The sequence below is a fragment of the Catellatospora chokoriensis genome (genome assembly GCF_011297315.1).
Taxonomy (GTDB): domain Bacteria; phylum Actinomycetota; class Actinomycetes; order Mycobacteriales; family Micromonosporaceae; genus Catellatospora; species Catellatospora citrea.
This window is the reverse complement of the sequence record NZ_JAAOTI010000009.1, coordinates 223956-279980: the sequence shown is the minus strand read 5'-3', so window position 1 is coordinate 279980 and position 56025 is coordinate 223956. Positions and strand designations below refer to the sequence as shown.

General features: G+C 71.7%; 57 protein-coding genes and 1 pseudogene (2 of these 58 running past the window's edge). 32 read left to right on the top strand and 26 right to left on the bottom strand.

Annotated elements, in window-relative coordinates; translation table 11 throughout:
- Positions 1-758 carry the 3' portion of an APC family permease gene (locus HAV39_RS16165; RefSeq protein ID WP_191840024.1) on the top strand. Its footprint begins 532 nt before the window's first position, so only the last 758 of its 1290 coding nucleotides appear in the window; its start codon lies off the left edge, out of view; its stop codon occupies positions 756-758.
- Positions 759-845: 87 nt separating this feature from the next.
- Here HAV39_RS16165 and HAV39_RS16160 read toward each other — a convergent pair whose 3' ends face one another.
- The 4 genes from HAV39_RS16160 to HAV39_RS16145 form a co-directional block, all read right to left on the bottom strand.
- Positions 846-1715 carry a hypothetical protein gene (locus HAV39_RS16160; RefSeq protein ID WP_191840023.1) on the bottom strand — a complete coding sequence of 290 codons (870 nt, stop codon included), beginning with the start codon at positions 1713-1715 and terminating at the stop codon, positions 846-848.
- A gap of 75 nt (positions 1716-1790) precedes the next feature.
- Positions 1791-2282, bottom strand: coding sequence for a ribonuclease FAU-1 family protein (locus tag HAV39_RS16155; protein ID WP_203736261.1), 492 nt, complete (start codon positions 2280-2282; stop codon positions 1791-1793).
- A 101-nt stretch (positions 2283-2383) separates the two neighbouring features.
- Positions 2384-3343, bottom strand: a complete 960-nt coding sequence (locus HAV39_RS16150) for a hypothetical protein (RefSeq protein WP_191840021.1) — start codon at positions 3341-3343, stop codon at positions 2384-2386.
- Between the two features lie 64 nt (positions 3344-3407).
- Positions 3408-4190 carry an SGNH/GDSL hydrolase family protein gene (locus HAV39_RS16145; protein WP_191840020.1) on the bottom strand — a complete coding sequence of 261 codons (783 nt, stop codon included), beginning with the start codon at positions 4188-4190 and terminating at the stop codon, positions 3408-3410.
- Between the two features lie 158 nt (positions 4191-4348).
- Between HAV39_RS16145 and HAV39_RS16140 the strand changes: the two genes are divergently transcribed.
- The gene (locus tag HAV39_RS16140; protein WP_191840019.1) at positions 4349-4948 is read left to right on the top strand and encodes a putative glycolipid-binding domain-containing protein; all 600 of its coding nucleotides are present in this window, start codon (positions 4349-4351) and stop codon (positions 4946-4948) included.
- A gap of 197 nt (positions 4949-5145) precedes the next feature.
- Positions 5146-5733: a hypothetical protein gene (locus HAV39_RS16135; RefSeq protein WP_191840018.1), complete on the top strand. Its 588-nt coding sequence runs from the start codon at positions 5146-5148 to the stop codon at positions 5731-5733.
- Between the two features lie 6 nt (positions 5734-5739).
- Here the strand turns inward: HAV39_RS16135 and rnhA are convergent, their stop codons facing one another.
- Positions 5740-6204 (bottom strand): ribonuclease HI, encoded by a 465-nt coding sequence (gene rnhA / locus HAV39_RS16130; RefSeq protein ID WP_191840017.1) that lies wholly within the window; start codon positions 6202-6204, stop codon positions 5740-5742.
- Between the two features lie 128 nt (positions 6205-6332).
- Positions 6333-6782, bottom strand: coding sequence for a DoxX family protein (locus HAV39_RS16125; protein WP_191840016.1), 450 nt, complete (start codon positions 6780-6782; stop codon positions 6333-6335).
- A 288-nt stretch (positions 6783-7070) separates the two neighbouring features.
- Between HAV39_RS16125 and HAV39_RS16120 the strand changes: the two genes are divergently transcribed.
- Both HAV39_RS16120 and HAV39_RS16115 read left to right on the top strand, forming a co-directional pair.
- Complete coding sequence (locus HAV39_RS16120; protein WP_191840015.1) at positions 7071-7349, top strand: hypothetical protein; 279 nt, start codon at positions 7071-7073, stop codon at positions 7347-7349.
- A gap of 104 nt (positions 7350-7453) precedes the next feature.
- Positions 7454-10678: pseudogene (locus tag HAV39_RS16115) on the top strand (S8 family serine peptidase); the annotation flags it as partial.
- Positions 10679-11682: 1004 nt separating this feature from the next.
- Here HAV39_RS16115 and HAV39_RS16110 read toward each other — a convergent pair.
- The 7 genes from HAV39_RS16110 to HAV39_RS16080 form a co-directional block, all read right to left on the bottom strand.
- Entirely contained in the window at positions 11683-13008 is a 1326-nt protein-coding gene (locus HAV39_RS16110) for a wax ester/triacylglycerol synthase family O-acyltransferase (RefSeq protein ID WP_191840060.1), read from the bottom strand.
- 186 nt (positions 13009-13194) lie between these two features.
- The gene (locus HAV39_RS16105; protein WP_191840013.1) at positions 13195-13431 is read right to left on the bottom strand and encodes a CsbD family protein; all 237 of its coding nucleotides are present in this window, start codon (positions 13429-13431) and stop codon (positions 13195-13197) included.
- Positions 13432-13495: 64 nt separating this feature from the next.
- Entirely contained in the window at positions 13496-13921 is a 426-nt protein-coding gene (locus tag HAV39_RS16100) for a cytochrome c oxidase subunit 4 (RefSeq protein ID WP_191840012.1), read from the bottom strand.
- Between the two features lie 101 nt (positions 13922-14022).
- Positions 14023-14391, bottom strand: a complete 369-nt coding sequence (locus HAV39_RS16095) for a hypothetical protein (protein WP_191840011.1) — start codon at positions 14389-14391, stop codon at positions 14023-14025.
- 15 nt (positions 14392-14406) lie between these two features.
- On the bottom strand, positions 14407-15189 hold the full coding sequence (locus tag HAV39_RS16090; RefSeq protein WP_191840010.1) for a metallophosphoesterase family protein: 783 nt from the start codon (positions 15187-15189) through the stop codon (positions 14407-14409).
- Complete coding sequence (locus tag HAV39_RS16085; protein ID WP_191840009.1) at positions 15186-15449, bottom strand: BON domain-containing protein; 264 nt, start codon at positions 15447-15449, stop codon at positions 15186-15188. Before HAV39_RS16085 ends, HAV39_RS16090 begins: the two co-directional genes overlap by 4 nt.
- Positions 15443-16093 carry a nucleotidyltransferase family protein gene (locus HAV39_RS16080; RefSeq protein ID WP_239120602.1) on the bottom strand — a complete coding sequence of 217 codons (651 nt, stop codon included), beginning with the start codon at positions 16091-16093 and terminating at the stop codon, positions 15443-15445. The genes HAV39_RS16085 and HAV39_RS16080 overlap by 7 nt, the downstream gene beginning before the upstream one ends.
- A gap of 208 nt (positions 16094-16301) precedes the next feature.
- Between HAV39_RS16080 and HAV39_RS16075 the strand changes: the two genes are divergently transcribed.
- The 14 genes from HAV39_RS16075 to HAV39_RS16010 all read left to right on the top strand — a co-directional run bounded on the left by HAV39_RS16075 (position 16302) and on the right by HAV39_RS16010 (position 27319).
- Positions 16302-16757 carry a GNAT family N-acetyltransferase gene (locus HAV39_RS16075; RefSeq protein WP_203736259.1) on the top strand — a complete coding sequence of 152 codons (456 nt, stop codon included), beginning with the start codon at positions 16302-16304 and terminating at the stop codon, positions 16755-16757.
- Between the two features lie 105 nt (positions 16758-16862).
- Complete coding sequence (locus HAV39_RS16070; RefSeq protein WP_191840008.1) at positions 16863-17438, top strand: YdeI/OmpD-associated family protein; 576 nt, start codon at positions 16863-16865, stop codon at positions 17436-17438.
- Between the two features lie 65 nt (positions 17439-17503).
- Positions 17504-17905, top strand: coding sequence for an OsmC family protein (locus HAV39_RS16065; RefSeq protein WP_191840007.1), 402 nt, complete (start codon positions 17504-17506; stop codon positions 17903-17905).
- A 226-nt stretch (positions 17906-18131) separates the two neighbouring features.
- Positions 18132-18539 carry a DUF1622 domain-containing protein gene (locus tag HAV39_RS16060; RefSeq protein ID WP_191840006.1) on the top strand — a complete coding sequence of 136 codons (408 nt, stop codon included), beginning with the start codon at positions 18132-18134 and terminating at the stop codon, positions 18537-18539.
- A complete protein-coding gene (locus HAV39_RS16055; RefSeq protein WP_191840005.1) occupies positions 18536-18814 on the top strand; it encodes a DUF1622 domain-containing protein in 279 nt (92 codons plus the stop codon). The genes HAV39_RS16060 and HAV39_RS16055 overlap by 4 nt, the downstream gene beginning before the upstream one ends.
- Positions 18815-18934: 120 nt before the next feature.
- Positions 18935-19471, top strand: coding sequence for a hypothetical protein (locus HAV39_RS16050; RefSeq protein ID WP_191840004.1), 537 nt, complete (start codon positions 18935-18937; stop codon positions 19469-19471).
- A gap of 149 nt (positions 19472-19620) precedes the next feature.
- The gene (locus HAV39_RS16045; RefSeq protein WP_191840003.1) at positions 19621-20742 is read left to right on the top strand and encodes a Dyp-type peroxidase; all 1122 of its coding nucleotides are present in this window, start codon (positions 19621-19623) and stop codon (positions 20740-20742) included.
- Positions 20739-21545, top strand: a complete 807-nt coding sequence (locus tag HAV39_RS16040) for a family 1 encapsulin nanocompartment shell protein (RefSeq protein ID WP_191840002.1) — start codon at positions 20739-20741, stop codon at positions 21543-21545. The genes HAV39_RS16045 and HAV39_RS16040 overlap by 4 nt, the downstream gene beginning before the upstream one ends.
- Positions 21546-21617: 72 nt before the next feature.
- Positions 21618-22439, top strand: coding sequence for an SDR family NAD(P)-dependent oxidoreductase (locus HAV39_RS16035; RefSeq protein WP_191840001.1), 822 nt, complete (start codon positions 21618-21620; stop codon positions 22437-22439).
- On the top strand, positions 22417-22815 hold the full coding sequence (locus tag HAV39_RS16030) for a hypothetical protein (RefSeq protein WP_191840000.1): 399 nt from the start codon (positions 22417-22419) through the stop codon (positions 22813-22815). The genes HAV39_RS16035 and HAV39_RS16030 overlap by 23 nt, the downstream gene beginning before the upstream one ends.
- Before the next feature lie 68 nt (positions 22816-22883).
- Positions 22884-23393 carry a SigE family RNA polymerase sigma factor gene (locus HAV39_RS16025; protein ID WP_191839999.1) on the top strand — a complete coding sequence of 170 codons (510 nt, stop codon included), beginning with the start codon at positions 22884-22886 and terminating at the stop codon, positions 23391-23393.
- A complete protein-coding gene (locus HAV39_RS16020) occupies positions 23380-24579 on the top strand; it encodes a beta propeller repeat protein (protein WP_191839998.1) in 1200 nt (399 codons plus the stop codon). Before HAV39_RS16025 ends, HAV39_RS16020 begins: the two co-directional genes overlap by 14 nt.
- Before the next feature lie 203 nt (positions 24580-24782).
- Positions 24783-26189: a family 2B encapsulin nanocompartment shell protein gene (locus HAV39_RS16015; RefSeq protein ID WP_191839997.1), complete on the top strand. Its 1407-nt coding sequence runs from the start codon at positions 24783-24785 to the stop codon at positions 26187-26189.
- A gap of 92 nt (positions 26190-26281) precedes the next feature.
- Complete coding sequence (locus tag HAV39_RS16010) at positions 26282-27319, top strand: family 2 encapsulin nanocompartment cargo protein polyprenyl transferase (protein WP_191839996.1); 1038 nt, start codon at positions 26282-26284, stop codon at positions 27317-27319.
- 150 nt (positions 27320-27469) lie between these two features.
- On the opposite strand, the gene HAV39_RS16005 is transcribed toward HAV39_RS16010, so the two are convergent.
- The 4 genes from HAV39_RS16005 to HAV39_RS15990 form a co-directional block, all read right to left on the bottom strand.
- A complete protein-coding gene (locus HAV39_RS16005; protein ID WP_191839995.1) occupies positions 27470-28315 on the bottom strand; it encodes an NAD-dependent epimerase/dehydratase family protein in 846 nt (281 codons plus the stop codon).
- Positions 28316-28452: 137 nt separating this feature from the next.
- Positions 28453-29859, bottom strand: coding sequence for an alkaline phosphatase PhoX (locus HAV39_RS16000; RefSeq protein WP_203736155.1), 1407 nt, complete (start codon positions 29857-29859; stop codon positions 28453-28455).
- 135 nt (positions 29860-29994) lie between these two features.
- On the bottom strand, positions 29995-30345 hold the full coding sequence (locus tag HAV39_RS15995; RefSeq protein ID WP_147432701.1) for a DUF6401 family natural product biosynthesis protein: 351 nt from the start codon (positions 30343-30345) through the stop codon (positions 29995-29997).
- 166 nt (positions 30346-30511) lie between these two features.
- Positions 30512-31426, bottom strand: coding sequence for a mechanosensitive ion channel family protein (locus tag HAV39_RS15990; RefSeq protein WP_191839994.1), 915 nt, complete (start codon positions 31424-31426; stop codon positions 30512-30514).
- 289 nt (positions 31427-31715) lie between these two features.
- Between HAV39_RS15990 and HAV39_RS15985 the strand changes: the two genes are divergently transcribed.
- From HAV39_RS15985 to HAV39_RS15975, 3 genes are all read left to right on the top strand, one after another.
- Entirely contained in the window at positions 31716-32783 is a 1068-nt protein-coding gene (locus HAV39_RS15985; RefSeq protein ID WP_239120392.1) for an arabinan endo-1,5-alpha-L-arabinosidase, read from the top strand.
- A gap of 137 nt (positions 32784-32920) precedes the next feature.
- Positions 32921-34111, top strand: a complete 1191-nt coding sequence (locus HAV39_RS15980) for a serine hydrolase domain-containing protein (protein WP_191839993.1) — start codon at positions 32921-32923, stop codon at positions 34109-34111.
- Positions 34112-34153: 42 nt separating this feature from the next.
- Positions 34154-34486: a DUF1232 domain-containing protein gene (locus tag HAV39_RS15975; protein ID WP_191839992.1), complete on the top strand. Its 333-nt coding sequence runs from the start codon at positions 34154-34156 to the stop codon at positions 34484-34486.
- A gap of 17 nt (positions 34487-34503) precedes the next feature.
- Here HAV39_RS15975 and HAV39_RS15970 read toward each other — a convergent pair whose 3' ends face one another.
- Positions 34504-35667 carry a hypothetical protein gene (locus tag HAV39_RS15970; protein WP_191839991.1) on the bottom strand — a complete coding sequence of 388 codons (1164 nt, stop codon included), beginning with the start codon at positions 35665-35667 and terminating at the stop codon, positions 34504-34506.
- A 129-nt stretch (positions 35668-35796) separates the two neighbouring features.
- Between HAV39_RS15970 and HAV39_RS15965 the strand changes: the two genes are divergently transcribed.
- From HAV39_RS15965 to HAV39_RS15955, 3 genes are all read left to right on the top strand, one after another.
- Entirely contained in the window at positions 35797-36321 is a 525-nt protein-coding gene (locus HAV39_RS15965) for a GNAT family N-acetyltransferase (protein ID WP_191839990.1), read from the top strand.
- Between the two features lie 107 nt (positions 36322-36428).
- The gene (locus tag HAV39_RS15960; RefSeq protein ID WP_191839989.1) at positions 36429-37619 is read left to right on the top strand and encodes an RICIN domain-containing protein; all 1191 of its coding nucleotides are present in this window, start codon (positions 36429-36431) and stop codon (positions 37617-37619) included.
- A gap of 157 nt (positions 37620-37776) precedes the next feature.
- The gene (locus tag HAV39_RS15955) at positions 37777-38304 is read left to right on the top strand and encodes a hypothetical protein (RefSeq protein WP_191839988.1); all 528 of its coding nucleotides are present in this window, start codon (positions 37777-37779) and stop codon (positions 38302-38304) included.
- Here HAV39_RS15955 and HAV39_RS15950 read toward each other — a convergent pair.
- Entirely contained in the window at positions 38283-39005 is a 723-nt protein-coding gene (locus HAV39_RS15950; RefSeq protein WP_191839987.1) for a TetR/AcrR family transcriptional regulator, read from the bottom strand. The two genes, HAV39_RS15955 and HAV39_RS15950, sit on opposite strands and share 22 nt — an antisense overlap.
- Before the next feature lie 90 nt (positions 39006-39095).
- Here HAV39_RS15950 and HAV39_RS15945 point away from each other — a divergent pair, with 90 nt between their 5' ends.
- The 3 genes from HAV39_RS15945 to HAV39_RS15935 all read left to right on the top strand — a co-directional run bounded on the left by HAV39_RS15945 (position 39096) and on the right by HAV39_RS15935 (position 41447).
- On the top strand, positions 39096-40571 hold the full coding sequence (locus HAV39_RS15945; protein ID WP_239120391.1) for an MFS transporter: 1476 nt from the start codon (positions 39096-39098) through the stop codon (positions 40569-40571).
- 246 nt (positions 40572-40817) lie between these two features.
- Positions 40818-41204, top strand: coding sequence for a hypothetical protein (locus tag HAV39_RS15940; protein ID WP_191839986.1), 387 nt, complete (start codon positions 40818-40820; stop codon positions 41202-41204).
- 63 nt (positions 41205-41267) lie between these two features.
- A complete protein-coding gene (locus tag HAV39_RS15935; RefSeq protein ID WP_191839985.1) occupies positions 41268-41447 on the top strand; it encodes a hypothetical protein in 180 nt (59 codons plus the stop codon).
- Between the two features lie 54 nt (positions 41448-41501).
- Here HAV39_RS15935 and HAV39_RS15930 read toward each other — a convergent pair whose 3' ends face one another.
- A complete protein-coding gene (locus tag HAV39_RS15930; protein ID WP_191839984.1) occupies positions 41502-42590 on the bottom strand; it encodes a hypothetical protein in 1089 nt (362 codons plus the stop codon).
- Between the two features lie 179 nt (positions 42591-42769).
- Here HAV39_RS15930 and HAV39_RS15925 point away from each other — a divergent pair, with 179 nt between their 5' ends.
- Both HAV39_RS15925 and HAV39_RS15920 read left to right on the top strand, forming a co-directional pair.
- Entirely contained in the window at positions 42770-44785 is a 2016-nt protein-coding gene (locus tag HAV39_RS15925) for a cellulose binding domain-containing protein (RefSeq protein WP_191839983.1), read from the top strand.
- 76 nt (positions 44786-44861) lie between these two features.
- Positions 44862-45425: a YdeI/OmpD-associated family protein gene (locus tag HAV39_RS15920; RefSeq protein WP_191839982.1), complete on the top strand. Its 564-nt coding sequence runs from the start codon at positions 44862-44864 to the stop codon at positions 45423-45425.
- A gap of 136 nt (positions 45426-45561) precedes the next feature.
- On the opposite strand, the gene HAV39_RS15915 is transcribed toward HAV39_RS15920, so the two are convergent.
- Positions 45562-46629, bottom strand: a complete 1068-nt coding sequence (locus HAV39_RS15915) for a DUF2855 family protein (RefSeq protein WP_191839981.1) — start codon at positions 46627-46629, stop codon at positions 45562-45564.
- A gap of 100 nt (positions 46630-46729) precedes the next feature.
- Between HAV39_RS15915 and HAV39_RS15910 the strand changes: the two genes are divergently transcribed.
- Positions 46730-47233: a GNAT family N-acetyltransferase gene (locus HAV39_RS15910; protein ID WP_191839980.1), complete on the top strand. Its 504-nt coding sequence runs from the start codon at positions 46730-46732 to the stop codon at positions 47231-47233.
- A 6-nt stretch (positions 47234-47239) separates the two neighbouring features.
- On the opposite strand, the gene HAV39_RS15905 is transcribed toward HAV39_RS15910, so the two are convergent.
- On the bottom strand, positions 47240-48268 hold the full coding sequence (locus HAV39_RS15905; RefSeq protein WP_191839979.1) for a LacI family DNA-binding transcriptional regulator: 1029 nt from the start codon (positions 48266-48268) through the stop codon (positions 47240-47242).
- 276 nt (positions 48269-48544) lie between these two features.
- Between HAV39_RS15905 and HAV39_RS15900 the strand changes: the two genes are divergently transcribed.
- The gene (locus tag HAV39_RS15900) at positions 48545-51289 is read left to right on the top strand and encodes a beta-L-arabinofuranosidase domain-containing protein (RefSeq protein WP_191839978.1); all 2745 of its coding nucleotides are present in this window, start codon (positions 48545-48547) and stop codon (positions 51287-51289) included.
- A 176-nt stretch (positions 51290-51465) separates the two neighbouring features.
- On the opposite strand, the gene HAV39_RS15895 is transcribed toward HAV39_RS15900, so the two are convergent.
- From HAV39_RS15895 to HAV39_RS15880, 4 genes are all read right to left on the bottom strand, one after another.
- A complete protein-coding gene (locus HAV39_RS15895) occupies positions 51466-52479 on the bottom strand; it encodes a LacI family DNA-binding transcriptional regulator (protein ID WP_191839977.1) in 1014 nt (337 codons plus the stop codon).
- Between the two features lie 130 nt (positions 52480-52609).
- Entirely contained in the window at positions 52610-54112 is a 1503-nt protein-coding gene (gene araA / locus HAV39_RS15890; RefSeq protein ID WP_191839976.1) for an L-arabinose isomerase, read from the bottom strand.
- 30 nt (positions 54113-54142) lie between these two features.
- The gene (gene yjfF, locus HAV39_RS15885) at positions 54143-55132 is read right to left on the bottom strand and encodes a galactofuranose ABC transporter, permease protein YjfF (RefSeq protein ID WP_191839975.1); all 990 of its coding nucleotides are present in this window, start codon (positions 55130-55132) and stop codon (positions 54143-54145) included.
- Positions 55129-56025, bottom strand: the 3' portion of a protein-coding gene (locus tag HAV39_RS15880; RefSeq protein ID WP_191839974.1) for an ABC transporter permease. 174 nt of this gene lie beyond the right edge of the window; only the last 897 of its 1071 coding nucleotides appear in the window; its start codon lies beyond the right edge, outside the window — the gene reads right to left on this strand; it ends in the stop codon at positions 55129-55131. Before HAV39_RS15880 ends, yjfF begins: the two co-directional genes overlap by 4 nt.

Genomic DNA, 56025 nt, shown 5'->3' with positions numbered 1-56025 from the left:
TCAGTGCCGCCCCGCACGGCGACACCGCCAACCTGCGGCCGTTCGCGCCGCACGGCTGGCTCGCGATCGCGCCCGCGGCCGCGTTGCTGGTGTGGAGCTTCGCGGGCTGGGAGGCGATCACGCACCTGGCCGCCGACTTCCGGCGGCCCGAACGCGACCTGCCCCGGGCCGCCGCCATCGCGGTCGCCGTCGTCGGCGTGCTGTACCTGGCCGTGGCCGGCGCGGGCATCGTGGTGCTCGGCCCGGACGCCACCGCGGACGCGCCGCTGGCCCGGCTGCTCGCGATCGGGCTCGGCGGTCCGGCGAGCGCGCTGGCCGCGGCGGCCGCGCTGCTGCTGACCTTCGGCACCATGAACGCCTACTACGGCAGCGCGGCCAAGCTCGGCGCGGCGCTGGGACGGGACGGCGCGCTGCCCGCCTGGCTGGCCCGCGGCGCGAGCGCCGGTGACGTGCCCCGGCGCAGCCTCGCCGTCACGTCGGGCCTGTCCGCGGTGGCCATGGCGGTGGTCGCGCTGACCGGCACCGGGGCGCAGCCGCTGGTGCTGCTGGCGACCGGGGCGTTCGTCGCGGTGTACGCGCTGGGCGCCGCCGCGGCGCTGCGGCTGCTGCCGCGCGGGTCGGCCGCCCGCAAGCACGCCATGGTCGCGCTGATCGCGGTGGTCGGCCTGCTGGCCGCCACCGGCTGGTACCTGCTCTGGCCCCTGGTCCTGACCGCCGGCGCCCTGCTCTACCACCGCCGCCGCAGCACCCGCCCCTGACGGCCGACCGCCCACATGGGCGAAGCTCCGTCCGCGCCGGGGAGGCAGCGTGGACGGAGCTTCGTCAGCGGGCCGCGGGCGGCTCGGTCACTTGCCGAGCGACTCGCAGCCGGTCTCGTCGGGCAGCAGCGGGCGCAGGGTGACGGTCCAGTCCTTGCCGCCCGAGGTCCACTTGGTGATCGCGGTCGCCTTGGCCGCGGCCGCGAGCACCGCGGACGCCTCCTTGTCGGCCACCACGCAGCCCAGGCTCAGGCCCTCGCCCAGCGACGCGCCCGGCAGCGCCGGGCCCGGCCAGGCCACGGCGGGGCCGGCGTCGACGCCCGCGCCCGGATCCTGCCAGGCGGCGGCGACGGCCGCGACCTTGGTCGGGGTGTACTGCTCGACCGGGCCGACCTTGCCGGTGCCGAGCGAGGTGTCCAGGTCGGTCAGCGCCTTGATCAGGTCCAGCAGCTTGCGCCGCGCCTGCTCCTGGGCGGGGGTCAGCCCGGCGTTGGTCATGTCGTCGAGCAGCGCGTACGCCTCGGTCTTCTTGACGCCGTCCGCGGTGGTGACGACGATCCGGGTGTTCGGCAGGTCGGTGACGCCCGGGGTGCCGAGGTCGGTGGGCTGGCCGACGCCCGCCTCCAGCGCCTTGCCGACCAGCGTCTGCACGTCGCCGCTGGAGATCCGCCGCAGCTGGATGTTGGGCAGCGCGCGGCCCGGATACTCCATCGTGGTCGGACCCTGGGTGATCACACGGCCGTCCGCGTAGACGCTGACCGCCGGGAGCCGGGTCAGGTTGACCGTCGCGGGCACGAAGCCGCCGACGTGGTCCACGCGCAGCGCGACCGTGTCGCCGCCGGGGAACGAGTAGCCGCCGCCCTCGCCGTCGGCGGCGTCGGTCGGACGCCCACAGCCGGCAGCCAGCAGCACGAGCGACGCGAGCGCCACCCGCAGTCCTAGAGTCGTAGCCTTCATGCCCCTGTGACCGTGCCGGTCGCGGTTCGGTTCCCGACCCCCGGGCAACTTTTCCGCAAACCGGCCGGCGGCTTGTCAGCCCAGGTCGGCGAAGCCGCCGGCGGCCAGTTCCGCCAGCTCGTCGAGCGCCTGCCAGGCCCGCGCCGCGGTGTCGGGTTCGCGTTCGGTCAGCCCGCTGGCGAGGAACTCGTCCTCGTCCAGGCGCAGCGGCGCGCCGCCGTCGGCGGGCACCCACAGGTCGAGGTCGAGGTCCACGACCTCCAGCACGCCGCCGCGTTGCACGGCCGGCCGGGTCACGTCGCAGTACCAGCCCTTGCGGACGCCGGACGCGTCACGCACCTCCTTGACCGCGTACCAGCGGTCGCGCCAGAAGTGCTCGGTGAACACGTCGCCCTGCTCGAAGCGCACGAAACCGAAGTCGCGGGCCTGCGTGCCCGCCCACGGCGCCCGGACGACGAGGTGCGCGCCGTCGTCGGCGAGCACGTCCGCGGTGTAGCGAATCTTCTCCCGGTCCTCCTTGAGCAGGAGCACCTCGACCCGGTCGCCCACGGCGAGCGCCTGCCCCATCGTCATACTCCCTGCCCGCCGCGGGCCGGTTCCCCAGCCCGCCAGAATGATCTCCAGCTGACGCAGCGTACCGGGCACGCGGCGGCGCGCACCGGGGTTTTTCAGCGCCCCATCACGGCGTCCACGGTCCGGGCCAGCTCGTCGGCGGTCAGCCCGACGTCCAGCATGGCCCGCATGCCGCCGACGTCGCGGACGTACAGCTGGTCCACGTCGAGGCCCGCCTCGGCCAGCGCGGAGCGCACCGGCCACAGGTCGACCAGCCGCCGGGCCAGCTCGCGCAGGCCGGGCTCGACCCGCACCGGCGGCACCTCGTCGAGCACGTCGGGGCACAGCGCCACCTGCCGGGTGTGCGCGTCGCCCCAGAAGTCGAGCGTCCACCCCGGCCACAGCGCCGGCCAGTCGTCCCGCAGCCCGCGCAGCGGGCGGACGCTCCACAGCCCGGCGGTGCGCGTCGCCGGGTCCAGGTGCAGCCCGGCGCCGGGGATCTCGTCGCACCACTCCAGCGGCTCCCCGGCGGCGAGCCAGTCCACCAGCGCCGGGCCTGCCCGGAACGGCTGCGCGCCGGCCAGGTGGGGGCTGAGCCCGTACGCCCGGCAGCCCTGCTCGCCCGCGACGGTCACCAGCGCCGCGAGCGGGAGCTCGGGGTCGTGGCCGTCGTAGCGCGGCAGCCGTGGCGTGTCCTGCGCCGCCCGAGCCGTGGCGGGGTCGCCGCCGGTGTAGGCGATCAGGTCGGCGAGGCCGTCGTAGGCCCAGCGGACCTCCCAGCCGGACCAGGTGCGGCGGAAGGCGTCGAGCACGGCGGCGCGGTAGGTGTAGTCGCCGAGCAGGTCGGCGAACAGCAGCAGCACGCGGCGGTCGGTGTCGATCAGCACGCCGCCCGAGCAGAGCGGGTCGGTCAGCCACTCGGCGGTCACGTGCTCGCCCAGCTGGGCGAGCCACCGCAGCACCACGTCCGGGCCCGGCGCGAACAGGTAGTCGAGGCTGTCCCCGGCGCCGCCGCCGTGGAAGTAGAGCGTGTGCGAGCCGTCGCGGATCACGACGTAGTTCACCCTGGTGCCCACCCGCGCAGGCTAGTGCGACGCCGTCGGCCGCACCAGCCTGCGCGAGGACATACTTCGATGGACGTCAGGCGCGCAGCGCGGTCTCCACGACGCTCGCGTACCCGACGTGCCCGGCCTTGTTCGGGTGGTAGGACTCCCCCGTGGGCCAGGACGTGCCGTTGATCCACTCGACGTCGTCGCAGACCGCGTGGCCGGCGAACGGTCCGCGGGCGTCGACGAAACCGAAGCCGCGGGCCGTGGCGCGGGCCTTGATCGTGGTGGCCAGCAGGTCCGCGGCGGCGTTCAGTTCGGCCTGCTCGCCGGGTGAGATCCGGGCGATGGCGTTGCACTCCTCGCCGTTGAACAGCCGCGGGTAGCCGACCACCACCACGGTCGCGTTCGGGGCGAGCTCGCGGATGCGGGTGTAGAGCTGGTCGAGCTGGCCGGGCAGGGTGTTGCGGACGTAGGTCTCGGCCTTGTCGATGTCGCCCCAGCAGGTGTAAGGCCAGGGCTTGGCGCACTGGACGATCACCGCCGACCAGCCGATGTCGTTGCCGCCCGCGCTCACGGTGACGTAGCGGGTGGCGGCGTTGAGGCTGCCCAGCTGTCCGCTGAGGATGGCGGGGATCTTCGCCCCGGCGCAGGCGGCGAAGGTGAGGGTCGCGCCCAGTCGGGCGGCGTCGAGCACCGGGTAGGCGCTGTTCGAGCGCTGGCAGGTCGCATCGACGTACTCACGGGTGCCGGTGCCGGAGGCGTAGGAGTCGCCGAGGGCGGTGTACGCCGGGGCGGCGGCGTGGGCGGGCGTGCCGAGCAGGACGAACGAGAGCGCCGCCAGCAGGGGTACGGCGGCGCGGAGCGGGAACACCATGTGGGCTCCATCACGGGGGTGTGGGTGGGTGCGCACATGTTGTCAGAAACATTCAGGAACGTGAAGATATCCTGGTGGAAATCTTCGCCGGCCGAGCACTGTGGACGCGAACGGGCGAATTCGCCCTACGAGCGCCGCGGCGTGACTAACCTCAGGGCATGAGCCCGTTGCCGCGCGCCCTGCTGTGGGACCGGATGGTCGAGGTCGGCACCGACATCGCCCTCGTCGATCTGCGCCCCGACAAACTTCTCGCCCACGGCCAGGTGGTCGCCGCCGAGCCGGTGCCGCACGCCTGCCGCTACCAGCTGACCACGGTGGACGGTTTCGCCACCGACACCATGACCGTCGAGTCCGAGGGCGCCGGCTGGCAGCGCGAGGTGCGGCTGGAACGCACCGGCAACTCGTGGCGGGTCATCACCAGCGAGCAGGGCAAGTTCGGCTCCGTGCAGCTGCCCGGCATCGTCGACCCGGGCCGGCTGGGCGGGGTGCTCGACGTGGACCTGGAGGCGACCGCGCTGACCAACACGTTGCCGATCCGGCGGCTGGGGCTGCTGGGGGCCGAGCCGGGCACCACGCACACGGTGCCGATGGCCTGGATCCGGGTGCCGTCGTTGCAGGTCATCCCGGTCGAGCAGACGTACACGGTGATCGACGCGGACACCATCCGCTACTCGTCGGGCAGCTTCACCGCCGACCTGACCGTCGACAAGGACGGTTTCGTGGTCAACTACCCGGGTTACGCCAGCCTGGTGGTCTGAGGCCGGTCAGCTGGCGTTCGCGCGCCTCGGTCATGCCTTGTCGGCCAGCCCATCGGCGCGCGGCGAGCGTGGTTGCCATGGCCGTTGCCTTACGCAGCCGCACACTGCGCCAGGAGCGCAGCGCGCCCAGGCGGCAATTGCCACCAACCGCAGAGCACGATGTGCGGGTGATGAGGATCGCATTTATGCTGTGAGCCGTGACCTACGCGGATGTTGTCGGCACCCTCGCGCTGATTCTCAGCGTCCTGGCGATCGGTGTACAGATCTTTCAGTGGGTGAGAAGCGGCCACCGAATCGCGGTCAACCCATCAGGCAGTTGGGTACTGGCTTGGGAACCTTCGACACTCGTCCGGGTCAATAATCGGGGTCGCGCGCCGGTTGACGTCGTGGAGTGGGGTTTCGACTACCCCAGGAGTTCGACCTACTCGGGGGTGGGTCTCGGAAGGTACTGGGTGGAAAACCGTGGCCTCGCGGGTTATCGCACCACGTTTCCCGCAGAAACAGTGAACGTTCAGCTGCCAAAACGTCTTGAGCCCGGACAGGAGCTGCAATTGACGTCGCCCCCTGACGTCATCCCAAGTCTCCAAGAGATGATGCGCGAGAACATTCCATGGGTGCGGCCGTTCGTCCGGCTCGGGGATGGCAGCACCGTGAAAGCCAGGGGCGGGAACGCCAGGATCACCATTCATCGCGGCAGTGCACCGTTTGGATCCAGGCCATTCCGCAACTCCGATTCCCTCTTGCCGGTCAATGACGACCTGCCGGATCGCCAGCCTGGGGTCTGAGGCCGGTCAGCGGACCGCCGCGCGCGCCTCGGCCATGCCCTTGTTCGCGAGCGCGTCGGCGCGCTCGTTGCCGGGGTCGCCGGCGTGCCCGCGCACCCATCGCCACTCGACGGTGTGCCGGGCCACCGCCTCGGCCAGGCGCTGCCACAGGTCGGCGTTCTTGACCGGCTTGCGATCCGAGGTCAGCCACCCGTTGCGCCGCCACCCGTGCATCCACTTGGTGATGCCGTCGCGCACATAGGTGCTGTCCGTGTGCAGCTGCACGGTCACCGGCCGGGTCAGCGCCTCCAGCGCCGAGATGGCCGCGGTCAGCTCCATCCGGTTGTTCGTCGTCGGCCCCGGATCCCCGCCGCACATCTCCCGCTCGTGCCCGCCATACCGCAGGATCGCCCCCCACCCGCCGGGCCCCGGATTCCCCGAGCACGCCCCGTCGGTATAAACCACCACAACCTGCCCGTCACCCTCACCCACCCCGGCACCGTACCAGCCCCGACCCCCGACGATCTTGCGCGAACGGTGGTGACGACACGGGCAGACCGGTCATTTGGGCAACAAGTCGCGCAAGATCGTCGCGATCTTGCGCGAAGCAGGTGCCGCGTTTACGGGATGGTCTTGGGGCCGTGGGTGGACGGGGTGCGGTTGGCGGCGATGGCGTGGTCGATGCTGTAGAGGCCGGCGCCGACGGCGGCGAGGAGGAGGCTGCCGACGCCTAGGGCGATGACGAGTTCCGAGCCGCCGGAGCTGACGAACATGCCGTGGCCGACGTGCACGGTGAAGAACGCGCCCAGCATGTCCAGGAAGAGCAGGACGCCCGCGATCGGCACGGCCAGCCCGAGGATCAGCAGCGCGCCGCCGAAGAACTCGACGATCCCCGCGTACCAGGCGGACAGGGTGGGCAGCGGCACACCCATCGCCTTGAAGCCGGCCGCGGTGGGGCCGAGGCCGACGGTGAACAGCTTCTGCCAGCCGTGGGCGAAGAAGATGATGCCGATGCCGAGCCGGGCGATCAGGATCGCCAGGTCGCGGATCTGCGCGGGAAAGACGAACATCACGCCACCTCCGGCCGAACGCGTGCGATATATGGCATGAACATCACTTTTTCACAGGTGTGACGGTGTTGAAGGTGATATCGGCGATCGCCGAAGGTGAACGACACGCGCGTCGACCACGGATGCGTCGCCCGGGTGCCCGCCGCGTTCGCGGGCATGGTGAGATGCGGTGGTGCGTACGGGTCGTCAGGATCGCGCCCGGTTCGCGGAGCCTGTTGGCATCGCTGCCGTTTCGGCTTACCCTGACGTGGCTGTACGAACATCAACCTGGGGAGAACGGAGGACCCGATGTCGTCCGATCGTCTGATCAACCGGCGCTTCGAGTACAACGGTCACCACTGCACAGTGGCCGACTACGACGGCGGCAAGCGCCTCGCGATCGTCATGGACGACCAGCCGCACGTGGTCTACTCCGTCAACATCGACCTCAGCGACCGCAACATCGGTCGCCAGCTCGATCTCTACCTCTCCGACGGGCAGTACTACGCCTGGCCGGCCCGGGGCCGCGGCAAGCCGCCCGCACTGCTCACGCCGGACGCGATGGTCGAGCGCACCAAGGAGGCGTGACCCGCCGCCCGGGCTCCGCCCGGCGTGGCGAACATTCGCCGTGGCACAAAGTCGCCACAAGAAGATCTTGCGGACGTCCGTCTGTCCGATGAGGCTGCGGAACCATGTCCGCACACAAACTCGGCCGCCTGAGCGCGGCCCTGCTCACGACGGCGGTGATGCTCGCCGCCGCACCCGCGGCGAGCGCCGCGCCGAAACCCGAGCCGGCCCCACCGGGCGTGCTCAAGGGACCCGGCTTCACCAAACGCGACAAGCTCGGCTCGCACGACCGGGAGCTGCTGGTCAAGGCCGTACGCGACGGCAAGAAGAAGGTCACCGCGATGCTGGCCGTCGCCCCCGGCCAGTTCGACGCCGCCCGCGAGGCCGTCGAGGCGGCCGGCGGCACGGTCGCCGCCGCCGACGCGAAGGTCGGCTACCTGCGTGCCACCGTGCCCACCGGCGCGGTCGACGCCGTCGCGCAGAAGGGCTCGGTGCTCGCCGTCGACCTCGACGAGGAGATCAGGCTCGCCGACCCGGTTCCGGCGGCGGAGGGCCGGCGCCCGGGCGGCACCGCCAAGGCGCCCGGCGCGAAGACACCGGCGGCCAACCCGTACCTGCCCACGCACGAGACCGGCGCGGTCGACTTCGTGGCCGACCACCGTACGTGGGACGGCCGCGGCGTCACCATCGGCATCCTGGACTCCGGAGTGGACCTCGACCACCCGGCGCTGGCCGTCACCACCACGGGCGAGCGCAAGATCGTCGACTGGGTGACCGCCACCGATCCGCTCACCGAGGGCGACAACACCTGGCTGGAGCTGACCGAGACGGTCACGGCCACGCCCGAGTTCACCGTCGGCTGGTCGCGCAAGTACACCGGGCCCGCCTCGGGCGAGTTCCGGTACGCCGAGTTCTACGAGTACGCCACGGCGGGCCCCAACGACGTCAACGGCGACGTGAACCGCGACGGCGACAACTGGGACTCCTTCGGCGTGCTGTTCCGCCCGAGCGACAAGGCGATCTGGGTGGACGCCGACGGCGACTACTCGTTCGCCGACGAGCCGCTGCTGCGGCCGTTGGGTGAGGAGCACAAGGCGGGCCGGTTCGGCACGGACGACCCGGCGACGGCGCTCAACGAGTCCATGCCGTTCACGGTCGAGTACCGGCTCGGTGTGGACCTGGCCCCGGCGGGCCGGGAGGGCACCGCGGACTTCGTCAGCATCGGCCTGCCCGAGAGCGCGCACGGCACCCACGTGGCGGGCATCGCCGCCGGGCACGCCCTGTTCGGCGGCAAGATGAACGGGGCCGCCCCCGGCGCGAAGATCGTCTCGTCGCGGGCCTGCACCTGGAGCGGCGGCTGCACCGCCGTCGCCCTCACCGAAGGCATGATCGACCTCGTCGTCAACCGCGGCGTCGACGTCGTCAACATGTCCATCGGCGGCCTGCCCGCCCTCAACGACGGCGCCAACGCCCGCACCTACCTCTACAACACGCTCATCAACGACTTCGGCGTGCAGCTGTTCCTGTCCGCGGGCAACTCCGGACCGGGCCTGAACACCATCGGCGACCCGTCGGTGGCCACCGACGTCGTCGCGGTCGGCGCGTCGGTGTCCAGCGCCACCTGGGCCGCCGACTACGGCAGCGACGTCAAGACCAAGATGGGGATCTTCGGCTTCTCCTCCCGCGGCCCCCGCGAGGACGGCGGCTTCAAGCCCGACATCGTCGCGCCGGGCGCGGCGGTCAGCACCACCCCGACCTGGCTGCCGGGCTCCCCCGTCACCGGGGTCGGCTACGAGCTTCCGCCGGGCTACAGCATGTTCAACGGCACGTCGATGGCCTCCCCGCAGGCCACCGGCGCGGCCGCGCTGCTGCTGTCGGCCGCGAAGGCGACCAAGGTCGACGCGAAGCCCGCGAAACTGCGTGCCGCCGTCTACGACAGCGCCCGATTCCTGCCCGGCGTGCAGGCCCACGAGCAGGGCAACGGCCTGCTCGACGTGGCACGCGCCTGGCGGGCGCTGGCCGACGGCGGCCTGGCCACCAGCACGTACACCTTCGACGCGCCGGTCTGCACGCCGATCTCGCCGGTGCTGACCACGCCGAACCGGGGCGCGGGCCTCTACGACCGGTGCGGTGGCGACATCGCCCGGCTGCAGTCGGTCACGGTCACCCGCACCAGCGGCCCGGCGGGCGACGCGCCGCACCGCGTCGGCTGGACCGGCGACGACGGCACGTTCAAGGCGTTCAGCGGCGTCGTGCTGCTGCCGCTGAACAAGCCGACCCCCGTGCTGGTATGGGTGGACCCGAAGGGCAACGGGGTGCACAGCGCGATCATGACGCTGGACGACCCGGCGACGCGCGGCGTCGACGCGCGTTTGATGGCCACCGTCGCGGTCGCCGACTCCCTGGCCGCGCCGGCCTACACGCGGGTGCGCACCGGCCGGGTGGACCGGGCGCAGACCGAGTCCTACCTGGTCACGGTGCCGGAGAAGGCCCGTGCGCTGCAGGTGAAGCTGGACGGGGTGGACGCGGGCGACCGGGTCCGGTTCGTCGCGCAGCACCCGTACGGCGTGCCGGTCGAGGACGGCTGCTACACCGGCATGGACGCCCAGGGCTGCGACCCGAACCTGCGCAGCTTCAAGGACCCGCTGCCGGGCGTGTGGGAGATCACCGTCGAGGCGTCGCGCACGTCGCCGTCGGAGCGCAACGACTACCGGCTCACCGTCAACGTGTTCGGCGCGAGCGCCGCCGCGGAGGCGAAGCTCGGCACGCTGGAGCTGCACGAGCCCGCCCCGGTCAGCTGGGAGGTGACCAACCACCTCGGCGCGGTCCGGCTGGCCGCGTCGACCTCGCCGCTGAGCAGCCGGTTCACCGAGCGCGGCGAGGTGGCCGACAAGGCGCAGAAGTCGTACCAGGTGATCGTGCCGATCGGCGCGGGACGCTTCTCCGCCCGGATCGGCAACCCGGCCGACCCCGCCGCCGACCTCGACCTGTTCGTCGTGGCCAACGGTGTCGTGCTCGGGCAGAGCGCCGACGGCGACGCCGAGGAGTCGGTCGTCATCGACAACCCGCCGGCCGGCTACTACACCGTCTGGGTCGACGGGTACGCCGTGCCCGCGGGCAGCACGCGGTTCGACTACACCGACGAGGTGAGCACGACCGCGACGGGCACCGTGCGCACCACGTTCGCCGCCCCGCTGGCGCTGGCGCGCAACGAGACCAGGACGGTCACCGCGCAGGTCACCGCCACCGGCCTGGCCCCGAGCGGCCGTACCCTCTACGGCGGACTCGACCTGGTCAACACCGACGGCGCGCTGGTCGGCCAGGCCGGGGTCACCATCGAGGCGGTGCACGGCCCGTCCGTGCGCGTCGACACCACGTTCGGCCCGTTCGCGGCGTTCGCCGCGCAGGACGGCGTGGTCGCCGGCTCGGCGCAGATCGACGCGGTCACCACCCCGGCCCGCTGGACACCAGAGGGCGGCGTCCAGGGGTACACCGGATACCAGGGGCACATCTTCGACGTCAACCGCCACGGCGACGGGGTGGGCCAGTCGGAGCACATCGAGACGCCCACGGTGCCGGGCATCTTCCACGCCGACGGGACGGTCACCGAGCTGCCGATCCCGGCCTGGATCCCCGACGCGATCTACGGGCGGGCGTTCGCGATCGACGACACGGGCACGGTGGTCGGCAACATGACCGCGTACCGGCCCGACGCCGCGTACCACTGGAACAACGAGCCGTACCGGTGGACGAAGGACGGCGGGTACGTGCGCCTGCCGCACCTGACCGCCGACCCGGAGCAGACCGAGCCGCTCGGCATCAACAGCAGCGGCGTCATCGTCGGCTCGTCGTTCGAGAACGGACAGGCCACGGCCGTGTGGTGGGACGCCGCAGGCGCGATCCACCGCATCGGACCGGTCGCCGCGGGCGAGCGCAGCGTGCTGCTGGAGGTCAACGACGCGGGCACCGCGGTCGGCGAGAGCGGCGAGCGGGCCGCGACCTGGACCGCGGCCGGCGGTATGAAGCGGCTGCCGGACTTCGGGTTCCACTCCAGGGCGGTCGGGATCAACGCGTCGGGCTGGGTCATCGGCGAGGCGGACGTCGCGCCGTACGAGACGCACGTGGTCGCGTGGGACCCGCAGGGCCGCCTGTGGGACCTGACCACCATGGCCGGGTACGACGTGTTCTACGTCGCGGAGGCGGCCGACGTCACCGACGACGGCGGCTTCGTGGTCTACGGCTACCCCGGCGACGGGTCGAACAAGACCCACGCCATCCTGCGCTTCTGACGCAGGGCTGTTAAGAAGGGCACCTTCTTTAACGCATAGCGTTAAGAAGGTGCCCTTCCTTTGTTCTAGGCGTCGAGTTCGGCCAGGGCGATGGGGAGGGCTTCGGTGAGCTTCTCCATGTCGGGCAGGGCGGCGCCGTCGGCGTAGAGGCCGATGTGGACGCCGTCGCGGTAGCGGGACAGGCCGATCGCGAGGGCATGGCCGCTGGCCAGCGGGGCGATCGGGTACAGCTCTGCCAGCTGCGCGCCGCCGAGGTGCAGCGGCAGCGGCGGCAGCGGCACGCTGGTCACCACGATGTCGAACAGCAGCGGCGCGGCGTGCGCGGCGAACGGCGCGGCGAGCCGGTTGAGCGCCGACGGGAGCATGCCCGCCAGCACCGGGATCGCGCCCGCGCCCCGGTTCGGTCCGGCCGCCTTGTTGCGGTCCATGGCCTCGCGCACCGAGGTCAGCCGGCGGGCCGCGTCGGGCTCACCGACCGGCAGATCCAGCAGGTATGCCGAGAGCTGGTTCGCGTCGTCGCTGCCGCCCGAGCGCAGCCGCTGGCTGGCCGGGATCAGCGCGCGCAGCACGTCGACCGGGCGGTCGTGCCCGATCAGCCAGTGCCGCAGCGCCCCGGCGACCACCGCCAGCAGCAGGTCGTTGAGCGTGCCGCCGTGCTTGCGGCGGATGCGCTGCAGCTCGCGGGTCTCCAGGCTCACGAACGCGGCCCGGCGGGTGCCCGACGGGGCCGCCAGCAGCGGGGTCGGGGCCGGCGCGCGCATCCGCCCGACGATCGCCGACGCGATGTCGAACATGGTCCCGGCGCGGCCGACGACGTCGCCGACGACGTGGTCGGGCCGGGTGAGCAGGTCGGCGCCGTGGCGGGCCAGCGACGACAGCGCCGACGGCGCGCTCTCGCGGGGCCGCGGCGGCTCGGCGGCGAGCAGCTCCCCGCCGTCGAGCAGGCCGAGTCCGATCCCGACCGCGCCCTGCCCGTCGCACAGCGCGTGGTGCATCTTGGCCAGCAGCGCGAAGCGGCCTCCGGCCAGCCCGCTCACGAGGTGCAGCTGCCACAGCGGACGGTTGCGGTCCAGCGGGTCGGTCATCAGGTCGGAGACCAGCGCGGCCAGGTCGTCGCGGCCGCCGGCCTCCAGCCGGTGGTGGAAGATGTGGTTGCGCGCGTTGAAGACCGGGTCCTCGCTCCACGCCGCGCCGCCGAGCACGGTGGGCCCGACCTTGCGGCGCATCCGGGGCACCCGGCTCGCCCGCTCGACGAGCAGCGCGACCAGCTCGTCGGGGCCCACCGGCTCGGCCGGGTGGAACACCGCTATCGCACCCAGGTGCATGGGCGAGGCGGTGTTCTCCAGGCACAGAAACGACATGTCCAGAGCGCTGAGCCGCCCGTCCTCCATGGTCACCCTCGCGTCGTCGTCGTGGGACGTGGTCGGTTCGCCGAGCGGCAGCTCTGCCGCTTCAAGGCGACCTGACCTTGATACAACGTCTGAGACCACGTTAAGGCTGCGGTTTGTCGACGGTGTTACAGGCCTGTATGAAGGTGTCGCCGGACACCCCCGGAATGCATCATCGCTGGTGGATTGCTAGGCGTCGTCGCGGCGCTCCAGGCGCAGCCGCTCGTCGTGAGTGATGTGTCCCGTGGCTTCCTGCGCCTTGGCGACGTCCTTGGCCCGCTGGCGGGCCTCGTCCTCGTCGACCGCGGCCACCCGGGCCCTGCCCTCCTGCTCCCAGCGCTGGTTGTGGGTGACCTTGCCGGCCACCTCCTCGGCCTTACCGACCACCCGCTGCGACATGTTGTGGATCTTCTCGTCGAATCCCATGGCCCCCGCCCTCGCTCAGCTGGGCGCGACTGCGTCTCACCTCGATTGTCGCTCGATCAGCGCGTCAGTGCTCGGCTGTCCGCCGAGTGCCCGTGTAGTACTCGAACAGCAGCGCCGACGCCGCCACGATCGTCGCGACGATCCCGAGACCGATCAGCCACCACATCCAGAACACCAGCCCCAGCGAGGTGATCAGGGCCGCGAGCGCGATGCCGAACGGCCAGTAGCTGCCCGGGCTGAAGAAGCCGATCTCCCCCGCGCCCTCGGCGATGTCGGCGTCGCCGCGGTCCTCCGGGCGCAGGTCGATGCGGCGCGAGACGAACCAGAAGTAGCCCCCGCACATCAGGCACAGCAGGCCGCTGAGCGTCAGCGCAGTGGTGCCGATCCAGTCGTACTGCGGCAGCGCCGCCCCGCTCCAGAACCAGTACACCGCGGCGGTCACGAACAGGAACGCGGCCACCCCGAGGAACAGCCGGTACTCGGTCTTCATCGCGGTCCCCCGGTCGTCGGAAACGGTGAGGCGGGTGCGGGGGGCGTCTGCAAATTAGCATCGGCCCCGCGCACCCGCCCGGGTTCCGGCGGTTCGGCGTGTCAGCCGACGAACAGCTGCTCGCTCTGCTCCTTGTTGTGGCCCAGCTGGCGGCGCAGCGAGGCGACCGCCTCGTCCACCGGGTGTCCGCGCAGCAGCTCCGCCACCGCGAAGCCGGCCAGCGCGCCGAGCCCGGCCGCGGCCACCACCCAGCCCCAGCGCACCGGAGCGGGCCGGCCCGCGAGCGCGTCGAGGGCCAGCGAGGCCCGGTGCCGGGCCTCGGAGCCGGTGTCGGACAGCGCCTCGCGCACGCTCCCCGCCTTCACCTTCGCCCGCTCGGCTGCCACGTCCCGAGTGCTGCCCAGCCCGTGCAGGAACTCGTTCCACGTGGCCGTGGCGACACGGTCGTTGTTCCGGGTACGGAGGAACATCATGATCTCCTGACGTCAGACGTCGTGCGACAGCGAGTCGATACCCCGCCCGGCACCCTGCGAAACGGGCGTTCGCCCCGGTGCGGCCGCATCCAGCTGGTACACGCTGTACGCCTGGCGGATCACCGGGTGCGCCACGTTGCGCACGCGCACCCCGCCCGGGGTGACGCCGCGCTCCACCCCCGCGTGCGCGTGCCCGTGCACGGCCAGCGCGGTGGGCGCCGAGTCGATCGCCTGGCCCAGCAGGTAGGAGCCCAGGAACGGGTAGATCTCCAGCGGCTCGCCCAGCAGCGTGTCCGGCACCGGCGCGTAGTGCGTCAGCGCCACCAGCACGTCCGCGTCCAGCGACAGCAGGGCGGCCTGCAGGCGGGTCGCGGCCCGCTCCGTCGTACGCACGAAGTCTTTGATCTCCGGCTCGCCGAACATGGACGCGCAGCGCCCCGCGAAGCCGCCGCCGAAGCCCTTGATCCCGGCCACGCCGAACTTCACGTCGCGGCAGCTGATGGTGATGCCCTCGCCCTCCAGCACGGTGATGCCGCCCGCGGCCAGCACCTTGGTGACCTCGCGCTGCTGGTCGCTGTGGTAGTCGTGGTTGCCCAGCACGGCCACCACGGGCACCGGCAGGTCGCCGAACTCGCGCGCCACGCACTCGGCCTCGTTGACGGTGCCGTGCCGGGTCAGGTCGCCGGCCAGCAGCAGCACGTCGGCGCGCTCGCCGAGCTGCTCCAGGGACGGGCGGTACCGGCCGAGCACGTCGACGTCCATGTGCACGTCACCGACCGCCGCCACCCGGATCACGTGATCACCTCGGGTTCGGTCGGACCGGCCACCGCGGTCACCACGATGTCGTTGCACACGTGCTTGTCCGGGAACATCGCCGCGACCCGCTCGCCGATCGCGTCCCGGCGGTGCGCGGTCTCGACCTGGCCGCGCAGCAGCACCGCCCCGTCCCGGCGGATCACCTCGATGCCCTGCTCGCAGATCGTGCCGTCCTCGGTCAGCATGCGGTGGACCTCGGCGTCGGCGTACTCGTCAACCACCCTGGGCTCGCTCACCATGCCCCCGTCCTGTCGGCTCCGGCAGGCACCGACGCCTGCGCGTTCTCGGGTTGCTCCGGCCGCGGCTTCTCGTGCGCCCCGCCCTCGCTCGCCGGTGGGATGATCTCCAGCAGGCTCAGCAGGTAGAGGCACGCCTCGGCGTACACCGAGTGGGCCGTGTCGCGCCGGACCTGGTCCCAGTCGATCTGCTCGCGCAGCGAGCGGGCCAGCGGCAGCGCGCGGGAGTAGTCGCAGTGGTGCTGGGAGAAGGTCAGCAGCTTGTGCTCCATGAGCATGGTCGCCGACAGCACGGGGATGTGCAGCGCGCCGACCGGCACGATCGAGCTCTCCGCCAGCACCTCCTCGGTCACCTGGCGCTGCACCGGCCGGAAGATAAGATCCACCAGCCGGTCCTCGTCGTACACCTTCACCAGCCAGTCCTCAGGGGGGCGCTCGGTGCGGAAACCCTCCTCGGCGTACGCCTGCAGCGTCCGCTCGACGTCCTCCTCGCGGATCACGAAGTCCACGTCGTGCTCACTGGAGGTGCCCCCGCGGGCGTAGACGGCGAAGCCGCCCGCCAGCGCGAACGGCACCTCCGCACGGCGCAGCACGCTGGCCGCACGCTTCATCGTCTCCAGGAGCTCTGCACTGATCTCGCTGAGCATGGGGTCGCTATACCCGACGCGTGTTCCTCTCACACATCGCCGGCACGCCAACCTCCCGGACATGCCCGAACAGGCAGGGACCGACATGAAGGTGATCGTTCTCGGCCGCCCGAAGGAAGGGCACCTTCTTATCGGAATACGTAGGGGAAGGGCACCTTCCTAACCCTGCACCCCGGCTGACCTGCCACGCGTGGCATGATCGTCTGCCGTGGCGGTCGAGATACGCGAGCGGCGGGACGAGGACCTCGACGGGTGCGTCGCGGCCCTGTCAGCGGTGCACCACGGTGGCGGCGGGTATCCGACGCGCTGGCCGGACAGCCCGCACCGCTGGCTCAGCCCGCCGGACGCCGTACGCGCCTGGGTCGCCGTCGACGGCCCGGTGATCGTCGGACACGTCATGGTCCGGGTCGGCGAGCACGGCGACGCCGAGATCAGCCGCCTGTTCGTCGCCCCCGCCGCGCAGGGCGCGGGACTGGCCAAGGCCCTGCTCGCCGCGGCCCGCGGGTTCGCCGCCGAGCGCGGCCTCGCCCTCACCCTCCAGGTCACCACCGGGCAGGACACCGCCATCGCGCTGTACGAGCGCACCGGCTGGCGCCGCACCGGCACCGTCTTCGGCTGGACCACTCCTTCCGGCGACGTGCACCTGCACCAGTACACCGTCTGACCAGTACACCGTCTGACCAGTACACCGTCTGACCAGCCGCCGTCCTGACCGGCCGCCGTCGCCGGGCCGGCGCAGACTGTCGGTGGGGCGTGTTTGACTGGCCCGATGGCCACTGACGCCCCCACCCTGACCTTCGCCGACGCCGACGCCTTCGAGCAGTGGCTCGCCGCCCAGCCCGCCGACAGCGCGGGCGTGTGGCTCAAGCTGGCGAAGAAGGCCTCCGGCGTGCCGTCGGTGGACTACTCCCAGGCCCTCGACGTGGCCCTGTGCCACGGCTGGATCGACGGACCGAAAGCCGGTGTCGACGAGGTGTACTGGCTGCAGAAGTTCACCCCGCGCCGGGCCCGCAGCCGCTGGTCGAAGGTCAACCGCAACCGGGTGGCCGCGCTGATCGAGCAGGGCCGGATGCGGCCCGGCGGGCTGGCCGAGATCGAGCGGGCACAGGCCGACGGGCGGTGGGAAGCGGCCTACGACGGCATGAAGACGGCTGAGGTGCCCGACGACCTGGCCCAGGCGCTCGCCGCCAACCTGGGGGCGCAACGCTTCTTCGAGACCATCGACCGGCAGAACCGGTACGCGATCCTGTACCGGGTCCAGGACGCGAAACGCCCGGAGACCCGGGCCAGGCGGATCACTCAGTATGTCGCCATGCTCGCCGAAGGCAAGAAGATCTACCCCTGAGCCGGCGGGCAATCCCGCAGACCGACGCGCACCCGGGCCACGGGCTCGCCGGTAGCATGGCGATCATGGCAACGGTAAGGGTCGAACGTACTGACGACGGTTTCATCGCCACCAACGAGCGCGGGGCCTCGGTCGCCGTGGGCAGCTCCGATCAGGACGGCGTGTTCTCGCCGGTCGAGCTGCTGCTGGCGGCGCTCGGCGGCTGCGAGATCGTCACCGTCGAGCCGCTGACCGCCAAGCGCGGCCACCGCCTGGTCAAGCTGGCGGTACGCGTCGACGCCGAGAAGGTCGCGCCGACCAAGCTCGGGCCGATCACGACGACGTACGAGATCGAGCTGCCGCCCGGCGACGCCAAGGCCGCCGAGGTGTTCGAGTCGGTCGCCCACCGGGTCCACGAGAACCACTGCACGGTCGGCCGCGCGCTGCGCGAGGGCACCGAGACCCTCCAGATCCTGCCACCCCGCTGACCACCCCTCCGCCCTCCGCTTGATCGTTCGACTTGCCTGGCACCTGTGCGTATCTTGACCGCGCTTTCGCACACCTGCCTGGCAAGTCGAACGATCAAGGCCCGGCCCGCCCGCCGCCAAGGGCGGACGATCGGGGCGGATGTCCGGTTCCGGGGTTCTCGTCCTGGGATGCGGCGTAGCGTGGGAGCACAAGGGACCGGCGACGCCGGTGGGGGCGGTCACCGACATGGAGCACCCGTGGGGGCAGGCCGCGCTGGCCAACCTGGTCGATCTGCTCGTGATGCTGGTCGAGGCCGCCGGCGCGGTGGTCATCTTCATCGGGGCGAGCGTCGCCTTCTTCCAGTTCGTCGGCGCGGCGATCCGCGGGCGGCACACCGTCGACTTCGTGCCGATCCGGCTGGGACTCGGCCGCTTCCTCACCCTCGGCCTGGAGTTCCAGCTCGCCGGTGACATCCTGCGCACCGCGGTCTCGCCCACCCTGCGCGAGATCGCCGAACTCGCCGCGATCGCCACCATCCGCACCGCGCTGAACTACTTCCTCACCAAGGAGATCCAGGAGGCCCGCGCCGAGCTGCGCGGCATCGGCGAGGTCACCGCGCCCGCCCCGGGCGGCACGGCGCGGGGCACGCCGTGACCCTGCTGCTGGAAGACGTGGTACGCGGCGCGGCCCAGCTCTGCGTGGCGGCGGGTTTCGTCGCGGGGGCGCTGGCGTTCGCCCGGTGCCGGTCCGGCCGGATGGCCGTGTCGGTGGCGCTGGACTTCTGGCTCGCCGCGGGACTGCTCACGCTGTCCCTGGCCACGACCTGGACGGCGATCCTGGCCGCGGCGGCGATCGTCGGTTTGCGCCGCATGCTCACGCACGCCCTGGCCCAGGGGACGCACCAGGCTGCCGGAGACCGGCCGGGATGAGCCACGACGAGCGCTCGCGATCACCGCCGCGCCGTCGACGGGACGGTCGGACCGGCGCCGGGCTCCTGGCAGGCGCCGCATGCACGCAGACTGACGGAGGTCGCCGGTACGGTGCCACGCATGCGTGATCAGGACCTGCTGCGGCAGATACGGGACGAGCGGTGGATCGCCGAGTTGCTCGTCCAATTCGACTTCGACCTTCGGCGCGCCGAGAACGGCCCCGTCGAGGCGGTGCGGCTGCCCGACGGCGGCGCGCTGGAGATGATCGCCGGTGACGCCTCGGGCGGCGCGTTCCTGCTGGCCGGGCCGCCGGCCGACAACCGTCCGGTCGTCTACGCCGGCTCCGAGGGTGAGGGCGGGCTGATCGCGGCGGACCTGCGTACGGCGCTGGCGCTGGTAGTCGGGCTGCCCAGCCTGCACGACGCCACCTCCATGCCGATCGGCGACGGAGCGGCGCTGCGCGAGTGGCTGGCGTTCGCCGACGACGAGATCCGCGAGGACTGGCCCGAGCTGGACGACGACCGGGCCAGGCTGCGCGACGCCCTCGGCCTTCCCGAGCCCGCCGGCCTGCTGGCCGGGCTGCACGCGGCGGCGGCCGACGAGCGCTACCGGCCGGTCAGCGAGCTCGGCGACGTCTACGAGCCGATGACCAGCTAGCAAGCGTCCTGCCTGGCCACACGCCATGAGGCGTGAGGAAGGGCACCTTCTACAACACATGGCGATGTGAAGGTGCCCTTCCTTCATTCCAGGGTGGTGCGGGCCGGGGACGTGGCACGATCCGGAAGGAGGCTTCCGGGAGGTTCATCGTGGGCAGCGTCGAGTCACAGCCGGTGCTGACGGGCATCACCGAGGCCGCCGTCTTCCTGGTCGTCACGGTGCGCGACGGGGCCGAGGAGGACGTCCGGGACCTGCTCGGCGACGTGTCGAGCCTGGCCCGCGCGGTCGGGTTCCGGGTGCCGGACGGGCAGCTCCAGTGCGTGGTCGGCATCGGCTCGCTGCTGTGGGACCGGCTGTTCGGCGGCCCGCGCCCGGCCGGGCTGCATCCGTTCCGCGAGATCGCGGGGCCGCGGCACGTCGCCGTCGCCACTCCCGGTGACCTGCTGTTCCACCTGCGGGCCCGCCGCATGGACCTGTGCTTCGAGCTGGCCAAGCAGGTCATGGCCCGGCTGGCGGGACGGGTCGACGTCGTCGACGAGACGCACGGGTTCAAGTACTTCGACGAGCGGGACCTGCTCGGCTTCGTCGACGGCACGGAAAACCCGACCGGCAACGCCGCCGCCAGGGCGGCCCTGATCGGCGACGAGGATCCCGGCTTCACCGGCGGCAGCTACGTGATCGTGCAGAAGTACCTGCACGACATGGCCGCCTGGAACGCGATCTCGGTGGCCGAGCAGGAGCGCGTGATCGGCCGGACCAAGCTGGACGACATCGAGTTCCCCGACGAGGCCAAGCCCGCCGACTCGCACCTGACGCTGAACACGATCACCGACGACGACGGCACCGAGCACAAGATCGTGCGTGACAACATGCCGTTCGGCTCGGCCGGCGAGGGCGAGTTCGGCACCTACTTCATCGGGTACGCGGGCCAGGTCGAGATCACCGAGCAGATGCTGCAGAACATGTTCATCGGCAAGCCGCCCGGCACCACCGACCGCATCCTCGACTTCTCCACCGCCGTGTCGGGCAGCCTGTTCTTCGTGCCGTCGGCCGACCTGCTCGACGACCTGCCGCCGCCCGCCGGGTCCGCCGGCGTGCCGGCGGCCGAGCCGGCGCGGGCGGAGCCGGTGGCGGCCGCGCCGGTGGAACTCGGGCCGGTGGGGGTGCCGGGCGCCCTGGCCGTCCCGGCCGGCGCGACGCCGGTGCCGGCGGAGATCGGGCCCGGCGACTCCTCGCTGGGCATCGGGAGCTTGAAGGGGAGCCGGGCATGAACAACCTGCATCGCGAACTCGCCCCGATCTCGGACGAGGCGTGGGAAGACCTCGAAGCAGAAGCGCGCCGCACCTTCACCCGGCACGTGGCCGCCCGCCGCGCCGTCGACGTCATCGGCCCCGCGGGCCTGGGCCAGGCGGCCGTCGGCACCGGCCACCTGCGCCCGGTCGCCGACTCCGGCGGCGCGGTGCAGGCGCGGGTGCGGGAGGCCCGCCCGCTGGTCGAGTTCCGGGCGCCGTTCACGGTGAGCAGGCAGGCGGTCGACGACGTCGCCCGGGGCGCCAAGGACCCGGACTGGCAGCCGGTCAAGGACGCCGCGAAACAGATCGCCTTCGCCGAGGACGGCATGGTCTTCGACGGGTTCGCCGAGGCGGGCGTGGTGGGCATCAAGCAGGCGGCGTCGAACCCGCCGATCGCCCTGCCCGCCGACGCCGCCGCCTACCCCGACGCGGTCGCGCAGGCCATGACCGAGCTGCGCCTGGCCGGGGTCGCGGGGCCGTACACGCTGCTGCTCAGCGCCGACGCGTACACCGCCGTCGCGGAGACGACCGACCACGGCTATCCGATCCGCGAGCACCTGTCCCGGGTGCTGGGCAAGGAGAGCCACATCATCTGGGCGCCCGCGCTGACCGGGGGGCTGCTGCTGTCGACCCGCGGCGGCGACTACGAGCTGCACCTGGGCCAGGACCTGTCGATCGGCTACCTGTCGCACGACGCGGACTCGGTGCGGCTGTACTTCCAGGAGTCGTTGACCTTCTTCGTGCAGACCACCGAGGCCGGGGTCGAACTCACCGCCGGATGACCGCCCGGACTGCCCGCATTCGGGCCTGCCGAGGGTGCCTGACGTGGCACGATTCCGGTGAGGAGGCGTGCGGTGACGCGCCCGCCGGACCGCCCGCGTGAGGGGAAGACGATGATGCTCTCCGGCAAACGGGCCCTGGTGTTCGCCGCCGACGAGCGGCTCGCCGAGACCGTGGCCCGCCACCTGGGCAAGCAGGGCGCGCAGGTGTGGGTCAGCGGCCTGGACACCGAGGCCGTGGAGGCGCTCGCCGAGAAGATCCACGCTGACGGCGGCGAGGCGCATCCGGCCACCGTCGACCCCAGCGATCCCCGTCATGTACGCGAATACGTCACCGCCGTCGCCTCCAAGGGCCCGGTCGACGTGTGCTTCAACGGCTTCGAACTGCCCACGCACGCCGCCGGGGTTGGCGTGCCCTACCGCGACCTGGATCCCACCGTGCTCACCGAGGCGCTCGGCGAGGTGATCGGGGCGCAGTTCCTGACCGCGCGGGAGGCGGCCCGGGTGATGGTCCCGGCCGGGCGCGGCTCGATCGTCACGGTCGCGTCGACCAACGGCAGCAGCGGCCGCCCGCACACCGGCGCGCTCGGCGCGGTGGCGGGCGCGCTGGAGGCCCTGGCCCGCAGCATGGCCACCGAGTACGGCCCGTCCGGCGTACGGGTCAACCACATCCGGGCCACCCGGCTGTCCAGCGGCCCGATGTACTACGAGAACGCACTGGGCCGGCCGGTGACCGTGGACGAGGTCGCCGCGGCCGTGGCCTGGCTGTCGTCCGACGCGTCCGGCGGCGTCACCGGACAGGTGATCGAGGTCAGCGGCGGGGAGCACGGGCTCAGCGAGGCCGTGGCCGCCCGCGGGCCGAGGAGGGAGCGCCATGTCGAACTCGATCTACCATGACGAATACGGCACCATCAGCCGCGACGACGACCGCGGCCTGCTGGAGCTGACCTGGTCCCCGGCGACCGACCACATCAGCGATGCCGAGTTCAAGGCGCTGATGGCGCGCTTCGCGCAGACCGCCGAGCAACTGCCGACCCGCTACCTCGTGGTCGACGCCCGAAACCTGCACCACCGGCCGGACGCCGACTTCGACGACTGGTGCGACCAGAACGTCATCCCCTGCTACAACCGCGCCGGGGTGGCCAAGCTGGCGTACCTGATGCGGCCCGCCGAGGCCGCCGAGGCCGAGCCGGTGCCCGAGGGCCCGGCGACGTTCCCGACGGGGTACTTCGACTCGATGGAGTCGGTGCAGGATTGGCTCAAGACCGGCTGAGAACGATGGTGTGACAGTGCAACAGACCGCCTCCGTCCGGCGTAGATACCGGGTGGAGGTGGCGACTGGTGCCGGATCATTCGTTCGACGACTTCGTCCATGCCGCCCTGCCCGCGCTCAGCCGCTACGCGCACGCCCTGACCGGCGAGCGGGCGGCCGGTGAGGACCTGATCCAGGACACCCTGGTCAAGGTCGCCGGGGCGTGGCGGCGGGTGCACCGCGACGGCAGCCCGCTGGCGTACGCGCGCACGACGATGCTCAACACGTACCTGAGCGCGTGGCGGATCCGCCGCAGGCGGCCGGTCAGCGTGCCGCTGGAGGTCGACTGGCCTGGCCCGGACGCGTACGGCCCGGTCGATGTGCGTGATCAGCTGCGCCGCGCCCTGGACGCGTTGCCGCGGGCCCAGCGGGCCGTGCTGGTGCTCGGTTTTCTCGACGAGCTGTCCGATGAGGAGATAGCCGCGATGCTGGACCGCCGCCCGGCCACGGTGCGCTCGCTGCGCCACCGCGGTCTGGCCGCGCTGCGCCGGCAGCTCGACGGCGACCAGGTGGAGGGCGGTCCGTATGCACGACGTTGAGCGACTGCTGCGCGAAGAACTCAGCCGGCGGTCGGAGCTGCCGCCCCCCTCGGCGGCCGCGGTCGTCACCGCCGTGCACGGCCTGCGCCGCCGCCGGCGGATCACCGCGGCGGCGGCGCTGGGCGCGGTCGCGGTGCTGGTCACCTTGGCCGGGACGATCACCGCGCTGCGGCCCACGGCGGGCTCCCTGCCACCGGCGCTCCCGCCGCCGGCGCCCGCCGGATCAGTGTCGTTGACCGAGCTGCCGGAGGTCTGGTTCGCCGACGCCGACCACGGGTTCGCACTGGCCCAGTCGTGCCTGGCGGATCCGTGCCAGCTCTACGTCGCGCAGACCACGGACGGCGGCGCCTCCTGGCAGCGGCACGCCGTGCCGGGCGAGACGTTCCCCGCCGAGCAGCGCAGCCCGCGGGTCACCCTGCGCGTGCTCAGCGCCACCACGCTCGCGCTCGACAGCTTCGACGGCGACCGGCGCAGGTTCACCACCGACAGCGGCCGCACGTGGACCGAGCAGCCGGTGGAACCGCAGGGCACGGTGGCGGAGATCCCCGACGGCGGGCTCGCCCAGGTCCGGTCGAACACGGGCAAGCCGATCGACATCGTGGTGCTGCGCCCGGACGGGACCTCGGCGCTGCTCGCGACGCCGCCCCTGACCAGGCCACTGACCTCGATGTGGACGAACGTGGCGCGCGGCGACGACGGCAGCGCCTGGGTGTACGGCGGCGACGACACGAAGACCTGGCTGTGGCTCAGCCGGGACCGCGGCCGCACCTGGCGGGAGGTGCCGCTGCCGGGCGACGCGGCGGGGCCGCACGCCGGTCGGGGGCCGCTGCTCGAACACGGCCGGATCCTGTACGTCGTGGAGACGTTCCCGAAGCGACGGGCGTGGCGCAGCGTCGACGACGGCGCGCACTGGGCGGACATCGGCAAGGACCTGCCGCCGGATCCCGGTGGAGACGCGGGACTGGGCTCGGTGGTCTGCTTCGACGGCACCCTGCTGGTCTACGAGCCGACTTCCGGCGCCGTCTACCGGGCGATGCCGTCCGAGGACAAGCTCGGCCGGGTGGGCGACGCGCCGATCTGGCAGCGGGCCGGCGGCCGTTACCTGCGGGGCGCCGGCCCGAAGGGACCCGACGGGCCCTACGAGCACTCTCCCGACGGGCTGACCTGGACCGAGTTGCGCCTGTAGCCCGTACGCCGATCAAGGCTCCGTTCACGCCGCTCACCCGGCGAGGACGGAGCCTTGGTCATGTCCGGGGGCGGTCGCACCCTAGCAGAGGACGATCACCACTTCCAGACCTTTCGTTCATACCACTTGAACACTAAGAATTAGTGCGAACCGGACACACCGGCGGGAAGACTCCCGCCGGTTCGTACTACCAGAGGTGGGTGATGGTGGTGTCTGTGGATTCCTCCGCGGAAGTCGAGAGTGGACAGGCACGGTCGAGTCTGGCCACGGCAGCGGCCCGCAATCTGGCGACGACGACGAAGTCGGCGCCCCAGATGCAGGAGATCTCGTCCCGGTGGCTGCTGCGCATGCTGCCGTGGGTGCAGGTCAAGGGCGGCACGTACCGGGTCAACCGGCGGCTGAGCTACGCGGTCGGCGACGGCCGGGTCAGCTTCACCACGATCGGCGCGCAGGTGAAGGTCGTGCCGCCGGAGCTGTGCGAGCTGCCGCTGCTGCGCGACTTCGAGGACCTCGGCGTGCTGGGCGCGCTGGCCGACCGGTTCACGCAGGCGGAGTACGCGCCCGGCGACGTGATCGTGGAGGCCGGGCAGGTCGCCGACAAGGTGCACCTGATCGCGCACGGCAAGGTCAACAAGCTGGGCACCGGCAAGTACGGCGACCGGATCGTGCTCGGCGTGCTGGCCGACGGGGAGTACTTCGGCGACCAGTCACTGGTCAAGCTCGGCAGCACCTGGGACGTCACCGTCAAGGCGGTGACCAGCTGCATCGTGATGTCGCTGAGCCGGGCCGCGTTCGACGACATCGTCGGGCAGTCCGAGCAGCTGCGCGACCACGTCCGGCGGCACCAGGCCAACCCGGTGCCGCCGCAGAACAAGCACGGCGAGGCCGCGATCGAGATCTCCGCGGGCCACATCGGCGAGGCGCAGCTGCCCGGCACGTTCGTCGACTACGAGCTCACCCCGCGGGAGTACGAGCTCAGCGTCGCGCAGACCGTGCTCCAGGTGCACACCCGCGTCGCCGACCTCTACAACGAGCCGATGAACCAGATCGAGCAGCAGCTGCGGCTCACCATCGAGGCCCTCAAGGAGCGCCAGGAACACGAGCTGATCAACCACCGGGAGTTCGGGCTGCTCCACAACGCCGACCTCAAGCAGCGGATACACACCCGCACCGGGCCGCCGACCCCCGACGACCTGGACGAGCTGCTCAGCCGGCGGCGCAGCTCGCACCTGTTCCTCGCCCACCCGCAGGCCATCGCCGCCTTCGGCCGCGAGTGCACCCGGCGCGGCATCTACCCGCAGGGCGTGGAGATCAACGGCAGCACCGTGCCCGCCTGGCGCGGCGTGCCGCTGCTGCCCTGCAACAAGATCCCGGTGAGCCCGACCCGGACCACCTCGATCCTGGTGATGCGCCTCGGCGAGGCCGAGCAGGGCGTCATCGGCCTGCACCAGACCGGCCTGCCCGACGAGTACCAGCCGAGCCTGTCCGTGCGCTTCATGGGCATCAACGACAAGGCCATCCTGTCGTACCTGGTCAGCGCGTACTACTCGGCCGCGGTGCTGGTCCCCGACGCGCTCGGGGTGCTGGAGAACGTGGAACTCGGCCACTGATTCCACCGCCGGGCACCTTGCCGGCGTGTGCGCACGTTGGACAGGGTGCCCGGCGTCTTTGTCGTAAGCCCTTCGGGAGAGGTGGTACCACCATGAGCACTGTGGAGATGGCACGCGGTCAGTCCGCACGGGACGTGCTGGCGTGGAGCCGCACCCTCGTCGACCCCGCGTTAAGAACCGCGGTCGGCACGCTGCGGCCGTCGATGCGCCGCATTTCCGGGTATCACTTCGGCTGGTGGGACGCCGACGGCACGCCCGCGACCGGAGACGCCGGCAAGGCGATCCGCCCGGCGCTGGCGCTGGTGGCGGCCGAGGCGGTGGGCGGCGACGCGGCCCAGGCGGTGCCCGCGGCGGTCGCGGTCGAGTTGATCCACAACTTCTCGCTGCTGCACGACGACATCATGGACGGCGACGTCACCCGGCGGCACCGGCCCACCGCGTGGACGGTGTTCGGGCAGGCCCCGGCCATCCTCGCCGGTGACGCGCTGCTGGCGCTGGGCTTCGACGTGCTGGCCGGCTGCGGCCACCCCGCCGTGCCCGAGGCGGGCCGGCTGCTCAACACCGCGGTCCAGGAGCTGCTCGACGGGCAGAGCGCCGACCTGGAGTTCGAGGAGCGCGACGACGTACGCCTCGCCGAGTGCCTGTCCATGGCCGAGTCGAAGACGGCCGCGCTGCTGGGCGGGGCGTGCGCGCTCGGCGCCCTGCTCGGCGGCGGCACGTCCGAGCAGGTGGCGGCGCTGACCGAGTTCGGCCGCCGGATGGGGCTGGCCTTCCAGTTCGTCGACGACCTGCTCGGCATCTGGGGCGACCCGGCGGTCACCGGCAAGTCGGTCCACTCCGACCTGGCCAGCCGGAAGAAGTCGCTGCCGGTCGTCGCCGCGCTCACCTCCGGCACCCCCGCCGGCCACGAGCTGTCCCTGCTGTACCAGCGCCAGGGCCCGCTCGACGGCCCGGACCTGACCCGCGCCGCCGAACTGGTCGACGCCGCCGGCGCCCGCGCCTGGGCCCGCGCCCGCGCCGACGTCCTGCTCGCCCAGGCCCTGCGCCGCCTCCACGCCGCCGACCTGGCCCTGTCCCCCGCCTCCCAACTCCACGCCCTGGCCCGCCTGGCCACCCACCGCCACCACTAACCCACCGCCCCGCCCCGCCCCGCCCCCCGCCCCGTCGATCATGAACTTATGGACGTGTTCGACGGCGTGTCCCTACCTTGACACCGTGATCAACAACTGAACACCACGGGCCCGCACTGACGACAGGTGCGGGCCCGTGGTGTGTGCGGGTCAGCGCCAGCCGTGCTGCGGGTCGTAGCCGAGGAGGCGGCGGGCCTTGTCGATGGAGAGCAGGGTCTCGTTGCCGGAGACGGGGCGCTGCCAGGGCAGGTCGGGGAAGACCTCGGCGGCCAGGTCGGCCGTCTCGCGGTGCATCACGGTGTCGGCGTTGGCGATGATGAAGATCTCCAGGCCGGGCTGGGGGTACGCCAGGGCCCGGCGAACCGCCTGCGCGCCGTCGCGGCAGTCGATGTAGGACCACAGGTTCCACATCCGCGCGCGCGGATCGTCCTGCCAGGACGCGAAGTTCGCGTAGTCGCCGGGCTCCATCACGTTCGAGAAGCGCAGCCCGATCATCTTCAGCCGCGGGTCCCACCGGCAGAACTGCGCGGCCATCTGCTCGTCGAGGTGCTTGGCCAGGGAGTACGCCGTCTCCGGCCGGCCCGCGTACTCCTCGTCCACCGGCAGGTACGGCGGCGGGGTGTCGAACGGCAGCCCGAGCACCGTCTCACTGGACGCCCAGACCACGTTGCGGATGCCCGCCGCCCGCGCCGCCGCGAACACGTTGTGGCTGACCGTGATGTTGTTGGCGAACGTCGCCGCGTTGCCGGTCACCCCCGGCCCGGGGATCGCCGCCAGATGCACCACCGCGTCCACCTTCGCGTACCGGCTGTCGATCGCGCTGAACGCCTCGACCGCCTGGCCGTAGTCGGTGAAGTCGATCCGGGTGTACGGGCACAGCTGCTCACGCGGCGGCGCCACGTCCAGGTTCACCACGTCGTACCCGTTGTCGAGCAGGTCGCGCACCACCGCCCGGCCCAGCTTGCCGCTGCCGCCGGTCACTGCCACCAATGCCATCGTCCACACCTCTCCCGAAGATCCGCTGCCAACGTAGCCGACCGCACCGCGCCAGTCGGCGACGCAAGGCCGGGTTCGACGGCCAAGGGTGCGCCCGCCCCGGTGGCACATCCGGAGCGGGCGCGGTTGGGGAAGGGTCAGTGACCGTGACCGTGGTCGTGGCCGCGGCGACCCCACGGGCCGGTGATCGCGACGACCAGGCCGTCGGCCTGGATGCCGGCGAACAGGATCCGGCCGTCCTGGCTGAACGTCGGGCCGGTGAACTCGCTGTCGCTGATCTCGTTGCGGGCCAGCGGGTAGGTGACCCCCTTGTCGCTGACGCCGACCAGGTGCGACAGGCCCTCGCCGTCCTCGGCGAGGATGATGCCGCCGTACGGCGAGACGGTGATGTTGTCGGGGCCGTCGTAGTGGCCCTCGGCCTTGGGGTCCGGGTTCACCCCGAAGATGGTCTTGAGCTCGATCGTCTCGCGCTTCGGGTCGTAGAACCACACCTGGCCGTCGTGCTCGCGCACGCTGCCGTCGCTGGTCCGGGCGTAGCTGGAGACGAAGTACACGCCGCCGTCGCCGTACCACTGGCCTTCCAGCTTGCGGGCGCGGGTGACCTGGTCGTTGGTGAACTGCTTGCGCACCGAGACCGTGGCGGCCAGCCGGTCCGGCACGTCCACCCAGCTCACCTTGTACTTGGTGCCGGGCTCGGTGGCCGCGGACAGGTCGGCGATGTGCAGCCCGTCCAGCGTCGCCTTCAGCGCCTGCAGGCGGCCCGCGGTGTCGCCGCCCTCGCTGAGGGCGAGCTTGCGCAGCGCGCCGTCACGGCCCTTGAAGCCCTTCGGCGGCACCCAGCGGAAGTAGAGCCCGTTCGGGCCGCTGGCGTCCTCGGTCAGGTAGATCTCGTCGGTCTTCGGGTCGACGGCGACGGCCTCGTGCGAGTACCGGCCGAGGAACTTCAGCGGCACCGGGTCGAGGTTGGCCTCGGAGTCGAACGGGTCGACCTCGAACACCCAGCCGTGGTCCTGCTGGAACACGCCGCCCTTGCGCTGCTCGGTCTCCTCGCAGGTCAGCCAGGTGCCCCAGGGAGTGATGCCACCGGCGCAGTTGTTGTGCGTGCCGGCCAGGCTGACGTACTGCTGGACCCGGTTGCCGTGGTGGTCGACCTCGATGTTGGTGGTGCCGCCACCCGCGCCCGGGTCGAACGTGAAGCCGGGCCGGGCCGGGACCCGGTGCGGCTCGTCGCCGCCGATCTCGTGGTTGTTGACCAGGGTGAATCCGCGGCGGGTGCCGAAGCAGGCGGTGCCGTCGGGGTCGCCCGGGGTGGGCTCGCCGGTCGCCAGCAGGGTCTTGCCGGCCTCGGCGACGATCCGGTAGGAGAAGCCCTCCGGCAGGGAGAGGATGCCCGCCGGGTCCGGCACGAGCGGGCCGTAGCCGGGCACGGTGGGGTGGGCGTACGCGGGACCGGCTACCGCCTGGATGCTGCCGGCGAACGCGATGCCGAGGCCGGTGAGGGTGCCGGCGCGCAGCAGGCTACGGCGGGAGAGAGGGGTGTGCACGGATAGCTGCCTTTCGATGGGCCTTCATGTCTACCCTCGACATGCAAGCCCGCGATCGGGAACGCCCCGCGCGCATCGCGCCAAGATCAGGCAAACAGCAGGCAAACACTGCCTACGTCGCCACATATGCCCTGCTCAGCCTGCGGTTACGTCCCTGCCGAGCACCGCCGCGGCGAGCTCGCACACCGCCACCAGCCGCCAGGTGATCTGGTCGGCGCGCCGCCAGTCCAGCGTGGTGACGTCGGGCAGGTTCCAGCCCAGCGCGGTCGCCTTGTCGGTGAGCCCGTCGGCGTAGCAGGCGAGCTCCACCAGGGGCGGCCGCCGCTCGGGGTCGAGCGCGTCGCCCACGCTCGCCGTCGCCTGGTCGAGGATCGCCAGGACGCCCGGGTCGGCCGCGGCGGCGGCGCGGCCGGCGTCGCCGACGACGCGGGCGTAGCGCGCGAGCACCTGGCGGGCTTGGTCTGGGCTGGTGGGGCCACGGTCCATGCCGCGAGATTAGGACAGCATCGGGGCCTTGAATGCGGCCTGACGTCCGTTATGACCGAACAGAGGACAACGCTGCCCGACCGGCTCCACCCGCCGGAGGGACAGCCGGGTCGACACCCGCCGATGGTCGGGACCGGTCAGGTCGCGCCCATCGGCCGGTCGGCGGTCAGCGCCGCCGGGGTGCCGGGCGCTCCGGGGCGTTCGGCAGCGGCTGGGTCTGGTCGCTGTCGAACCCGGGCACCAGCGGCTCCCGCTCCTGCGGGTACAGGTCGGGCTCGGCGGGTGCGGCCTGCTCCGACGCGTACAGCCCGGCGTCGTCCGGGGCGGTGCGCTGCGACGGGTACACCGTGCCGGCGGACCGGTCGGCGAGCACCTGGGTCGCGTCGGCCTGCCCGGCGGCATACGCGCGGGCGTGCTCGGCGACCCGGGTCGACTCCTCACCCGCCCGATCCAGCCAGGTGTCCCAGCGCGACTGCATCGGGCGGACCAGGCCGCCGCCGACGCCCACGATCAGGATGCCGGCGACCGTCGCCAGCACCGCGATCAGAATGGGCATGGTCACCGTGGTGGCCACGCCGATCTGGTTGAGCGCCGCGATCACGCCCAGGCCGATGATGAACACCGACGCGGTCGTGGCCAGGAAGCGGCCGTACGACAGCCCGCCCAGCGCGCTCGCCACCAGGTCCTTGACCCAGGAGGCGATGGCCGCGGCCACCACCACGATGACGATCGCGACGAACGCCTTGGGCAGCCACGACACCACCGCGTTGATCAGGTCGGAGACCGGGTTCGGCCCCCAGATCCCGAACGCGAGCTGCAGCGTGAACAGCAGCACCGCGTAGTAGGCCAGCCGCGCCACCAGGTCGGACGGGTCGACGCCGCCGCGGGCCAGCGCGGCGGTCACCCCGCCGCGGGCGGCGAGCTGGTCGAACCGGACCCGTTCGAGGCCCTTGTCGGCGAGCATGCGGATGCCTCGCGCGACGAGCCAGCCGACGAGCAGGATCGCCACGAAGGCCAGCGCCTTGGGCAGGAACAGCGCGACCGAGCGCAGCGCGTCGGTCAGCACCTCTCCGAAGTCCATGGGCTTCTTCCTTTCCAGCGGAAACGAGGGGGTTTCGGGGTCAGCCAGCCCATTCCCCAACGGCAGCGCAGGGAAACGGAGAGCCGGGCATCCGTGGTCCGATCGGGTGATCCGGGATCGATCGACACCAACGGATATCGGCGTTAGCATCCTTCCGGGAGCGACACCGCACCGTCCCCGTCACCGCCGGCAGGCCAGGGCAGGCCACACCGACGGCAGTGCCGCGTGCCGAACCCCCGATCGTCGCGTACGCGGAACGTCACGTCCCGCTTCGCGATCGGAGTAAGCCATGCCCCACTCCCCGTCCCGGCTCGCCGCCCTCGGCCTGGCCGCCGCCATGCTGGCCACCGCCGCCGTGGCCACGACCGTCAGCGCCGTCCAGGCCGCCACGCGCGGCACTGCCCCGGTCACCGGTCCCGCCGTCGCGGCGCTGCCCGCCGCCGCGCCGACCGCCCCACCGCCGTCCTACCCGAACCCCGGCCGGGTCACCGGCTCCACCGGCGCGCACGACCCCGCCGTGGTACGCACTCCGAACGGCGCCTACCTGCTCGCGACCACCGGCAACAACCTGCCGCTGAAGACCTCGACCGACCGGGTCAACTGGCGCGACGCCGGAGTCGTGTGGCCCGGCGGCGCACCCTGGACGAGCGCGTACACCGGCGGCGGGGCGAACCTGTGGGCACCGGACATCTCCTACCGCGACGGCCGGTTCCTGCTGTACTACTCCGCCTCCACCTTCGGCTCGCAACGCTCGGCGATCTTCCTCGCCACCAGCCCCACCGGCACGGCCGGCAGCTGGACGCACCAGGGCCTGGTCATCGAGAGCAGCGGCGCGGTCAACTACAACGCCATCGACCCGAACCTGTTCGTCGACGTCGCCGGGCAGTGGTGGCTCGCCTTCGGCTCGTTCTGGACGGGCATCAAGTCGATCCGCCTCGACCCGGCCACCGGCAAGCGGTCCACCACCGACACCGCCGTGCGCGCGCTGGCCCAGCGGCAGACCGCCGCGGGCGCGGTCGAGGCCCCGTTCGTCTACCGCCACGGCGGCCTCTACTACCTGTTCGTGTCGTTCGACCTGTGCTGTCGCGGCGCGGCCAGCACCTACCGCATCATGGTGGGCCGGTCCGCCGCGCCGACCGGGCCGTTCACCGACCGCAACGGCACCGCCCTGACCTCCGGCGGCGGCACGCAGATCCTGGCCGGCCACGGTTCGATCCACGGACCCGGCCATCCGGCCGTGCTCGCCGACAACGGCCAGGACGTGCTGTTCTACCACTACTACGCGGACAACGGAGCCGCGCGGCTCGGCATCAACCTGCTGGGCTGGGACAGCGCGGGGTGGCCGTTCGTCTACTGAGTCCGGGCCGTTCATGGCCGTCGCGAGGGTCGGGCCCCGCTGTCCGGTACACCGCATCACCGGGCGTGCCGGGCAGCGCGGGCCCGCCACGATCCGGCCGAGGTGCGCCCGCGCCTGGTTTGCGGCACGCTGTGGTGATGAGCGATGCACTGTCGGCCTCCGGCCTGCGGCGGCTGCACGACGCCATGACCGCTCGCGTCGCCGCGGCCGAACTGCCGGGCCTGGTCCTCGCCGTCACCCGCGGCGATCAGATGCACGTCGAGACGATCGGGTCCTTCGACTTCGACGGCGCGACGCCGATGCGGCGCGACACCCTGTTCCGCATCGGCTCGATCACCAAGCCGATGCTGGCCGCGGTCACCATGATGCTGGTCGAGGAGGGACTGCTCGACCTCGCCGCACCGGTCGACCGGCTGCTGCCGGAACTGGCCGACCGCCGCGTGCTGGCCAGGATCGACGGCCCGCTCGACGACACCGTGCCCGCGCGCCGGCCGATCACCGTCGAGAACCTGCTGACGTTCCGGATGGGCTTCGGCATCCTGACCGAACCGCACTACGACCCGCCGTTCCCGATCGTCGCCGCGGCCCGGGAACTGCGCCTGGTGCTGGCCGAACCCGACCCGCGCACGCCGTACCCGCCCGATCAGTGGATCAAGGTGTTCGGCACCCTGCCGCTGATGTACCAGCCCGGCGAGCGCTGGCAGTACAACGCCGCGGCGCTGGTGCTCGGCGTGCTGGTGTCCCGGGCGGCCGGCGCGCCGCTGGCCGACGTGCTGCGTACCCGGCTGTTCGGCCCACTCGGCATGGCCGACACCGGCTTTCACACCGCCGACGCCGACCGCATCCCACCGCACTACCTGGCCGACTTCGCCACCGGTGAGCCGACCCGGCAGACGGCGACGCCGCCGGCGGACTGGGCCCGCCCGCCGGTGTTCCCGTCCGGCGCGGGCGGGCTGCTGTCCACCGTGGACGACACGCTGCGCTTCGCCTGGATGCTGGCCGCCGGGGGGCGGCACGAGGGCCACGCGCTGCTGTCACCGGAATCGGTCACCGCGATGACGACCAACCAGCTCACCGCATACCAGCAGGGCACCGCGGGCATGCTGCTGGAGCCGCAGGGCTGGGGATACGGTATGGCGGTCGCGACCAAGCCCGACGACATCTCGGCGGTCCCCGGCCGGTACGGCTGGGACGGCGGCTACGGCACCGTGTGGTGCAACGACCCGTACCGCGACGTCACCGCGCTGGCCTTCACCCAGAGTTCGGACTTCCTGTTCCGCGGCGGCCGCGACGAGTTCCTCGCCCTCGCCCTGCGCGCCACCGAATGAACACACTGGATTAACCACCCCGCGGCGGGGTAGAACTCCTGCGTGGATCGGGAAACCTGGATCATCATCGGCGTCGCTGTGGCGATCGTCGGCATCGTCACGCTGATCGGCGCGATCAAACTGGGCAAGCGCCTGTTCGTCACCAAACGGATGCTCGGCGAGCTGGGCACGGGCGGCAAGGTCGCCTTCTGGGGCGCCCTGATCTACACCATCCTCCCCGTGGACCTGCTGCCCGATCCGATCTACCTCGACGACATGGGCGTGCTCGCGCTGGCCCTCATGTACCTGACCAACCTGCTCCGCAAGCGCCGCGGCGGCAAGCTCCTGCCCGGTCCGCGCGGCAAGTCCGCCACCAAACACGACACCCCGCGGTAGCAGGCGGCGAGGTCGCCTCAGGCCGCGTACGCGGTCAGCGCCGGATGGCTGTCGGGCAGCCCGTACCAGCGCAGCAGCTCGGTCACCTCGGCGGGCTCGGCGATCAGCGCGTCCGGGTGGCGGACCAGGTGCTCGACGAGCCAGCGCTGGGCGGGCGTGAGATCGGCGTACGCCAGCGGGCTGGTCCGCGCGTCGTCGCCGAACGCCAGGTAAAAGGCCTCGCCCAGGCGCTCGGCCCACGGGCCGTGGAGCTGTTTCGTCGCCTCCGACCGGACCAGCGCCGCGCGCGCCTCGGCGGCCCCCGGGTCGCCGAGGTGTTCCAGCAGCCGCACCGACCACTCAGCCCGGGTCAGCCCCCATGGCGCGAGCACGGGCTCGTCCGGGCCGAGGCCGCCACCCGCCCGCGCACGCAGGACGACACGCGGCTCCTCCGGCACGGTCGCGCCCGCGGTCAGCGCCCACGCCACCGCGGCGGCCCAGCGCACCTCCTCGTCGGCGTCGTGCACCATGCCCGCGATCACCGCTGACTCGGGCACCGGCCCGCGGGCGGCCAGCCCGGCCGCGAGCAGCGCGGTCACTCGCACGTCGCGCCGCCAGCCATGCCGTCCGGCCACGGCGAGCAGCGGCGCCACGGTGTCCCGCGCCGCCTCCGGGAACCAGGCCAGCAGGTAGGCCGCCGCCTGGATGAGATCGCCGTCGGTGTCGTCGAGCAGGGTCACGATCCGCGGCAGTTCGGCGCGGACCGCGTCGTACGCCCGCAGCTCGTCGGCCTCGCCCGGGACCGGCGGCTCGTCGGCCCCACGGCCGCTCCACTCGCTGTAGAGCAGGTGCCAGGACTCGTCCACCGCGTCCGGCGAGGGCCGCAGCCGCTCGATCGGGAAGCCCGTCACCAGGTAGGGGTGATCCGAGCCGATCGCCTGCGCGGTCAGCAGGTCGACGATCGCGGCCCGGTCGAACGTGGCCGGGTCGACGGCCAGGTCCGTGAGGAACGGCACCGTGTAGACGTCCGCCTGGTAGCGCCTGCCCTCGTGCAGCAGGCTGCTCCAGAGTTCGTCGCGGGCGTCGCCGCGCACCTGCGGATCGTCGGCGCGCAGGGCGGCGATGAAGGCGGGGATCTCCTCGGCCGTGCCGAAGGCGTGCGTCAGCCCACCCCAGCCGACGGTGTCGAGCTTTTCCAGCATCCTTCGATGATGCCCATTCTCCCCGACGTCAATCGGCCAGTTTGTGCGACCGAAGGCACCGAGGTAAGCGGCGATCATCCCACCGGGCCCGCACGGCCACACCACGGGCGGATTTGCGATCATGGACGGATGACCGTCAGCACCAGGCTCGTGACCCTCGACGACGTACCCGCTGTCAGCGCCCTCTACCTGGAAAACCTGGAGTTCCTGCGCCCGTTCGAGCCGGTGCGGGCCGAGGGGTACTTCGAACCCTCGGGCCAGCGCGAGGTGATCGGCACCGCACTCGAGCGGCACGATCGCGGCGAGTGCGTGCCGCACGTGATCCTGCTCGACGACCGCATCGTCGGCCGGATCAACCTCAACGACATCGTGCGCGGCCCGTTCCTGAACAGCCACCTCGGCTACTGGGTGAGCCAGGACGTCAACGGCCGGGGCGTCGCCTCCGCGGCGGTGACCCGCATGATCCAGGTGGCGTTCGAGGAGCAGGGCCTGCACCGCATCCAGGCGGGCACGCTGCGGCACAACATCGCCTCGCAGAAGGTGCTGGCCCGCCATGGCTTCGTCCAGTTCGGCCTGGCGGAGAAGTACCTGCAGATCGCCGGGGTGTGGCAGGACCACATCCTGTTCCAGCTGCTCGCCCACGACCGGCCGTGACACGGCGTCGATGTTTCGAAACTGATTGATGTAAACGCGTCCTGGACGGAGGCTGATCGGAGCCCGTGGGAGCCCTCCCACGGCGATCCGCTCCAAGGAGAACGCGTATGAAGTGGCGACTCCGCCCGATCGCCGTCACCGCCGCGCTCGGCACCGCCGTGGCAGCCGCCCTGCTGTCCACCGGGGCCACGCCGGCCGCCGCCGCACCGGTCATCTGCGAGCAGTACGGCACCGCTCCCGTCCAGGGCGGCAAGTACATCGTGCAGAACAACCGCTGGGGTGCGAGCACGGCCCAGTGCATCGACGTGTCCAACGCCGGGTTCACCGTCACCCGGGCCGACCACAACAACGCCACCAACGGCCCACCGGCGTCGTACCCGTCCATCTACGCGGGCTGCCACTACGGCGCCTGCACCGCGGGCAGCGGCCTGCCCGCCCGGGTCAGCTCGCTGAACAACCCCCGCGCGACCTTCAACATCGGCACGCCGAACTCCGGTGAGTGGGACACCGCGTTCGACCTGTGGTTCGACGCGAGCCCCCACCCAGCGGGGCAGAACTACGGCGCCGAGGTCATGATCTGGACCAACCACCGCGGCCGGCCACAGCCCATCGGCGGCCGCATCGCCACCGTCAACCTCGAAGGCGGCACGTGGGACGTCTGGTTCGGCAACATCGGCTGGAACGTCATCTCGTACGTGCGCACGGTGCCCGCCAACACGTTCGCGAACTTCAGCCTCAAGGCGTTCATCAACGACTCGGTCGGCCGCGGGAAGATCGATCCGAACTGGTACATGACCAGCGTGCAGGCCGGCTTCGAGCCCTGGATCGGCGGCGCGGGCCTGGCCGTGAACCTGTTCGACTTCAACGTCAACGGCAACGCCGCGGGCGGCGGCGGTGGCGGGGACGTCTCGGTGATCCGGGGTGCGGCGTCCAGCCGGTGCGTCGACGTGGCGGGCTGGGGCAAGAACGACGGCACCCCGGTGCAGCTCTACGACTGCTTCCCGAACAACAACAACCAGCGCTGGCGACGGGTCGGCAACACCTTCGTCAGCCTCGACTCGGGCAAGTGCCTGGACGTGTCGGGCGGGCGCACCAACAACGGCGCGGCCGTGCAGCTGTGGACCTGCCTGAACAACGGCGCGCAGCAGTGGGTGGCCAACGGCGACGGCTCGATCGTCAACCCGAACTCCGGCAAATGCCTGGACGCGATCGAGTTCGGCACGGCCAACGGGACCCGGCTGCAGATCTGGGACTGCGGCAACCCGCTGGGCGGCAACCAGCAGTGGCGTTTGGGCTGACGGCCCGACGCCCGTTACACCCGCCCTCCCGGGCTGCCGAAACCGGGAGGGCGGGCACTGTGCCAGGCAGGGAGTCGTGGTCAAGGTCGGCGGTTGCCGATACAGTCCCTTCGCCGCCCGACGAGGACCCACCGTCGCGCGGTGAAAGGAGCCGACGATGTCCGACCCGACGACCGAGGGATACACGGTCAACGCCGCCGAGATCGAGGGCATGGTGCGCAACCTCTGCGCGTACGCGTTGAGCGAGCCCGACCCCCTGCAGCGCTACGCCGACCTCACCCACCAGCAGGTCCTGTTCGACGGCATCGTCGCGGCGATCCAGCGGGCGCGCGGCCGGGCCGTGGCCGACCTCGTGGTCTCCGGCATGCCGGTGGAGCAGGTGGCCGCGAAGACCAACCTCGCGACCGTGCCGCGGGTGCGCAAACTGATCAGCGTGGCCGGCGAGACCGAGCGGGTGAAGGCCGCCGCCGCGGCCGCCAAGCCCAAGAAGGCGAAGGGCGCCCCCGCGGCCGAGCCGGCACCGGCACCCACGCCGGTGCCTGAGCCGGTGCCGGTCGCGGTGACCGGCAAACGCATGCTGACGCCCGCCGAACGCGAGGCCTTGGGCCTGCCACCCGCGGAACCCCAGCCCCGCAGCCGCCCGCCGAAGCGCCGCCGCTGGGTTCAGTCGGCCGCGGGCAGGTAGCGGGCGAGCCCGTTGATGATCAGTTCGAGCCCGAACTCGAACCGCACCTCCCCGTCGCCCTGCACCAGCACGTCGGCGTACTGGTGCAGGTGGGGGAATCGGTCCGGCGGCAACGTGCGGTAGTAGTCGTGGACCTGGCCGAAGAAGTCGGCGATGAACTCGTCGACCGGCTTGCCGCTGGCCCGCTGGCGGGCCTGGTAGAGCGAGCCCTCGTAGGCGTCGGCGCTGATGTACAGCGCGATCCGGTCCACCGCCCAGGCCGCCTGCTGGGGCGGCACGCCGCCGCTGATCAGCACGCCGAACATGGCCTCGGCCACCTTCACCGAGTTGGGGCCGGTCGGCACGTTGGCGAGACTGACCCGGGCGATGTCGCTGTGCGCGCCGAGCACCCGGTAGGACTCCCGGGCGATCTCCAGGAGCTGCTCGCGCCAGCGGGCCGGGTCCGGCTCGGGCAGCCGGATCTCGCCCAGCACCCGGTCGTACGCGAGCTCCAGCAGCTCGTCCTTGCTCGCCACGTGCGCGTACAGCGAAGCGGCTCCGGTGTTCAGCTCCTCGGCGACCCGCCGCATGCTCACCGCGTCCAGGCCCTCGCGGTCGAGCAGGGCCAGCGCGGCGTCCACGATCGCGGCCCGGCTGAGCGGCTTGCGGGCGCGGGCGCTGCGGCGCGGGGCACGCCAGGGCGGGGCCGGGATCTCGGACATGGCGCACATCGTACTTGACGCGAACGCTGTTCGGTCTGTAGAACAGTGTTCGTTAAACGAACACTGTTCGCCCGACCCGGAGGCGCCCTCGTGACCACCGTCCTGCCCGACACCGCCCCACCCGATACCCAGCCCGCGGCGTACCGCTGGCGCTGGGCAGCCCTGTTCGTCATCCTCGCCGCCGAGGTGATGGACCTGCTCGACGCGCTGGTCACCACCATCGCGGGCCCCTCCATCCAGGCCGAGCTGGGCGGCTCCGAGAGCCTGATCCAGTGGCTCGGCGCCGGCTACACCCTGGCCATGGCGGTCGGCCTGATCACCGGCGGCCGCCTCGGCGACCTCTACGGCCGCAAGCGCATGTTCATGATCGGCGCGGCCGGCTTCGTCGCCGCGTCGGCGCTGTGCGCCGCGGCCACCACACCCGAACTGCTCATCGGCGCTCGCGTACTGCAGGGCCTGCTCGGCGCCGTGCTGCTTCCGCAGGGCCTCGGCATGATCAAGGAGATGTTCCCGCCCAAGGAGGCGGGTGCCGCGTTCGGCGCGTTCGGGCCGGTCATGGGCCTGTCCGCGGTCGGCGGCCCGATCCTGGCGGGCTGGCTGGTCGACGCCGACCTGCTCGGCACCGGCTGGCGCATGATCTTCCTGATCAACCTGCCGCTGGGCCTGCTCGCCCTGCTCGGCGCGGCCAAGTTCCTGCCGGAGTCGCGCTCCGAGCACGCGTCCCGGCTCGACCTGGGCGGGGTCGCGCTGGTCAGCGCGGGCGCGCTGCTGCTGCTGTACCCCCTGGTCCAGGGTCGTGAGCTGGGCTGGCCCGCCTGGACCTTCGTCATGATGGCCGCCAGCCTGCCGGTCTTCTTCCTGTTCGGCCGCCAGCAGGCCGCCCGCCGCCGCAGCGGTGGCGACCCGCTCGTCGAGCCGTCCCTGTTCCGCCGTCGCGCCTTCACCGGCGGCCTGGTCGCCGGGCTCGCCTTCTTCGCCGGGATGATCGGCTTCGGCCTGGCCTTCAGCCTGTACGTCCAGCTGGGCCTGGGCTACAGCCCGCTCAAGGCCGGTCTGGCCAGCGTGCCGCAGTCGCTGGGCATCGTCGTCGGCTTCGGCATCGCCGGCGGGGCCGGCCTGACCCGCAAACTCGGCCGCCGCCTGCTGCACCTGGGGCTGGCCGTGATGGCGGCCGCCACGATCGGCTTCGTGATCACCCTCGACCAGGCCGGGATCGGCGTCACCCCGTGGCAGCTGGCTCCCGCGCTCGGCGTGTTCGGCATCGGCATGGGCCTGGTCATGGCGCCCTTCTTCGACATCATCCTGGCCGGCGTGCAGCCGCACGAGACCGGCTCGGCCTCGGGCAGCTTGACCGCGGTGCAGCAGCTCGGCGGCGCGGTCGGCATCGCCCTGCTCGGCACGCTGTTCTTCAACACGCTCAGCTTCGGCCCGCTCGGCCCCGATCCCGCCTCCTTCGGCGACGCGATGCGCCTGGTGCTCTGGGTCGAGGTGGCGCTGCTGGCGGTCACCTTCCTGGCCGCTTTCCTGCTCCCCCGGCAGGCCCGCGAAGAGGAACCCGCCCACTGACCAACCGAGCCCGCCGTCGGCGTCGGCGTCGGCGTCGGCGTCGGCCGTGATCGTCCGACTTGCCTGGCACCTGTGCGAATCTTGGGCGGCCATTCGCCCACCTGCCAGGCAAGTCGGACGATCGAGGGGGTGCGTGGCCACAGCCACGGCGTCACGCTGGTCGTCTTATGTCCCACCAGGCACTGAATCCGGTGCCATCTGGCGACGCGGCCCGGTCCGACGACCGATCTGCCTCACGATGGAGGCATGACCGATGAGCCCGGCACGACCGCCGACGAGCCTGTCGCGGCACGACCCGCGAGAAGCACCGACGAGCCCGTCGCCGCTCGGCGCGACCAGTCCGGCAGGTTCGCTCTCGCACTGGTCGGGGCCTTCCTGGCCGGTTCCTGCCTGACCGGATGCGTCGGTGCGGCCCTCGTCGCGGCGGCCCACCACGCCGTGCGCCACGAGCGTATGGAGGACGGCTGGCACCGGGACCGCGACCGGTGGCACGAGCGCCCCGAGTGGTACGACCGCGACCGGCACTTCCCACCGGCGCCACCGGCCCCGGTGCCGCCCGTGGTGCCGCCCAGGCCACCCGCGGTGCCGCCCGCGCCGCCGGCCGTGCCGACCCCGTCGCCGTCCAGGACCTGAGTCCGCGCAGCCGCCGCGGATTCAGGGGTGCGCGGCTTGCCTCCTTATGAGACAGTGCCGGGCATGCAGACCTTCACCTCCCGGGCGCTCGTCGCACTGTCGATCGTCTACGGCGCCGCCATCGCCATCCTGGCGATCACAGGCTCCGACCACGTGGGCAAGTTCGCCGCCATCGGCGGTATCACCATCGGCGTGCTCTGGGCACTGCGAGCAGTGCTGGGAAACCGGTCGAATCAGGAGTAGGGCATCCGTCCGGTGGCGGGGCCGGGCGGCCCGCCACCGGACGGCGCTCGCAGGTCAGACCCGCGAGCTGTAGCTGATGAAGAACTCAGGGGTCGCCGGCGCGCCCGTGGCGCTCCAGCAGATCACGTTGCGGACGATCACGACGCCGCCGGAGAGCGTCCAGACACTCTGCAGGTTGCAGTAGCTCGCGCCGCTGCGGTGTCCACTGACCTGCACATGCCCCTCGCGGAACCCGACCTTGTGAAACTCGACGTACTCCAGACCCGGAACGACAGGGGTCGAGGTGTTGACCGAGCCGACCGAGTTGTAGCTGGACGGGCCGGGGAAGCCGGGCGTCCACAGGTAGCCGAAGTACTTGGGCGGGTTGAATGCTCCGTAGACCGAGCGCGCGCGGTGATAGGTCAGGTCGAACCAGCTGTCGGCGGGCGCCCCGGCGTGGTCGTAGCAGCGCACGACGATGTCCAGCCCGGCCCCGCCGGGGATCCAGTTGTCAATCTTGCAGCGGCGCGGGCTGTTCGGGTGCTGGGCGGTCACCTGCAGGTTGCCGTCGTACAGGCCGGTGCTGACGCCGGGCAGGTAGACCTTGTAGACACCGGTCCCGATCCCGCCGTGGGTGACCGTGTTGACTCCCCCGACCGGGTTGTACGACGTGTTGGTGCCGCCGGTGGACTTGCCCTGCACGTAGGCGTACGTGCCGGGCCCCGCGAGCAGCCCGGAGCTGGTCGAGTACATGACGGTGAACGCCGACCAGTCCGGGGTGATCACCGCGCCGGTGTACTTGTAGCACTGCACCTCGACGATCTGATCGGCCCCGGAGGCGTAGTAGTTCCAGACCTGGCACCAGCGCGGATCACCGGCGACGGCGGTGACGTGGGCGACGCCGTTGGCCGAGGCGATGCTCGGGAACTTCACGCGGTAGCGGCCCACCACGAGTGGGCTGACCGTGCTGTTGGGGATGTTGTCGCTCTTCCACTGCCGGGTCGGGTCCATCAGGTAGGCGGCCGGCGGGACGGGGTTGTCCATGAAGGCGAACGCCCAGCGGTCGGGCGTGGCGGCGTGCGCGGCGGGGGCCTGCACGACGCCTGCGGCACCGGCCGCGGTGACGGCGGCCAGCAGCGCCACGAGGGCGCGACGGAGTTTCACGGGATACCTCCGACTAGGCGGGATAGGGTCCCGTCAATCTAGGGCACATATCGCTGTCTTTCGATGCAGCGACGTTGATCTGCCAGCAGATCTGTCCGCTCCGCACGGTTGACATCAATCGATGGGCGTACGACTCTTGGGAGCGCTTCCAATCACCACTCCCGAAAGGAGGTCCGACGATGAGAAAGAGCCGCATCGCCCTGCTGGCGTTCACGCTGGCAGCGGCAACCCTCAGCGTCCCGACCCCGGCCACCGCCGACCCCGCCGTCTCCGTGACCGTCAACGCCCGCGCCGGGCTGGAGACGGTCGGCGACGCCGCGATCGGCGTCAACCATGCTGTCTGGGACTCGCAACTGGGCACGAACGCGGTCGCCGACCTGCTCAAGAACGCCGGTGTGCAGACCATGCGCTACCCCGGCGGGTCCTACTCGGACATCTACCACTGGCAGACCAACACCGCGCCCGGCGGCTACGTCGCCCCCGACACCGACTTCGACCACTTCATGGCCGGTGTGCAGCGGGCCGGCGCGCAGGCCATGGTGATCGCCAACTACGGCACCGGCACGCCACAGGAGGCGGCCGACTGGGTGCGCTACGCCAACGTCGAGAAGAACTACGGCGTGAAGTACTGGGAGATCGGCAACGAGCTCTACGGCAACGGCCACTACGGCGCGAGCTGGGAGGCCGACGACCACGCCGACAAGAGCCCGGCCGGCTACGCCACCGTCGCCAAGCAGTACGCCGAGGCGATGAAGGCCGTCGATCCCACCATCAAGATCGGCATCGTGCTCACCACGCCGGGCAACTGGCCCGACGGCATCGTCGGTGGCGGCGACGCCGGCACCTGGAACCAGGTCGTGCTGTCCATCGCGGGCCCGTCCGTCGACTTCGCGATCCTGCACTGGTATCCGGGCGGCTCCTCGTCGGCAGAGGCGCTGTCCAAGACCGCGCAGGTGACCGACGCGGTCTGGCTGGCCCGCCGGCAGATCGACAAGTACGCGGGCAAGAACCTCGGCATCGCCCTCACCGAGATCAACACCGGGTACGGCCAGAACACCCAGCCCGGCGCGCTGTTCGCCGCCGACGCCTACGCGAGCCTGCTCGCCGCGGGCGTGTTCAACATCGACTGGTGGAACGTGCACAACGGCATCGGCACCGTGTCCACGGTGGGCGGGCACACCGACTACGGCGACTTCGGCCTGCTCTCCAGCGCCTCCTGCAACGCCGACGGCAGCGTCTGCGAGCCCCCGCTGAACACCCCGTTCGCGCCGTACTTCGGGCTGGCCATGACCTCGCGCTTCGTCAGGGCCGGCGACCAGCTGATCCGGGCGGGCACGACTGACCCGGCGATCCGGGCGCACGCCGCCCGGCGCGCCAACGGCGACCTCGCGGTGCTGCTCGTCAACACCGACGAGACCGCGAGCAGGCAGGTCAGCCTCAGCTACGCCGGATACTCCCCCGCCGTGACCGCCCAGGTGCACACCTTCGGCAACGGCGACACCGCCATCGCGACGGGTTCCGGCAGCGCCACCTCGGTGACGCTGGCTCCGAACTCCCTCACCACACTGGTGCTGCGTCCTTCGGGCTCGACCGCCCGTCCGGCGACGCCCGGCCGACCGGTCGCCTCCTCGGTCACCGCCGGCGACGTCACGCTCACCTGGCCCGCCGGGGCCGCCGGGCTCAAGTACGAGATCCACCGGCAGCTCGGCACGATCAGCGAGCAGTGGGGCGAGACCACAGGGACCACGTTCACCGTGCACAACCTCACGCCCGGCACGCGCTACACGGCCAACGTCATCGCGCGGGACGGCTCCGGCCGGGTCTCCTGGGCGTCACCGCCGGTGACCTTCCAGACCGGCACCCCCACTGCCGCACCGTGCGCGGTCACCCTGACCGACGCCAGCGACTGGGGCAACGGGTACGTCGGCAGCATCGACATCACGAACACCGGCGCCAACCCGGTGGACACGTGGACCCTGGCGTTCAGCTGGCCGACCGCCTGGCAGCAGCTCGGCAGCGGCTGGAACGGCACCTGGGCGCAGACCGGCTCCGCGGTCACCGTGTCCAACGCCGACTTCAACAAGGTCATCGCACCGGGTGCCACCGTGAACGTCGGCTACGTCGGGAACTACCAGGGACCGAACGTCCTCCCGCCGCTGTTCAAGCTCAACGGCAACCTCTGCACCACGCGCTGATCCGCCCCTCCGGCCGGTCCGACGAGGACCGGCCGGAGGCCCTCAGCTGTCGGCGGCAGCGCCTAGAGTCGGCGGCGTGGAGATCCTGAGTTTCGAGCACCCGGACCAGTGGGAGGCCTGGCTGGCCGAGCACCACGCCAGCCCCGACGGCGCGTGGCTGAAGGTCCGCAAGAAGAACTCGCGGCAGCCCGCGATCAGCGTGATCGAGGCCGCGGACGTGGCCCACTGCTACGGCTGGATCGACAGCATCCGCAAGTCCCTCGACGCCGACCACTTCCTGCAGCGGTACTCGCGGCGCAGGCCCAAGGGCTCGTGGTCGAAGGTCAACGTGGAGCGTGTGGAGGCGCTCTTGACGCAGGGGCGGGTGCGCGCGCCGGGGCTGGCCGAGGTCGAGGCGGCCAAGGCCGACGGCCGCTGGGATGCCGCGTATGTCAAGCAGAGCGACGCGACCGTCCCCCCGGACCTCGCCGCGGCGCTGGCGGCGGAACCCGCGGCCGGGGACTTCTTCGCACAACTCGGCAAGACCGACCAGTACCTGGTGATGCTCCCGCTCCTGAAGGCCACCAACCCCGAGACCCGCGCAGCCCGCCTCGCCAAGGCGATCACCGACCTCACCGCCCGTAAATCCCCACGCCCCTGAGCGCCGCCGCGCTCCGCGACGGCGGGGGCCGTTGCAGTTTCGGGGAAACTGCGCGAATGCAGGTGGCCGATGCTGCACTTTCCCCGAAACTGCAGCGGCAAGGCCGCCGCGGGATGACACTCGCGGATGGTCGCGGTTAGAGGGCGATGATGTGGCCGACGCGGGGCGGGGTCGTGCCGGCGAGCATGCTGAGCCAGGCATCGCGCAGGCCGTCCGGGCCGTGGCTGACCTTGATGTCGACCCAGCGTTCGGCCACGGCGGCGAAGCGGTGCCAGGACTCGGCCAGCCGCCGGTCCAGCTCGGGGCGGCCCCAGTCGACGGTGCGCTTGCGGATCTGGTCCGGGGCGAAGAACACGGCGGGTGCGTCGGTTGCCCGTTCCTGGTGGGTCAGGCCCACGGCGACGTCGTGGACGAGACGGTCGCCGAGGTGGGCGCGCAGCGCGGCGCGGGTGGCCGGGTTCGCCGACAGGTCGAGGTATGCCGTCGCGGCGGTCGGGTCGAGTTCGTCGATCCCGTCGTACGGCAGCACGGCGTCGTAGCAGCCCAGCTCACGGGTGAACGCCACGTTGCCCGGCGAGGTGAGGCCGATCAGGCGCGGGCCCTTGCCTCGCAGCTCGAACGCGGCGGCGTACGCCGTCTTGCTCGACGCCGACGACAGCACCAGCGTGCCGGCCCCGTGGAAGCCGTTGTCCTGCAACCGGTCGGCGAGCATCGCCGAGGTCACGAACAGCGGCCGGAACAGGATCAGCAGATCCTCCTGGTCCGCGTCGTACGCCGGGTCGCCGGTGGTCGCCGCGTACGCGTTGTACGGCGACGGCAGCTGGACCCGGTGCGGGCTGGTGTCGCGGAAGCCGCGCTCGTCGACCCGGCCCGGCCGCACGACCAGGTGGCCGGCGGGCGGCAGGTAGCCGTAGACCCGCTGCCCGACGGGGACCCCGTCCGCGCGCGACGCGACGACCTCGCTGAACCCCCACAGCGGCGCCAGGCCCCACCGCTCGTCGAGACCCGCGGCGGCGGCCGGGAAGAAGTCCCAGTAGCGGTACGCGTCGCCGAGCACCGCGTAGGTCACGTTGTTCGCGGTCATGCCGACCCGGTCCACCCGCAGCAGGGCTTCGCCGTCGGCGGGCTCCGGCGCCGGGTGCCGCACCAGGTTCGTGCGGGACAGGTCGTCGCGGGCGAGGGCGAGGGTCCACGATTCCGTCACGGCGTCACGGTAACCGATCCGCCGAGATTTCTGCACCCCCGGTGCATGAATATGGCGAAAGCAACTCGACCGCCGCACCGGTCTTCCGTAACCTGTGCCGGTGATCCGTTCTGCCGGCATCGAGGATGCCGCCCCCATCGGCCGAATCAAGGTCCGGTCCTGGACCTCGGCGTACGCGGAGTTCATGCCCGCGTCGCTGCTCGGCGCACTCGACCCGGACCAGGAAGCCGCGGACTGGGCCGCATACGTGACCGCCATACCGGACGGGCACCGGTTGTGGGTGGCCGACGTGGACGGTGCCGTCGTCGGCTTCTGCCGCACGGGCCCCGCCGTCGACGATCCGGACCTCGGCCCGCACGCCGGTGAGGTGTACGGGCTGTACGTCGACCCCGACCACGTAGGGGCAGGGCTCGGCAGGCTGCTGTTCGGTCACGCCGTGGCCGACCTCCGAGCCCGGGGCCACCGGCCCGCCTACGTGTACGCGTATCAGCCGAACGTCGGCGCGATCCGCTTCTACCAGCGCGCCGGCTTCGCCCTCGACGGCACGACCCGCCTGGACGACGAGATCGGAGTGGTCGAGCTGCGGCTGGTCGACGGACGCTGAGCGACCTCAGCGCGCGGGCGGCGGACCGCTGCTGGCCCGCACGACCAGCGAGGGCGGCACCCGAGGGTGGCGCGGCACGCCCAGCGGCCGGTCGACGCCGAGCAGTTCCAGCAGCGCCGCCAGGCAGCGCCGGCCGACCTCGTCGAAGTCCTGCCGGACGGTGGTCAGCGGTGGGGACAGGTAGGCGGCCTCGGGGATGTCGTCGAAGCCGACGACGCTCACGTCCTCCGGCACCCGGATGCCGCGCTCGTGCAGCGCCCGCAGCATGCCCAGCGCCTGCTGGTCGTTGGCGCAGAACACAGCGGTCACGTCGCCCCGCTCGGCCAGCTCACGGCCTGCCTCGTAACCCGAGCGCGGGCTCCAGTCACCGGCGAGCACCGGCGGAACGCGCCGGCCGGCCTCCTCCAGGGCCGCCCGCCAGCCGTCGACCCGGTCCCGGGCCTCCAGCCAGTCCTTGGGACCGGACAGGTGCCACACCGTCTCGTGGCCCAGGTCCAGCAGGTGCTCGACGGCCAGCCGCGCGCCCGCGACCTGGTCGACGGAGATGGTCGGCAGGTCGCCCGCCATGTCCGACTCGACCACGACCGCCGGCACGCCGGCCGGCAGGCTGCCCGCCGCCGCGGCCGCCGTCAGCAGCGGGGCGATGATCACGACACCGGCCACGGACTGCTCGGCCAGCCGGTTCACCGCCTCGACCACGCCGCTGCGATCGAGCCGCTCCAGGGCCACGATACTGATGCCGTATCCGGCATGCCGGGCCGCCCGCTCGATCCCGAGCAGGGTGGCGGCGGGGCCGTGCAGGATGGTGTCGAAGCTGACCACACCGATGACCCGCGAGCGCCGCCCGGCCAGCCCACGGGCCAGCGCGTTCGGCCGGTAGTTGAGCTGCTTCACCGCGCGCAGCACTCGCTCGCGGGTCTCGTCGCGCACGCTCGGGTGTTCGTTCAGCACCCGGGACACGGTCTGGTGGGACACGCCGGCGAGGCGCGCGACATCCTTGATCACCGCTGCCCGGGCGGCCGGCTGCTGACTCATCGTGACCCCCTGTCGGCGCATCGTACCCCACGCACGATCTTCGGATTTCAGCCTCGAACCCCGCGCCCACCAGCAACCCGACGGAAACATTTTCGGAACGTCTTGACGCCCCGATTGTTATCGGTCACATTCATGGGGCGGGATCGAGGGCGCACGATGTAATCACGTCGGCCTGCGCCGTAGTGGATGGTTCTGCTGTCCCGTCAACGCGTCGCAGGGAAGTCGTGTGATCGGTAACTCGATCCTCGTCTCACCCCACCACGTCAAGGAGTTCCCATGGGGTCACCGTCCCTCAGCCGTCGCCGTCTGTTGCAGGCGGCCGGCGTCGCCACCGCGGCCGCTGCCGCGCCCGCCCTCGCCGCCACCGAAGCCGCCGCCGCCGCGATCCCCCCGGCCCGCGCCGATACCGGGGTGTCGGCGTACGCCTTCGACCTCTCGGAGGTGCGCCTCACCACCGGCCGCTGGCTGGACAACCAGAACCGCACCCTGAGTTACCTGCGTGACGTCAGCGTCGACCGGCTGCTCTACGTGTTCCGCGCCAACCACCGACTGTCCACCAACGGGGCCGCGGCCACCGGCGGCTGGGAGGCCCCCACCTTCCCGTTCCGCAGCCACAGCCAGGGCCACTTCCTCACCGCGTGGGCGCAGGCCTGGGCCGTGCTCGGCGACACCACGTGCCGCGACAAGGCCAACCAGATGGTCGCCGCCCTGGCCGCATGCCAGGCCAACAACAGCAGCGCCGGGTTCACCGCCGGCTACCTGTCCGGCTTCCCCGAGTCCGACTTCACCGCCCTGGAAGCCCGCACCCTGAGCAACGGCAACGTGCCCTACTACGCCCTGCACAAGACCCTGGCCGGGTTGCTGGACGTGTGGCGGCTGATCGGCAGCACCCAGGCCCGCGACGTGCTGCTGAGCCTGGCCGGCTGGGTCGACTGGCGCACCGGCCGGCTCAGCGGCGCACAGATGCAGGCCATGCTGGGCACCGAGTTCGGCGGCATGAACGCCGTGCTGACCGACCTCTACCAGCAGACGGACGACACCCGCTGGCTGACCGCCGCACAGCGCTTCGACCACGCCACGGTTTTCAACCCCCTGGCTTCGAACCAGGACCAGCTCAGCGGCCTGCACGCCAACACCCAGGTGCCCAAGTGGATCGGCGCGGCCCGGGAGTACAAGGCGACCGGCACCACCCGCTACCGCGACATCGCGGGCAACGCGTGGAACATCTGCGTCAACGCGCACAGCTACGTGATCGGCGGCAACAGCCAGGCCGAGCACTTCCGCGCCCCCAACGCCATCGCCGCATACCTCAACACCGACACCGCCGAGGCCTGCAACACGTACAACATGCTCAAACTGACCCGCGAGCTGTGGCTGCTCAACCCCGACAACGCCGCGTACTTCGACTTCTACGAGCGCGCGCTGCTCAACCACCTCATCGGCCAGCAGAACCCGGCCGACAGCCACGGGCATTTCACGTACTTCACCCCGCTCAACCCCGGCGGTCGCCGCGGTGTCGGCCCGGCCTGGGGCGGGGGCACCTGGAGCACCGACTACACCACCTTCTGGTGCTGCCAGGGCACCGGCATCGAGACCAACACGAAGCTGGCCGACTCGATCTACTTCTACAACGGCACCACGCTGACCGTGAACCTGTACACGCCGTCGGTGCTGACCTGGACCTCGCGCGGGATCACGGTCACCCAGACCACCACGTACCCGGTCAGTGACACCACGACCCTCACGGTGACCGGCAGTGCCGGCGGATCGTGGTCGATGCGGCTGCGCATCCCCTCCTGGACCACCGGGGCCACTGTCAGCGTCAACGGAACCGCCCAGAGCATCACCACGACGCCGGGCACGTACGCCACCCTGACCCGGTCCTGGACCTCCGGCGACGTCGTGACCGTCAAGCTGCCCATGCGGGTGGTCATGAAGGCGGCCAACGACAACGCCAACGTCTCCGCGGTCACCTACGGCCCGGTCGTGCTCGCCGGCAACTACGGCAACACGTCGCTGTCCGCACTGCCCAGCCTCACTCCGAGTACGGTGACCCGCAGCAGCACCAGCTCGCTGGCGTTCACCGCCACCGCCAACGGCGCGACAGTCAACCTCGCCCCGTTCTACGACGCGCACGGCTACAACTACACGGTCTACTGGAACGCCTCCGGGCAGGGCGGCACCACCGCGGGCGCGGTGTTCCGGCTGGCCAACGCGGCCAGCGGGCTGGTCCTCGGGGTGCAGAACATGTCAACCGCCGACGGCGGGCTAGCCGTGCAGTGGACCGACAACGGCACCGCCGACCACAACTGGGAGCTGATCGTCGACGGCTCGGCGCTGCGGCTGCGCAACGCCAACAGCGGCAAGGTGCTCGGCGTGGAGAACATGTCCACCGCCGACAACGCCCGGGTGATGCAGTGGGCCGACAACGGCACCGCCGACCACCGCTGGACGGTCGTCGACAACGGCGACGGCTCCCACAAGCTGCGCAACGTGCACACCGGCAAGCTGCTGGCGATCCTCAGCGGCTCCACCGCCAACGGCGCGCAGGCCGTGCAGGACCCCGACAACGGCAGCACCGACAACCTCTGGCGCTTCGTGCCCGAGGGCGCGCGCCGCATCCAGAACCTCGCCTCCGGGCTGGTCCTGGGCGTGCAGAACATGTCGACCGCGGACGGCGGCCTGGTGCTGCAGTGGGGCGACACCGGCACCGCCGACCACCTCTGGACCGCCGTCGTCGACACCGGCGGCTACCTGCGGCTGCGCAACGGCAACAGCGCCAAGGTGCTCGGCGTGGAGAACATGTCCACCGCCACCGGCGCCCGGATCATGCAGTGGGCCGACAACGGCACCGCCGACCACCGCTGGCGCCTGCGCCACGCCGCCAACGGCGCCTTCCGCATCCAATGCGCCAACGGCGGCAAGGTCCTCGCCGTCAGCGGTGCCTCCACCGCCCAGGGCACCCAGATCGTCACCGCCGACGACTCCACCGCCAACGACCGCCTATGGCGCTTCCTCTGACGGTCCCCTTGCTCCACCCGCCGACCCGGCGCACACCACCGGGTCGGCCCTCCCTTGATCGTTCGACCTGCCTGGCACATGGGTGAACAGCCCGGCAAGATACGCACAGGTGCCAGGCAAGTCAGACGATCAAGGCAAGGGCGGCCGCCTCGTGGGCGGCGTACCGGATGGGTGGGTCAGGCGGGTGGGCCGCTGCTGGCGCGGACCATGAGGGTCGGGGCGACGCGCGGGTGGGGCGGGGCGTCGGGCAGGTCCGCGTCGAGCAGGTCCAGGAGGGCGGCGAGGCAGCGGCGGCCGACCTCGTCGAAGTCCTGGCGGACGGTGGTCAGCGGCGGGGACAGGTATTCCGCCTCGGGGATGTCGTCGAAGCCGACGATGCTGACGTCCTCGGGCACCCGGATGCCGCGTTCGTGCAGCGCCCGCAGCATGCCCAGGGCCTGCTGGTCGTTGGCGCAGAACACGGCGGTGACGTCGGAACCGATCCGGTGGCCCGCCTCGTAACCCGAGCGCGGGCTCCAGTCGCCGACGATCACCGCCGGAACGCGGCGGCCCGCGGCTTCCAGGGCCTGCCGCCAGCCGTCGACCCGGTCGCGGGCCTCCAGCCAGTCCTTGGGCCCGGTCAGGTGCCACACGGTCTCGTGGCCGAGTTCGAGCAGGTGCTCCACCGCCAGGCGGGCCCCGGCGACCTGGTCCACGGAGATGGTCGGCAGGTCCCCGGCGATGTCGGACTCGACCACCACGGCGGGCACGCCGGTCGGCAGGCTGTGCGCCGCGGCGGCGGCGGTCAGCAGCGGCGCGATGATGACGACACCGGCCACGGACTGCTCGGTGAGCCGGTTGACGGCCTCGGTGACACCGGCGCGGTCGAGCTTCTCCAGGGCGACGATGCTGATGCCGTAGCCCGCGTGGCGGGCGGCCCGCTCGACGCCGAGCAGGGTGGCGGCGGGGCCGTAGAGGATGGTGTCGAAACTGACCACGCCGATGACGCGCGAGCGCCGCCCGGCCAGGCCGCGAGCCAGCGCGTTGGGCCGGTAGTTGAGCTGCTTGACGGCCACCAGCACCCGCTCACGGGTCTCGTCGCGCACGCTCGGGTGGTTGTTGAGCACCCGGGACACGGTCTGGTGCGACACCCCGGCGAGGCGGGCGACATCGTTCATCACCGCCGCTCGGGCGGCCGGCTGCTGACTCATCGTGACTCCCCTGACGGCACATCGTATCGCATGTTGATCATCTTTCGTCGCGGACGGCCGACAGGACGACGGATGCGTGCGCCCCGGCCCACTCGGGCACACGCATCCGTCGTCATCGGTGAAGTAGGGGTCAGAATCCGCGGGCCAGCCGGTAGTACGCCTGGTTCCAGCGGATCTCGTCGGCGAACCGTCGGGTGGTGGTGTCGGCGTCGATCACGACCAGTTCGGTGCGTGCCATCTCGGCCAGGTCGTGCAGCTCCTCGACACCCACGGCCTGCGACAGCACGGTGTGGTGCGGAGCCCCGGCGGTGATCCACGCCTCGGCGGAGCCGGCCAGCGACGGCCGGGGACGCCACACCGCGCGGGCGACCGGCAGCTTCGGCAGCGGCTGCGGCGGGGCGACGACGTCGACCTCGTTGGCCACCAGCCGGAACCGCTCGCCCATGTCGGCCAGACCCATCACCACGGCAGGGCCGGGCTGGGCGTCGAACACCAGGCGGACCGGGTCCTCCCGGCCGCCGATGCTCAGCGGGTGGATCTCCACGTTCGGTGTGTCCGCGGCGATGGTCGGGCAGACCTCCAGCATGTGCGCGCCGAGCACCAGCTCCTGGCCCGGGGTGAGGTCGTAGGTGTAGTCCTCCATGAACGAGGTGCCGCCGGTGGTGCCGACCGACATCGCCTTCAGCGTGCGCACCAGCACCGAGGTCTTCCAGTCGCCCTCGCCGCCGAAGCCGTAGCCGTCGGCCATCAGCCGCTGCACCGCGATGCCGGGCAGCTGCCGCAGGCCGCCCAGGTCCTCGAAGTTGGTGGTGAAGGCGCGGAAGCCGCCCGCCTCCAGGAAGTTGCGCAGGCCGGCCTCGATGCGGGCGGCGTAGCGCAGCGACTCGTGGCGCTCGCCGCCGGCCCGCAGCTCGGCGGTGACCCGGTAGCTGTCCTCGTACACCTTGACCAGCTCGTCGATCTGCGTGGCGGGCACCGCCTCCACGGCGTCGACCAGGTCGTTGACGCCGTAGGTGTTGACCGAGACGCCGAAGCGCAGCTCCGCCTCGACCTTGTCGCCCTCGGTCACCGCGACGTCGCGCATGTTGTCGCCGAACCGGGCCAGCCGCAGCGAGCGCATCGCCGCCCAGCCGATCGACGCCCGGGTCCACGCGCCGACCCGGGCGACCACCCGCGGGTCGGACACGTGGCCCGCGACGGTCTTGCGGGCGACGCCGAGCCGGGTCTGGATGTACCCGAACTCGCGGTCGCCGTGCGCGGCCTGGTTGAGATTCATGAAGTCCATGTCGATCTCGTCCCAGGGCAGCAGCACGTTCGCCTGGGTGTGCAGGTGCAGCAGCGGCGTCGTCAACGCATCCAGCCCGGAGATCCACATCTTCGCCGGGGAGAAGGTGTGCATCCAGGCGATCACCCCGACGGCGCCCTGCGCGGCGGCCTCGCGGCACACCTGCAGGATCTCGCCGCTGGAGGTGAGGACGGGCTTCCAGACCACCCGCGCCGGGATGTCCGGCGACTCGTCGAGGATCCGGGCGATCTCCCGGGACTGGCCGGCGACCTGGCGCAGGGTCTCTTCGCCGTACATGCCCTGGCTGCCGGTGAGGAACCAGACCTCGGGCTGGGGATGCGTTGTCATGTGCTTGCCTTCCGCGATACGGGTTCGGGGTTACTTCTTGCGGATGCCGATGAGGCGTTGGAGCAGGATGAACGCGAACAGCAACCCGCCGATCACGATCTTGGTCCACCACGAGTTGAGGCTGCCGTCGAAGGTGATGAGGGTCCGGATCACGCCGAGCACGAGCACCCCGAGCACCGTGCCGAACACGTACCCGGAGCCGCCGGTGAGCACCGTGCCGCCGATGACGACCGCGGCGATGACGTCGAGTTCCATGCCGACCGCGATCAGCGGGGCGCCGGACAGGGTGTAGAACGACAGCAGGATGCCGCCGATCGCCGAGCACAGGCCGCTGATGACGTACACCGCGATCTTCGTCTGGCCCACGGGCAGGCCCATGAGCAGCGCCGACTGCTGGTTGCCGCCGAGCGCGTAGACGTTGCGGCCCAAGCGGGTGTACGCGAGCACGAACGCGCCGACGAGCACGACCGCGAACGCGACCAGCACGCTGATCGACACGAAGTTGCCGCTCGGGTTGCCGATGCGTTCCTGGGCCATGCTGGTCCAGAACGGATCGGTGATCGGGATCGACGACTTGCTGATGAACGTGCACATGCCGCGGGCGAAGAACATGCCGGCCAGCGTCACGATGAACGGCTGGATCTCGAAGAAGTGGATCACGCAGCCCATCAGGAAGCCCAGCGTCGGGCCGACGAGCAGCGCGATCACCAGCACCGCCGCGGGGGGCATGCCGCCCTGCAGCAGCGATGCCGACATCATCGCGGTCATCGCCACGACCGAGCCCACGGACAGGTCGATGCCGCCGGTGAGGATGACGAAGGTCATGCCGACCGCGACGACGAGCAGGAATCCGTTGTCGATGAAGACGTTGAACACGACCTGCACGTTGGAGAAGGCGCGGTACTGCGAGACGCCGACGCCGTACATGACCAGCAGCAGGGTGAGCGTGGCCAGCACCGGCACGTACCGCTGCGGGATGCGCCACCAGTCGCGGGTGGCGGTGAGTGGGGTCGTGGTCATGCCGGCACCTGCTCCTTGCTCTGGTCGACCGCCGTCGGCGCGACGGGCGCGACGGGTCGCCGGCGCGCGAACTTGGCCCGGAACGCGGGGGCCTGGACGAGGCAGACGATGATCACGACCACTGCCTTGAACAGCAGCGAGGTCTGCGGCGAGATGTTCATCGCGTACACGGTGGTGGTCAGGGTCTGGATGAGCAGCGCGCCGAGGATGGTGCCGCTGAGCGAGAACCGCCCGCCGGCCAGCGACGTGCCGCCGATCACGACGGCGAGGATCGCGTCGAGCTCGATCCACAGGCCGGCCGCGTTGCCGTCGGCGCTGGACACGTTCGCGGTGACCATGAACCCGGCGATGCCGGCGCACACCGCGCTGATGACGTACACCAGGAAGGTGATGCGGGCCGAGCGGATGCCGGCCAGCCGGCTGGCCTCGGCGTTGCCGCCCACCGACTCGATGATCATGCCGAGCGCGGTACGCCGGGTGACCGCGGCGACCAGCAGGGCCACCCCGGCCGCGATGAAGATGGCCAGCGGCAGGGTGAGCAGGTAGCCGACCCCGACCGACTTGTACGGCTCGGAGTTGATGGTGATGATCTGGCCCTCGGTGATCAGCTGGGCGAGGCCGCGGCCGGCCACCATCAGGATCAGCGTGGCGATGATCGGCTGGATGCCGATGATCGAGACGAGCGCCCCGTTCCAGGCGCCCAGCACCAGCGAGAGCCCGATGCCCAGGGCCAGCGCCACCAGCACGCCGCCGAGGGCGTTCTGGTCCGGCTGCCGGCTGATGTGCAGGCAGGCGATCGCGCCGCTGATCGCGCACATCGAGCCGACCGACAGGTCGATGCCGCCGGTGGCGATGACCAGCGTCATGCCGAGCCCGACCAGGATCAGCGGGGC

Coding starts and splice junctions, on each gene's coding strand:
- HAV39_RS16160 (WP_191840023.1), bottom strand. CDS start 1,715: ATGAAGGCTACGACTCTAGGACTGCGGGTGGCGCTCGCGTCGCTCGTG.
- HAV39_RS16155 (WP_203736261.1), bottom strand. CDS start 2,282: ATGGGGCAGGCGCTCGCCGTGGGCGACCGGGTCGAGGTGCTCCTGCTC.
- HAV39_RS16145 (WP_191840020.1), bottom strand. CDS start 4,190: ATGGTGTTCCCGCTCCGCGCCGCCGTACCCCTGCTGGCGGCGCTCTCG.
- HAV39_RS16140 (WP_191840019.1), top strand. CDS start 4,349: ATGAGCCCGTTGCCGCGCGCCCTGCTGTGGGACCGGATGGTCGAGGTC.
- HAV39_RS16125 (WP_191840016.1), bottom strand. CDS start 6,782: ATGTTCGTCTTTCCCGCGCAGATCCGCGACCTGGCGATCCTGATCGCC.
- HAV39_RS16120 (WP_191840015.1), top strand. CDS start 7,071: ATGTCGTCCGATCGTCTGATCAACCGGCGCTTCGAGTACAACGGTCAC.
- HAV39_RS16110 (WP_191840060.1), bottom strand. CDS start 13,008: ATGGAGGACGGGCGGCTCAGCGCTCTGGACATGTCGTTTCTGTGCCTG.
- HAV39_RS16105 (WP_191840013.1), bottom strand. CDS start 13,431: ATGGGATTCGACGAGAAGATCCACAACATGTCGCAGCGGGTGGTCGGT.
- HAV39_RS16100 (WP_191840012.1), bottom strand. CDS start 13,921: ATGAAGACCGAGTACCGGCTGTTCCTCGGGGTGGCCGCGTTCCTGTTC.
- HAV39_RS16095 (WP_191840011.1), bottom strand. CDS start 14,391: ATGTTCCTCCGTACCCGGAACAACGACCGTGTCGCCACGGCCACGTGG.
- HAV39_RS16085 (WP_191840009.1), bottom strand. CDS start 15,449: ATGGTGAGCGAGCCCAGGGTGGTTGACGAGTACGCCGACGCCGAGGTC.
- HAV39_RS16080 (WP_239120602.1), bottom strand. CDS start 16,093: ATGCTCAGCGAGATCAGTGCAGAGCTCCTGGAGACGATGAAGCGTGCG.
- HAV39_RS16070 (WP_191840008.1), top strand. CDS start 16,863: ATGGCCACTGACGCCCCCACCCTGACCTTCGCCGACGCCGACGCCTTC.
- HAV39_RS16065 (WP_191840007.1), top strand. CDS start 17,504: ATGGCAACGGTAAGGGTCGAACGTACTGACGACGGTTTCATCGCCACC.
- HAV39_RS16060 (WP_191840006.1), top strand. CDS start 18,132: ATGGAGCACCCGTGGGGGCAGGCCGCGCTGGCCAACCTGGTCGATCTG.
- HAV39_RS16050 (WP_191840004.1), top strand. CDS start 18,935: ATGCGTGATCAGGACCTGCTGCGGCAGATACGGGACGAGCGGTGGATC.
- HAV39_RS16040 (WP_191840002.1), top strand. CDS start 20,739: ATGAACAACCTGCATCGCGAACTCGCCCCGATCTCGGACGAGGCGTGG.
- HAV39_RS16030 (WP_191840000.1), top strand. CDS start 22,417: ATGTCGAACTCGATCTACCATGACGAATACGGCACCATCAGCCGCGAC.
- HAV39_RS16020 (WP_191839998.1), top strand. CDS start 23,380: ATGCACGACGTTGAGCGACTGCTGCGCGAAGAACTCAGCCGGCGGTCG.
- HAV39_RS16015 (WP_191839997.1), top strand. CDS start 24,783: ATGGTGGTGTCTGTGGATTCCTCCGCGGAAGTCGAGAGTGGACAGGCA.
- HAV39_RS16010 (WP_191839996.1), top strand. CDS start 26,282: ATGAGCACTGTGGAGATGGCACGCGGTCAGTCCGCACGGGACGTGCTG.
- HAV39_RS16005 (WP_191839995.1), bottom strand. CDS start 28,315: ATGGCATTGGTGGCAGTGACCGGCGGCAGCGGCAAGCTGGGCCGGGCG.
- HAV39_RS15995 (WP_147432701.1), bottom strand. CDS start 30,345: ATGGACCGTGGCCCCACCAGCCCAGACCAAGCCCGCCAGGTGCTCGCG.
- HAV39_RS15990 (WP_191839994.1), bottom strand. CDS start 31,426: ATGGACTTCGGAGAGGTGCTGACCGACGCGCTGCGCTCGGTCGCGCTG.
- HAV39_RS15985 (WP_239120392.1), top strand. CDS start 31,716: ATGCCCCACTCCCCGTCCCGGCTCGCCGCCCTCGGCCTGGCCGCCGCC.
- HAV39_RS15980 (WP_191839993.1), top strand. CDS start 32,921: ATGAGCGATGCACTGTCGGCCTCCGGCCTGCGGCGGCTGCACGACGCC.
- HAV39_RS15970 (WP_191839991.1), bottom strand. CDS start 35,667: ATGCTGGAAAAGCTCGACACCGTCGGCTGGGGTGGGCTGACGCACGCC.
- HAV39_RS15965 (WP_191839990.1), top strand. CDS start 35,797: ATGACCGTCAGCACCAGGCTCGTGACCCTCGACGACGTACCCGCTGTC.
- HAV39_RS15960 (WP_191839989.1), top strand. CDS start 36,429: ATGAAGTGGCGACTCCGCCCGATCGCCGTCACCGCCGCGCTCGGCACC.
- HAV39_RS15955 (WP_191839988.1), top strand. CDS start 37,777: ATGTCCGACCCGACGACCGAGGGATACACGGTCAACGCCGCCGAGATC.
- HAV39_RS15950 (WP_191839987.1), bottom strand. CDS start 39,005: ATGTCCGAGATCCCGGCCCCGCCCTGGCGTGCCCCGCGCCGCAGCGCC.
- HAV39_RS15940 (WP_191839986.1), top strand. CDS start 40,818: ATGACCGATGAGCCCGGCACGACCGCCGACGAGCCTGTCGCGGCACGA.
- HAV39_RS15935 (WP_191839985.1), top strand. CDS start 41,268: ATGCAGACCTTCACCTCCCGGGCGCTCGTCGCACTGTCGATCGTCTAC.
- HAV39_RS15925 (WP_191839983.1), top strand. CDS start 42,770: ATGAGAAAGAGCCGCATCGCCCTGCTGGCGTTCACGCTGGCAGCGGCA.
- HAV39_RS15905 (WP_191839979.1), bottom strand. CDS start 48,268: ATGAGTCAGCAGCCGGCCGCCCGGGCAGCGGTGATCAAGGATGTCGCG.
- HAV39_RS15900 (WP_191839978.1), top strand. CDS start 48,545: ATGGGGTCACCGTCCCTCAGCCGTCGCCGTCTGTTGCAGGCGGCCGGC.
- HAV39_RS15895 (WP_191839977.1), bottom strand. CDS start 52,479: ATGAGTCAGCAGCCGGCCGCCCGAGCGGCGGTGATGAACGATGTCGCC.
- araA (WP_191839976.1), bottom strand. CDS start 54,112: ATGACAACGCATCCCCAGCCCGAGGTCTGGTTCCTCACCGGCAGCCAG.
- yjfF (WP_191839975.1), bottom strand. CDS start 55,132: ATGACCACGACCCCACTCACCGCCACCCGCGACTGGTGGCGCATCCCG.